This is a genomic window from Helicobacter sp. MIT 01-3238, assembly GCF_003364135.1.
Lineage (GTDB): Bacteria > Campylobacterota > Campylobacteria > Campylobacterales > Helicobacteraceae > Helicobacter_B.
Genome location: NZ_NXLN01000007.1, coordinates 1 through 57,291, shown reverse-complemented (window position 1 = coordinate 57,291; position 57,291 = coordinate 1). Strand labels below are relative to the sequence as shown.

At 40.1% G+C, this 57,291-nt stretch carries 57 protein-coding genes, 5 tRNA genes and 1 CRISPR repeat array (1 of these 63 only partly in view); of the genes, 46 read left to right on the top strand and 16 right to left on the bottom strand.

Features of this window, described 5'->3' with window-relative positions; all coding sequences use genetic code 11:
- A protein-coding gene (locus CQA40_RS03680) for a biotin--[acetyl-CoA-carboxylase] ligase (RefSeq protein ID WP_115519599.1) crosses the window boundary here: on the bottom strand, positions 1-736 show its 5' portion. The gene continues 47 nt to the left of window position 1, outside the view; only the first 736 of its 783 coding nucleotides appear in the window; it begins with the start codon at positions 734-736; its stop codon lies beyond the left edge, outside the window.
- Between the two features lie 399 nt (positions 737-1,135).
- Complete coding sequence (locus CQA40_RS03675; protein WP_023927346.1) at positions 1,136-1,597, bottom strand: DNA starvation/stationary phase protection protein; 462 nt, start codon at positions 1,595-1,597, stop codon at positions 1,136-1,138.
- A gap of 142 nt (positions 1,598-1,739) precedes the next feature.
- Here CQA40_RS03675 and CQA40_RS03670 point away from each other — a divergent pair, with 142 nt between their 5' ends.
- From CQA40_RS03670 to CQA40_RS03655, 4 genes are all read left to right on the top strand, one after another.
- Positions 1,740-2,189, top strand: coding sequence for a branched-chain amino acid transporter permease (locus CQA40_RS03670; RefSeq protein ID WP_023927345.1), 450 nt, complete (start codon positions 1,740-1,742; stop codon positions 2,187-2,189).
- Between the two features lie 105 nt (positions 2,190-2,294).
- On the top strand, positions 2,295-2,711 hold the full coding sequence (locus CQA40_RS03665; protein ID WP_023927344.1) for a universal stress protein: 417 nt from the start codon (positions 2,295-2,297) through the stop codon (positions 2,709-2,711).
- A gap of 118 nt (positions 2,712-2,829) precedes the next feature.
- Entirely contained in the window at positions 2,830-4,167 is a 1,338-nt protein-coding gene (gene traF / locus CQA40_RS03660; RefSeq protein ID WP_115519598.1) for a conjugal transfer protein TraF, read from the top strand.
- 86 nt (positions 4,168-4,253) lie between these two features.
- On the top strand, positions 4,254-4,655 hold the full coding sequence (locus CQA40_RS03655) for a hypothetical protein (protein WP_115519597.1): 402 nt from the start codon (positions 4,254-4,256) through the stop codon (positions 4,653-4,655).
- 222 nt (positions 4,656-4,877) lie between these two features.
- Here CQA40_RS03655 and ispG read toward each other — a convergent pair whose 3' ends face one another.
- Entirely contained in the window at positions 4,878-6,056 is a 1,179-nt protein-coding gene (gene ispG / locus CQA40_RS03650) for a flavodoxin-dependent (E)-4-hydroxy-3-methylbut-2-enyl-diphosphate synthase (protein ID WP_115519596.1), read from the bottom strand.
- Between the two features lie 181 nt (positions 6,057-6,237).
- On the opposite strand from ispG, the gene hypA reads away from it, so the two are divergent.
- The 16 genes from hypA (at position 6,238) to cas6 (ending at position 20,023) form a co-directional block, all read left to right on the top strand.
- On the top strand, positions 6,238-6,591 hold the full coding sequence (gene hypA / locus CQA40_RS03645; protein ID WP_115519627.1) for a hydrogenase/urease nickel incorporation protein HypA: 354 nt from the start codon (positions 6,238-6,240) through the stop codon (positions 6,589-6,591).
- A 17-nt stretch (positions 6,592-6,608) separates the two neighbouring features.
- Positions 6,609-7,379, top strand: a complete 771-nt coding sequence (gene mua / locus CQA40_RS03640) for a nickel-binding protein Mua (protein ID WP_115519595.1) — start codon at positions 6,609-6,611, stop codon at positions 7,377-7,379.
- Positions 7,380-7,508: 129 nt separating this feature from the next.
- On the top strand, positions 7,509-8,987 hold the full coding sequence (locus CQA40_RS03635) for a Cas10/Cmr2 second palm domain-containing protein (RefSeq protein WP_115519594.1): 1,479 nt from the start codon (positions 7,509-7,511) through the stop codon (positions 8,985-8,987).
- Complete coding sequence (locus CQA40_RS03630) at positions 8,980-9,534, top strand: RAMP superfamily CRISPR-associated protein (protein WP_115519593.1); 555 nt, start codon at positions 8,980-8,982, stop codon at positions 9,532-9,534. Before CQA40_RS03635 ends, CQA40_RS03630 begins: the two co-directional genes overlap by 8 nt.
- Positions 9,535-9,552: 18 nt before the next feature.
- A complete protein-coding gene (locus CQA40_RS03625) occupies positions 9,553-11,007 on the top strand; it encodes a hypothetical protein (protein ID WP_115519592.1) in 1,455 nt (484 codons plus the stop codon).
- Positions 11,004-12,368, top strand: a complete 1,365-nt coding sequence (locus CQA40_RS03620; RefSeq protein ID WP_115519591.1) for an RAMP superfamily CRISPR-associated protein — start codon at positions 11,004-11,006, stop codon at positions 12,366-12,368. Before CQA40_RS03625 ends, CQA40_RS03620 begins: the two co-directional genes overlap by 4 nt.
- Entirely contained in the window at positions 12,365-12,847 is a 483-nt protein-coding gene (locus CQA40_RS03615; protein ID WP_115519590.1) for a TIGR04423 family type III CRISPR-associated protein, read from the top strand. The genes CQA40_RS03620 and CQA40_RS03615 overlap by 4 nt, the downstream gene beginning before the upstream one ends.
- The gene (locus tag CQA40_RS03610; RefSeq protein ID WP_115519589.1) at positions 12,840-14,006 is read left to right on the top strand and encodes an RAMP superfamily CRISPR-associated protein; all 1,167 of its coding nucleotides are present in this window, start codon (positions 12,840-12,842) and stop codon (positions 14,004-14,006) included. The genes CQA40_RS03615 and CQA40_RS03610 overlap by 8 nt, the downstream gene beginning before the upstream one ends.
- Positions 14,007-14,024: 18 nt before the next feature.
- Positions 14,025-14,177 carry a hypothetical protein gene (locus CQA40_RS11045; protein ID WP_181882816.1) on the top strand — a complete coding sequence of 51 codons (153 nt, stop codon included), beginning with the start codon at positions 14,025-14,027 and terminating at the stop codon, positions 14,175-14,177.
- A gap of 117 nt (positions 14,178-14,294) precedes the next feature.
- Positions 14,295-14,720: a hypothetical protein gene (locus CQA40_RS03605; protein ID WP_115519588.1), complete on the top strand. Its 426-nt coding sequence runs from the start codon at positions 14,295-14,297 to the stop codon at positions 14,718-14,720.
- 211 nt (positions 14,721-14,931) lie between these two features.
- A complete protein-coding gene (locus tag CQA40_RS11040) occupies positions 14,932-15,072 on the top strand; it encodes a hypothetical protein (RefSeq protein WP_181882815.1) in 141 nt (46 codons plus the stop codon).
- Between the two features lie 552 nt (positions 15,073-15,624).
- Positions 15,625-16,056: a CRISPR direct-repeat array (repeat unit 36 nt; unit sequence CTTTGAGTATGACCTGATTTTACAAGGGACTAAAAC).
- A gap of 120 nt (positions 16,057-16,176) precedes the next feature.
- Positions 16,177-16,467 (top strand): hypothetical protein, encoded by a 291-nt coding sequence (locus tag CQA40_RS03600; protein WP_115519587.1) that lies wholly within the window; start codon positions 16,177-16,179, stop codon positions 16,465-16,467.
- Positions 16,464-16,625: a hypothetical protein gene (locus tag CQA40_RS11035; RefSeq protein WP_181882814.1), complete on the top strand. Its 162-nt coding sequence runs from the start codon at positions 16,464-16,466 to the stop codon at positions 16,623-16,625. The genes CQA40_RS03600 and CQA40_RS11035 overlap by 4 nt, the downstream gene beginning before the upstream one ends.
- 793 nt (positions 16,626-17,418) lie before the next feature.
- The gene (locus CQA40_RS03595; protein WP_115519586.1) at positions 17,419-18,711 is read left to right on the top strand and encodes a TM1812 family CRISPR-associated protein; all 1,293 of its coding nucleotides are present in this window, start codon (positions 17,419-17,421) and stop codon (positions 18,709-18,711) included.
- Positions 18,711-19,097: a CRISPR-associated protein Csx20 gene (gene csx20, locus CQA40_RS03590; protein WP_115519585.1), complete on the top strand. Its 387-nt coding sequence runs from the start codon at positions 18,711-18,713 to the stop codon at positions 19,095-19,097. Before CQA40_RS03595 ends, csx20 begins: the two co-directional genes overlap by 1 nt.
- A 77-nt stretch (positions 19,098-19,174) precedes the next feature.
- On the top strand, positions 19,175-20,023 hold the full coding sequence (gene cas6 / locus CQA40_RS03585; RefSeq protein ID WP_115519584.1) for a CRISPR system precrRNA processing endoribonuclease RAMP protein Cas6: 849 nt from the start codon (positions 19,175-19,177) through the stop codon (positions 20,021-20,023).
- A gap of 100 nt (positions 20,024-20,123) precedes the next feature.
- On the opposite strand, the gene CQA40_RS03580 is transcribed toward cas6, so the two are convergent.
- The 4 genes from CQA40_RS03580 to CQA40_RS11025 all read right to left on the bottom strand — a co-directional run bounded on the left by CQA40_RS03580 (position 20,124) and on the right by CQA40_RS11025 (position 22,695).
- Positions 20,124-20,846 (bottom strand): outer membrane protein, encoded by a 723-nt coding sequence (locus tag CQA40_RS03580; protein WP_115519583.1) that lies wholly within the window; start codon positions 20,844-20,846, stop codon positions 20,124-20,126.
- A gap of 322 nt (positions 20,847-21,168) precedes the next feature.
- The gene (locus tag CQA40_RS03575; protein WP_115519582.1) at positions 21,169-22,284 is read right to left on the bottom strand and encodes a Cj0069 family protein; all 1,116 of its coding nucleotides are present in this window, start codon (positions 22,282-22,284) and stop codon (positions 21,169-21,171) included.
- A 112-nt stretch (positions 22,285-22,396) separates the two neighbouring features.
- Positions 22,397-22,534, bottom strand: coding sequence for a hypothetical protein (locus CQA40_RS11030; protein ID WP_181882813.1), 138 nt, complete (start codon positions 22,532-22,534; stop codon positions 22,397-22,399).
- Positions 22,531-22,695, bottom strand: a complete 165-nt coding sequence (locus CQA40_RS11025; RefSeq protein ID WP_181882812.1) for a hypothetical protein — start codon at positions 22,693-22,695, stop codon at positions 22,531-22,533. Before CQA40_RS11025 ends, CQA40_RS11030 begins: the two co-directional genes overlap by 4 nt.
- Positions 22,696-22,920: 225 nt before the next feature.
- On the opposite strand from CQA40_RS11025, the gene CQA40_RS11550 reads away from it, so the two are divergent.
- From CQA40_RS11550 to CQA40_RS03555, 4 genes are all read left to right on the top strand, one after another.
- Entirely contained in the window at positions 22,921-24,585 is a 1,665-nt protein-coding gene (locus tag CQA40_RS11550; protein WP_258864445.1) for a hypothetical protein, read from the top strand.
- A gap of 11 nt (positions 24,586-24,596) precedes the next feature.
- Entirely contained in the window at positions 24,597-25,136 is a 540-nt protein-coding gene (locus CQA40_RS03565; protein ID WP_115519581.1) for a hypothetical protein, read from the top strand.
- 33 nt (positions 25,137-25,169) lie between these two features.
- On the top strand, positions 25,170-25,349 hold the full coding sequence (locus CQA40_RS03560; protein ID WP_115519580.1) for a hypothetical protein: 180 nt from the start codon (positions 25,170-25,172) through the stop codon (positions 25,347-25,349).
- 258 nt (positions 25,350-25,607) lie between these two features.
- Complete coding sequence (locus CQA40_RS03555) at positions 25,608-28,085, top strand: hypothetical protein (protein WP_115519579.1); 2,478 nt, start codon at positions 25,608-25,610, stop codon at positions 28,083-28,085.
- 105 nt (positions 28,086-28,190) lie between these two features.
- Here CQA40_RS03555 and CQA40_RS03550 read toward each other — a convergent pair whose 3' ends face one another.
- Both CQA40_RS03550 and CQA40_RS03545 read right to left on the bottom strand, forming a co-directional pair.
- The gene (locus CQA40_RS03550; RefSeq protein WP_115519578.1) at positions 28,191-29,129 is read right to left on the bottom strand and encodes a ribonuclease HII; all 939 of its coding nucleotides are present in this window, start codon (positions 29,127-29,129) and stop codon (positions 28,191-28,193) included.
- Positions 29,123-30,733: a CCA tRNA nucleotidyltransferase gene (locus CQA40_RS03545; RefSeq protein WP_115519577.1), complete on the bottom strand. Its 1,611-nt coding sequence runs from the start codon at positions 30,731-30,733 to the stop codon at positions 29,123-29,125. The genes CQA40_RS03550 and CQA40_RS03545 overlap by 7 nt, the downstream gene beginning before the upstream one ends.
- 186 nt (positions 30,734-30,919) lie before the next feature.
- Here CQA40_RS03545 and CQA40_RS03540 point away from each other — a divergent pair, with 186 nt between their 5' ends.
- The 13 genes from CQA40_RS03540 to CQA40_RS03475 all read left to right on the top strand — a co-directional run bounded on the left by CQA40_RS03540 (position 30,920) and on the right by CQA40_RS03475 (position 47,380).
- Complete coding sequence (locus CQA40_RS03540) at positions 30,920-31,162, top strand: DNA-directed RNA polymerase subunit omega (RefSeq protein ID WP_023927321.1); 243 nt, start codon at positions 30,920-30,922, stop codon at positions 31,160-31,162.
- Positions 31,163-31,381: 219 nt separating this feature from the next.
- Positions 31,382-33,529 (top strand): bifunctional (p)ppGpp synthetase/guanosine-3',5'-bis(diphosphate) 3'-pyrophosphohydrolase, encoded by a 2,148-nt coding sequence (locus CQA40_RS03535; RefSeq protein ID WP_115519576.1) that lies wholly within the window; start codon positions 31,382-31,384, stop codon positions 33,527-33,529.
- Between the two features lie 157 nt (positions 33,530-33,686).
- On the top strand, positions 33,687-34,931 hold the full coding sequence (tyrS, locus tag CQA40_RS03530; protein ID WP_258864448.1) for a tyrosine--tRNA ligase: 1,245 nt from the start codon (positions 33,687-33,689) through the stop codon (positions 34,929-34,931).
- A 28-nt stretch (positions 34,932-34,959) separates the two neighbouring features.
- Complete coding sequence (locus tag CQA40_RS03525) at positions 34,960-36,051, top strand: nitronate monooxygenase (protein WP_115519574.1); 1,092 nt, start codon at positions 34,960-34,962, stop codon at positions 36,049-36,051.
- Between the two features lie 4 nt (positions 36,052-36,055).
- Positions 36,056-37,429, top strand: coding sequence for an N-acetylmuramoyl-L-alanine amidase (locus tag CQA40_RS03520; protein ID WP_115519573.1), 1,374 nt, complete (start codon positions 36,056-36,058; stop codon positions 37,427-37,429).
- Between the two features lie 154 nt (positions 37,430-37,583).
- The gene (locus CQA40_RS03515) at positions 37,584-38,519 is read left to right on the top strand and encodes a hypothetical protein (protein WP_115519572.1); all 936 of its coding nucleotides are present in this window, start codon (positions 37,584-37,586) and stop codon (positions 38,517-38,519) included.
- Positions 38,520-38,556: 37 nt separating this feature from the next.
- Complete coding sequence (locus CQA40_RS03510; RefSeq protein ID WP_115519571.1) at positions 38,557-39,072, top strand: low molecular weight protein-tyrosine-phosphatase; 516 nt, start codon at positions 38,557-38,559, stop codon at positions 39,070-39,072.
- A 42-nt stretch (positions 39,073-39,114) separates the two neighbouring features.
- Positions 39,115-39,495, top strand: coding sequence for an arsenate reductase family protein (locus CQA40_RS03505; RefSeq protein ID WP_115519570.1), 381 nt, complete (start codon positions 39,115-39,117; stop codon positions 39,493-39,495).
- A gap of 45 nt (positions 39,496-39,540) precedes the next feature.
- Positions 39,541-41,058: an SH3 domain-containing C40 family peptidase gene (locus tag CQA40_RS03500; protein ID WP_115519569.1), complete on the top strand. Its 1,518-nt coding sequence runs from the start codon at positions 39,541-39,543 to the stop codon at positions 41,056-41,058.
- A 204-nt stretch (positions 41,059-41,262) separates the two neighbouring features.
- On the top strand, positions 41,263-42,621 hold the full coding sequence (locus CQA40_RS03495; protein ID WP_115519568.1) for an FAD-dependent oxidoreductase: 1,359 nt from the start codon (positions 41,263-41,265) through the stop codon (positions 42,619-42,621).
- Between the two features lie 499 nt (positions 42,622-43,120).
- Complete coding sequence (locus tag CQA40_RS03485) at positions 43,121-44,878, top strand: L-lactate permease (protein ID WP_023927311.1); 1,758 nt, start codon at positions 43,121-43,123, stop codon at positions 44,876-44,878.
- A 353-nt stretch (positions 44,879-45,231) separates the two neighbouring features.
- The gene (locus tag CQA40_RS03480; protein WP_115519566.1) at positions 45,232-46,191 is read left to right on the top strand and encodes a CNNM domain-containing protein; all 960 of its coding nucleotides are present in this window, start codon (positions 45,232-45,234) and stop codon (positions 46,189-46,191) included.
- Between the two features lie 10 nt (positions 46,192-46,201).
- The gene (locus CQA40_RS03475) at positions 46,202-47,380 is read left to right on the top strand and encodes a CNNM domain-containing protein (protein WP_115519565.1); all 1,179 of its coding nucleotides are present in this window, start codon (positions 46,202-46,204) and stop codon (positions 47,378-47,380) included.
- Between the two features lie 115 nt (positions 47,381-47,495).
- On the opposite strand, the gene CQA40_RS11845 is transcribed toward CQA40_RS03475, so the two are convergent.
- The gene (locus tag CQA40_RS11845) at positions 47,496-48,317 is read right to left on the bottom strand and encodes a c-type cytochrome (RefSeq protein WP_408941409.1); all 822 of its coding nucleotides are present in this window, start codon (positions 48,315-48,317) and stop codon (positions 47,496-47,498) included.
- A gap of 144 nt (positions 48,318-48,461) precedes the next feature.
- Here CQA40_RS11845 and CQA40_RS03465 point away from each other — a divergent pair, with 144 nt between their 5' ends.
- The 7 genes from CQA40_RS03465 (at position 48,462) to CQA40_RS03435 (ending at position 51,393) form a co-directional block, all read left to right on the top strand.
- Positions 48,462-49,361, top strand: coding sequence for a bifunctional 5,10-methylenetetrahydrofolate dehydrogenase/5,10-methenyltetrahydrofolate cyclohydrolase (locus CQA40_RS03465; protein ID WP_115519564.1), 900 nt, complete (start codon positions 48,462-48,464; stop codon positions 49,359-49,361).
- 27 nt (positions 49,362-49,388) lie between these two features.
- Positions 49,389-50,387, top strand: a complete 999-nt coding sequence (gene lepB, locus CQA40_RS03460; protein ID WP_115519563.1) for a signal peptidase I — start codon at positions 49,389-49,391, stop codon at positions 50,385-50,387.
- 281 nt (positions 50,388-50,668) lie between these two features.
- Positions 50,669-50,759, top strand: a tRNA-Ser gene (locus tag CQA40_RS03455).
- Positions 50,760-50,797: 38 nt separating this feature from the next.
- Positions 50,798-50,875, top strand: a tRNA-Pro gene (locus tag CQA40_RS03450).
- Positions 50,876-51,043: 168 nt separating this feature from the next.
- Positions 51,044-51,120, top strand: a tRNA-His gene (locus CQA40_RS03445).
- Positions 51,121-51,226: 106 nt separating this feature from the next.
- Positions 51,227-51,303 (top strand) — tRNA-Arg (locus tag CQA40_RS03440).
- 13 nt (positions 51,304-51,316) lie between these two features.
- Positions 51,317-51,393 (top strand) — tRNA-Arg (locus CQA40_RS03435).
- A gap of 151 nt (positions 51,394-51,544) precedes the next feature.
- On the opposite strand, the gene nusB is transcribed toward CQA40_RS03435, so the two are convergent.
- Positions 51,545-51,943: a transcription antitermination factor NusB gene (gene nusB / locus CQA40_RS03430; RefSeq protein ID WP_115519562.1), complete on the bottom strand. Its 399-nt coding sequence runs from the start codon at positions 51,941-51,943 to the stop codon at positions 51,545-51,547.
- 90 nt (positions 51,944-52,033) lie between these two features.
- Positions 52,034-52,504: a 6,7-dimethyl-8-ribityllumazine synthase gene (gene ribH, locus CQA40_RS03425; protein ID WP_115519561.1), complete on the bottom strand. Its 471-nt coding sequence runs from the start codon at positions 52,502-52,504 to the stop codon at positions 52,034-52,036.
- A gap of 295 nt (positions 52,505-52,799) precedes the next feature.
- Here ribH and CQA40_RS03420 point away from each other — a divergent pair, with 295 nt between their 5' ends.
- Together CQA40_RS03420 and recJ are read left to right on the top strand one after the other, a co-directional pair.
- Positions 52,800-53,702: an outer membrane beta-barrel protein gene (locus CQA40_RS03420; RefSeq protein WP_115519560.1), complete on the top strand. Its 903-nt coding sequence runs from the start codon at positions 52,800-52,802 to the stop codon at positions 53,700-53,702.
- 182 nt (positions 53,703-53,884) lie between these two features.
- Positions 53,885-55,687, top strand: coding sequence for a single-stranded-DNA-specific exonuclease RecJ (gene recJ, locus CQA40_RS03415; RefSeq protein WP_115519559.1), 1,803 nt, complete (start codon positions 53,885-53,887; stop codon positions 55,685-55,687).
- A gap of 200 nt (positions 55,688-55,887) precedes the next feature.
- On the opposite strand, the gene CQA40_RS10835 is transcribed toward recJ, so the two are convergent.
- The 4 genes from CQA40_RS10835 to CQA40_RS03395 all read right to left on the bottom strand — a co-directional run bounded on the left by CQA40_RS10835 (position 55,888) and on the right by CQA40_RS03395 (position 57,151).
- Positions 55,888-56,100: a hypothetical protein gene (locus tag CQA40_RS10835; RefSeq protein ID WP_147290151.1), complete on the bottom strand. Its 213-nt coding sequence runs from the start codon at positions 56,098-56,100 to the stop codon at positions 55,888-55,890.
- A gap of 14 nt (positions 56,101-56,114) precedes the next feature.
- Complete coding sequence (locus CQA40_RS03405; protein WP_115519557.1) at positions 56,115-56,321, bottom strand: hypothetical protein; 207 nt, start codon at positions 56,319-56,321, stop codon at positions 56,115-56,117.
- 188 nt (positions 56,322-56,509) lie between these two features.
- On the bottom strand, positions 56,510-56,725 hold the full coding sequence (locus CQA40_RS03400; RefSeq protein ID WP_115519556.1) for a hypothetical protein: 216 nt from the start codon (positions 56,723-56,725) through the stop codon (positions 56,510-56,512).
- Positions 56,726-56,752: 27 nt separating this feature from the next.
- Complete coding sequence (locus CQA40_RS03395; RefSeq protein WP_115519555.1) at positions 56,753-57,151, bottom strand: hypothetical protein; 399 nt, start codon at positions 57,149-57,151, stop codon at positions 56,753-56,755.
- Positions 57,152-57,291: the final 140 nt, after the last annotated feature.

Sequence of the window (57,291 nt, the reverse complement as noted above, 5' to 3'; positions counted from 1 at the left end):
CCAAAGCCCCGTCCTCACGCAAGATTGCTTCTTTTAAGCTGACTTGCTCGCCTTGAAAATGAAAGCAGAAAGAAAAATTTCTGTAAAATTCTAGCCTATATTTTCTAAAAATTTGCTTCCAAGTTGGAGGTTTTTGCAAAATTTTAAAATATTTTTCCAAAACCTCGTGTTTATCGGGACTAATATCTAAGCTACCAAACTTCACACTTTGGAAATTTAGCCCGATTCCACAAATAATATGACTATCATATATCTCTACCAAAACCCCACCAACTTTGCTATTTTCTACATACAAATCATTGGGGTATTTTAGCCACACACGCGAGCCTAGAGAGCTAAGCACTTCTTTAAAAACAAATCCCAAATAAATCGCCAAACTCTGCTTTGGCAAATCTTTTGGTGGATAAGAAAAAGTAAATGAAAACATAAGAGAATCTTTTGCGTTTTCCCACAAACTACCCCTAGAGCCTACACCAGCCATTTGAGTTTGGGCGATGACACATATATCTTTAGATTTTGCTTGAGATATTTTTTGGGAGGGGGTTGTGCCACTCTCTTTATGCTGTGCTTTGCATTGCGCTTGAGAATCCATTTGGGATTTTGTTTTTGTTTCTTTTTGGGATTCTGCTCCTTGAGATTCTGCTCTAGTTTTTGTAGCGGATTCTTTAGATTCTTTCAATATGCGTTTAATCTCTTTTTGTGTGGAATCCACCTCTTTTAGCCAAATATACTCCATTGCCTTATGCCTTTGCCTTATACACTTTATGAAATATGTTTTATCGCAATCGTTGTCTAAAAAAAGCAATTTTTAAAAAAGTAAAAATTTAAGAGGAAAACCAACCAAGATACTAGAATCTAACTTAAGAAGCTAAAAACAATAAAAATCAGAGCAAAACAAAAAAAGGTGCAACAAAAAATCAGCACAAAACCCTAAGCATTTATAATTTTAATACCATTACGACTTCTGCGATTTTTGCGATTCCCCATCACGACTTCGCATATCAAATAAACCTTTTTCAAAGCAAGCCTTTGGGCTTTTTAACCAAAGGCTTGCCAAAATCTAGGGTTAAACACAAAGCTAGCAAAGCGATTCAAAAGCCAATTTTAAATCAACTTAAAATCAGCCAATCAACCCTTACGCAAGCTGTGCTTCTACCATCCAGATAGCCTTTTGTAGTCCGCCTAGCTTATCATCGCAATACGCAGTAGTTACCCTATCATCTTCTTTTTCCGCAAGAGAAGCGAGAGTTTCAAAGTCCGCTTCAAGCTGTTGATAGATTTTTAGCACTTCTTTTAGTGTTTCTTTGGAAGTAAAAGAAGTCTTTGTCTCCTCTTTGACTTTTGATAGTTTGAGTGCTTCGCTAAGTGTAACCACAGGTGTGCCACCAAGCTGTGCCACTCTCTCTGCCAAGTCATCAAACATATCAGCAAATTCATCATAAATCTCTTCTAGTGCTTTGTGTGCTTGAGGAAAATCACTTCCACGCACATTCCAATGATAATTATGCACTTTCATATAAAGCACAATGCTGTCTGCTTGCATTTTGCGAAGTTGCTCAATAACTTTAGTTTTTTTGCTTTTTGTATTCTCTTTCATTGTTTTCTCCTTTGTTTTTGATTTGGTTTGTAAAAAGAACCTAAAGCATTTTTATTGTAGCCCTAAAAGGTAATCTTATGTTAAAATACCGCCTGCATTTTGCGATATTTTGCTTTTTTGTAAATTTTCATAGAGGTGGTAGATGGAAAATTCTCTAAATAGCACAGCGGGTTGTTTTTTGGGGCTAGATTCTTTTTTGGGATTTTTTGGCTTTAGCGATTGTGCCAAATCTATCCTCACACAAGATAATTTACTAATACTAAAAAGCCTAGCGATTTTGTTTGTGGTGTTTGTCGCTACGATTGCTAGCAGATTTGCACCATTTGTTGTCTTTGCCAAAGGCAATGTCCCAAAACGACTGCTAAGTCTAGGAGAGGCTTTGCCCCCTGCGATGATAGGAATGCTACTTGTGTATTGCTTTAAAGATACAGATTTTACTTCATCGCCTTTTGGGCTAAATGAGCTAGCAGGAATCGCACTTGTGGTGCTACTATATGTCGTAAGCAGACTAGGTGTTTTGTGCGTGATAGGTGGGACTGCAGGCTATATGGTGTTGGTGCAAAGCGAGGCCTTAAGCAGAGTTTTTGGGTAGTTTGGCTAAATTTTTCACAGCTATAAGCGATTTTTGAAATAAGCAAACAAAAATAAATAAGATTTGCTACAATTAAGTAGATTCTAAATCTTTTAAGGAGACAAAATGTCAAAGCTACTATTTGGAGTAAGCGACACAGAGGAATGCAGACGAGCGATAAAGACGATTATTCGACTATTTGGACACAGGCAAGAAGTAGAGCTAACGCTATTGCATGTTACGCCTGAAGTGCTTGTGTATGCAGAAAGTGGGATTGTGGATTATGGCACGATAGAAAATATCGAGAAAGAAAAATCAAACGAGATTTTAGAAGAGTTTGAGCTGACATTCAAAAGCGAGGGGATCTCGTGCAACAAAATCTTGCGCACGGGCAATCCTGTCGATGTCGTGCTAGAAATCGCAGACAAATACGACTTGCTAGTCATCGGTGCGAGCGAATCCTCTCTATTGCACAGAATCTTTAATTCCCATCAAAACAGCATTGTGAATTCTTCGCCCATCCCTGTGCTAGTAGCGAAATAATCCAAAAAAGCATTTTAAACTAGGTTTTGTTTGTAAATCAAAAGAGTGATTCCCAAACATAAAAAGTGTAGCGTAGCAAAGTGTAGTCATAATAGAGTAAAATAACGGTGGCAAGGCAATGATAAAATCTTTTATACATTTTGTCAAAACATTTTTTGCAAGCGTTTGTGTTGTCGCACTTGTGGCTACCTACGGCTTTGGGTTAGAGTTTGGCACGATGGGCAATGTCTCCGCAGGTATGGGAGGTGCAGGCGTAGCGGTAAAAAACTCTCCTTTCGCGCTTTATTACAATCCCGCCTTGCTTAGCGCGGAGACAAAACGCGTGCGATTTGGCTACTCACTAGGGATTGAAGTGCGTGAGAAAAATCTCGATAAAATCGTGGATATAAACTTGGGCGGGCTAGGTGCTTCTAGCACAGAAACTTCTACGACTTCAGCTAGCTTCAAAACCATTCAAGGCAATCTAGAAAAGCTAAAAAGCGCACTTAGTCAAAACGCATTTAACCTCATAAGCCAAAATGGCATAACTTTCCAATTCGCACCCGCACTTTTGCGCGGTAGCATAGGCACATTTGGCGTGGGATATTTTGCTTCATTTTATGGTGGCTCTTCGATAAAGGCAGACCCAAACAGAATGGAGCTGATTTTGAAGTATTCTAATGGAGGGCAAACAGCGTATTGCAAGGTGGATTCTAGCGGTGGCTGCACTACAAGTGATGAAACAGCTTACAAAAATTCATCTCTGCAGTATTCACTAGAGGAGGGGAAAGCTCACAGCATAGTAGCTCAAGGATTTTTGCTAAATGAGATTCCCATAGGCTATGCCTACACTTTCTACACCAAGTATGTCAATATCAATCTAGGCATAAGTGGCAGGCTACTAAGTGGCTCTCTAAACAAAAGCACAGTGCTTCTATCAAGCAAAACAAATCTAGGAAATGAAGCGAAAAACTTCGCAAACAAAGGCAACTTTGACACAAAGGCAAACTTCGCTATTGACGCGGGTGCTATGCTAGAGATTGACTTGCCAGATTTTCGCTACCTTACCTTTGGATTTGTCGCAAAAAACATAAACTCTCCTAGATTTCGCTACTCAAATGGCGAAGTGGATATAAAGCCACAATTTCGATTAGGACTTGCTTATAATCAACAAAACCTAGTCCTAGCACTAGATGCGGATTTGAACCAAAATGAAATGATGAGCCAAAGCAATCAAAAGCCATATAGTCAAATGATAGGCGGGGGGATAAAGATTGACTTGCGTGCGTTTGACATAAGGGCGGGGCTTATGAAAGACATTCGTCAAGACGATGGACTTATCATTACCGCAGGGGTAAATATTTTGGGATTTTTAGATGTTGCTTTGCAGTGTGGCACAGAGCTAGCACAAACGCAAAAATGGGGTTCTTTCCCGCGCTATCTTAGTCTAAAAGTGGGTGGTAATTTTTCGTTTTAGATTTTTGCATAGATTGCTTGTGGTAGAAATTTTTAAGCAAAATAGCAAAATGTAGAAATCTAAAAATTTAATTCAAGGAATGGAGTATGAAAAATCTAGTCATAGCTTTTTTGATTTTTACGCTTTTGCCAAGTGGGATTTTTGCCAAAGCGACAGATTCCACACAAATCAAAGGAATCCCCCCAGAAGTCTTTGCTAGCGCACAACTAGAGAGGCAGATAAATGCCCTAAGGCTAAACAAACTTATGAAAAAAGAGTTAGCAGCCAAAGTCCAGCAAATCCGCGACTTTCGCTCCGAGCTAGAAATAGAGCGCAAAATCCTACTCCTAAAACTCCGTGATAATGAAATAGCAATCAGCGCAAGCAAACGCGCAGAAAAAGAGATAATCCAAAAAGAAGAAGCTGCTAGGATAGATAGAATCTACAAAGAGCTAGGAGTCCCAAACCCAGCAAATGCCGAGCAACAAAATCAAGCAACCCCACAATAGCCAAGCAAATCCACAATAGCTAAAAGCCTACAAATACTTGCTAGAGAACAAAACCAAACACTTCCTAAATAATCTATCAAGCAACCAAAAAAGCAAAATCTTTATTTTAAGTTTTTTGCCAATCTGCAGATTTTCTAGCTTAGACATAGATAAATCCACCACTACGCAAATGTCTAAAATCTATCCAAAATCAATATTTATGCGTTATCCGCTTATTGCACTTTATTGTGCTTCTTGCATTTCTTGGGCTAGATTTTCCACTTCAGCGACAAACTCTTCAAGCAACTGCGCTTCAGGGAGCTTTTTTAGAATCTGCCCTTTTTTGATTATCATTCCAATTTTGTTGCCAAATGCTATTGCTATATCTGCGTGCTTTGCCTCGCCTAGCGCATTTACAGCACAGCCCATCACACTTACCTGCATAGGAGTAGTGATATGGCTTATGCGTGATTCCACTGCACGCACCACCTCGACTAGATTTGCCTCTATGCGCCCACAAGTAGGGCAAGAGATGATAGTGATTCCTTGCTTTTGTCGTCCGCTATATCTCAGTATCGCTCGTGCTAATGCGATTTCGTTTTCTAGCTCTCCTGTGATAGAGCAGCGCATCGTATCGCCTATGCCCTCCATAAGCAGCCCACCTAGTGCCATAGAGGATTTTATCGTGGAGTGAAACATCGTCCCAGCTTCTGTAACGCCTAGATGAAATGGATAGCTTACAAGCGGCCGTAGCTGCCTATACGCACTCATCGTGCGCTCTGTATCGCTAGCTTTTAGCGATACTTTTATATTGTCAAATCCAAAATCCTCTAGTAGCTTAATATTATACAGTGCAGACTGCACCATTCCTGTGGGTGTCGCGCCGTATTTTATGTCAAACTCCTTTTCCAAACTCCCGCCATTCACACCTATGCGGATAGGGATTCCTCTCTCATTGCAGGCTTTTGCTACGGCTTGGATTTTTTCTTTGCTACCGATATTCCCGGGGTTTATGCGGATACAATCCACACTTTCTGCTGCGATAAGCGCGTATTCATAGCGGAAGTGAATATCTGCGACAAGTGGAAGTGGGGATATGGATTTTAGCTCTTTTAGTGCGTTTGCGTCTTTTAGGTCGTGCACTGCTACGCGGACAATGTCAGCACCAGCTAGCGCAAGCCTATCGATTTGCTCTTTGGTGGCTTGTATGTCTTTTGTTTTAGAAAAAGTCATACTTTGCACAGATATTGGCGCATCTCCACCGATAGCGACTTTGCCTACAAATATCTGCTTGGTAGGATAGCGAGGAGGCAGAGTGGCAGAAGTGGCACTTTTTGCAGTATTTTTTGTAGTCTTTTTCGTTGTTGTGGAAGTTTTTGGATTTTTATCGCTAGTTTTGGAAGTGTTGTTAGATTTTGGCATTGTTACGATTCCTTATGTGGTGTTTTGGATTTTATGCAAATAAACAAACCCCGATATTGTAGCCAAAATCTCTAAATACGAAATTATGCGAAAATGTGCTACAATTTTTTGCGATAAAAGTGCAAAAAGCAAAACAAGATTTCACAAAAGCCAAGTAAGCACAACCCCAAAAGGTAGCAAAATGCACGAATACTCCATAGTCGCCGCACTCATAGAGCAGTGCGAGTCCATAGCCGAGCAAAACAACGCCACCAAAATCGATGAAATCACGCTAAGTGTGGGCGAGCGAAGTGGCGTAGAAATAGAGCTACTAAAACGCGCATTTGAAGCGTTTGCAGAAGAAAGCACGATATGTAGCGGGGCAAAACTCATCATAGAAAGGCAAGAAGTCCTCCTAGAGTGCAAAAAATGTGGCAAACAAACAAACGCGCAAAATCTCAAATACAGCCAATGCACCCACTGCCAAAGCGATGAAGTAGAAATCATCAAAGGACGCGATATAGTGCTTATGCGACTAAATATGCTAGAGTGCTAATCCTTAAAGGAGCAAAAATGGAACTAGAAAAAGAAATCATCAAAGAAGTGCTAAGACGCGCAGAAAACGAAAACATACAAGATATAAAAGATAGTTGGGATATGCGTGGCTTCATCGGACGCAAAAAAAAGGAAATCGCCGAAGAAATAAAAAGCTACAAACAAGAGATTCTAACCTACCAAGATGAGCTAAAGGGCTTACGAAAAGAACTAACAGAGGGCAAAAACACCATAGAGGATTTAGAGTCCCAAAAGCAAAAGCTACAAGAAGAAATCACACAACTAACACAAGACTTAATCGTAGAAAAAGCAAAAAGTGGCGTCAAAGCAGAGCAAAAAAAAGTCCTAGAATCTAGGCAAAAGCTCCTCCCTGCCGCCCTAAAAAGCGTGCAAATCTACCTAAAAGACGGCTCTGTGGCAAAAGCAAAGCCAGCCCAAAAACTCTTTAGCGAAGACATTTACAAAAAATACCGCGTAGAGCTAAAAGAAAACCACATACTAAAAACACAGCTATCCGAGCTAGAGCTAGAAAACAAACGGCTTAGCATTGAGCTGCGAGATTTTTACGCAGAGCTAATGCTAGAGGGAATGGATACGACACAAAACCCCAAACAAGAATCCAAAGAATCCCTCCTAGAAAAGAGCGAAAATGCCGCAAAAAAAGAAAAACTCACAACAAAGTCTAGCCAAGTCATCGACTCGCAAGGCGAGTTTATCGCCACCCAAGAAGACATAAGTGAGTTTAAGCAAATGCTAAAAGCACAAAAAGAGAAAAAATCTAAAAAATAATCCACCACAAAACTTTTAGTCATTGACAACAAAATAAATTTTTTACAAAGCAAACCACATTTAAGTGTTTTTTTTTTTTTTGATAAAATAACGCCATTAAAGCAAGAGGTTACTTTTAAGGAGGAGAATATGGCGTTTTTATATGGATTTAGTGCTGTCGGGTTGCAAGATTTTATTTTTAGGACAAATGTCTTGCAAGAAATCATCGGTGCGAGTGAGATTATCAAAAGCATTGATGATTTAGGCAAAGATTTGCAAGATTTTTTCGGCAAAAATGACATTAGCTTAAACAAAAACCCAGAGATAATTTTGGCAAGTGCGGGGAATCTACGCGCGATTTTTGATGATGAAGCGGATTTACAAAAAGTCGTTTTGCACTTGCATAAGCTCATTGCAATGAAATCTTATGGACTAGGAATCTCCCAAGCGGTAGTAAAATATGATGGCGATTATGCAAGTGCGACTAGCTTACTAGAATCAAAGCTAAAAATCGCACGAAATAAATTAGATTTCCCCCTTGATTTTTCTCACTGCATCTTAAAGCACAATCCAAAAACCGCTTTTCCCCAATCCCCAAACACACAAAGCGATGATAAATATCGCAAAATCGATAAATCTACATTCCAAAAACTCCAAGCCTTTGATAACTTTGATGAATCTAATCCAAATTCCATAAACGAACTCTCAAAGCTAAAAAATGCCAAAAACAAAATCGCCCTTATCTACGCCGATGGCAACGCACTAGGCAATATCGTTCGCGCTTTAAGCAAAGATGAGATGAAATCCTTTTCCACCACGCTAGATAACGCCACAAAAGAATCTTTTGCCAAATCCTCCACACAGATAAAAGATAAATATGGCGAAATCAAAATCCGTGAAGTGATATGCGGTGGCGATGATTTGGTCGTGGTTTGCAATGCGGATATTGCGCTAGATTTTGCCAAAGCATTTTTAGAGCATTTTGAAAACCTAACGCAAAATATACATAAAAATCAAAATCTAACCGCTTGTGCAGCAATCGCATTTTTTAATCACAAATACCCCATTCACTACGCTTTGAAACTAGCCAAAGATTTATGCAAAGAAGCAAAGATTCGCTCCAAAGCACTAGATTCGACAAATCCTCCCTCATCGCTTATGTTTCACAATATCCAAAGTTCAGCAGTGCAAAGTTTTAGCGCGTTTATTGATGATGAATTATCACTAGGCAAAAATCAAGGCAAAGAACATATTGTGCGATTAGATTTTGGAGCGTATTTTTTGCACAATCAATCTAGGGCGACAATCCCCACAATAGAGCATTTACTCTCTTTGGTGCAGATTTTTAGAGAAACTGACGCACCTACTTCGCGTCTAAGGCAATGGCTAAGTATGCTTGATTCTAGTAAAAACCTAGCATATAATGAGCTAAAACAAATCGCTAAAATCTATGATGCGTTTGCTACAAAGCACGATAGCGCGTTTAAAAATCTCCACAAAGATTTATCTTTATCAAATCTCATTATCCAAAAAGACGGATTTAGCAAAACGCCCATTTATGACATTATTAGCCTTATCTCAAACACTGCGCAAACAAGCAAAATCAAAAAGGGGGATTTAGATGAGTAATACTATTTATTACAAAATCACATTTTTAGATTTTTGGCATTTAAGCAGTGGGCTAAGCGGTGGCGCAAGGCTTGATAGTAGCGTGATAAAAGATAGTGAGGGATTCCCCTTTGTCCCTGCCAAAACACTAAAAGGCGTTTTAAGAGAAGTAGCTGAATCTTTTGGCAATGATTTTGTAAATGAATGCTTTGGCGAAGTAGTCCAAAAAGACAGAGTGCCAAAAGAGGGCAAATGTCATTTTAACAACGCCACTATAAACCAAGCCACCAAAGACGCACTAAAAAATCTCACGCACTTTCTCTATGCCAAACTAGCCTCCACTGCCATAGATGAAAACTTTGGCTCTGCCAAAGATGGCTCTTTGCGAGAAATCGAAGTAGCAAAGCCACTTAGCCTCTATGGCACGATACACAATGTCCCTGCAAACTACGCAGACACGATGATAAACACGCTAAAAAGTCTAAAGTCAATGGGGCTAAATCGCAACAGAGGCTTAGGGCGACTAAAAATAGAGATTTTAGAAAATACCCAAAATCTAAGCAGATAAATAAATAAAGGGACACAAATGAAGCAACAATTTTTTAGCCTCACACTTCTAAGCGACATAGTCTTGCAAAAAAGCTCAAACACGCAAGGCAAAAATGAAAGCAGAGATTTTATCAATGGCAGCGTGATTTTAGGCATTGTGGCAAAACATTATAATGAGTTTAGCAACCCTTTTGCTATCTTTCATAGTGGAGCGGTGCGATTTGGCGAGGCAAAGCCACTTATTAGTGGCAAGATAAGCCACAAGATTCCGCTTTGCTTTTTTGCCCCAAAAGAAGCCAAAGATTTAAGAGAAGTTTATAACGCGCTATTTTGTGATTTTGCTACTAAATCTTTGCAAAACTTGCAGTTAAGACAAATCCGCAGTGGCTATATCAATGAGGATTTGCAAAAGGCTGAATTAAAATATCGCTACACACAAAAAGTAAATCTCAAAAACAGGAAAGATAAATCTACCAAAGACAACCAAATGTTTGGCTATGAGGCGATTTGCAAAGGTGCAGTATTTGGCTTTGTGGTAGAGTTTGATGAGAGTGTGCCAAATGATGATATAGAAAAAATCACACAGATTTTGTGTGGAACTCATTTCATAGGCAAATCCAAAAATGCCGAGTATGGCGAAGTGCTAATACAATCCATCAATGATTTTCGCCACGCAAAGCACGATTTAAATTTAAACGCGCAAGATTTTAGCCAAGATTTTAGCGAGGTAGCACTTTATGTCGCCTCATCACTCGCACTTTTTGATAACACTATGCCGACTTTTATCCCAAGTGCGAAAAATTTGGGATTAGATTCAGCACAAATATTGTGGGAGAAAACACATATCAAAACCAAAATCCACACACCCTACAACCAAAAGCGCAAAGCAAAAGATAGCGCAAGGCTTATCATAGAGCAAGGCAGTGTGATTGCGCTACACAATCTAAGCCAAAGCGATAAAGACAAGCTAAAAAATGGCAGGTTTTTGTGCGGTGGATTTTTGAGTGAGGGCTATGGAGAGATTTTGGTAAATCCTAGCTTTTTAATACAAGGCAAAGATAATAAGTCCTTTGCGCTAAATCAAAGCCACATAGATAGCCCCAAAGGCGAGATTTCCACACCGCAAAATAACCTAGATAATGACTTAATCACTTATGTGAAAGATTTGCGCGATTTACAAATGCGCGAAGTAGAGAGCGCAAATTCAATAGATGACTTCATCACTATGCACAAAGGCAAATTTAGCAAAGTTACAAACGCACAATGGGGAGCGATTCGCGCATTTGCACAAATGGCAGATGACAAAGCATTAAAAAATCGAATCATTTGCTACATAAACGAAGAGCGACTAAAAGACAAATGGGAAGAGGGCAAAGAGATTTTAGAGCAGTTTATAAACGCCCACGACAGAGTTTCTATCGCACTTTTGGCTACTCGTATGCCAAAGGCGGATTTAGATTTTAGCAAATCCACAAGTGGAGGTGGCAAATGAGGATTTTAGCACATATCATTTTTGAGGCAGATTCCGCGCTTCGCTTTGGGTGTGGGGATTTTGATATGCTTTATGATAGCCCAATACAAAGGGATTTTAATGGTTTGCCACTTATTTTAGGCACTAGCATTTGTGGTGTGATTCGCGCAAATGCAAAAGATATTTTTAGCCAAAGTGAAATAGAAAATCTCTTTGGATTTTCTAAGGGGAGAGAGGATTCTAGCTCGAAAATCATCTTTTCAAACGCGCTTTTGCTTGATGAAAAAATGCAAGTGAATGAATCCCTTATCCCCTTTAGCGCATTAAAAAAATCCAAATTTTTAAGCCATTTTTTGCACCTCCCACAAAGACAGCACAACGCAATCGGTGCGCAAGGCATATCCAAAGACGGTGCGAAGTTTGATGAGGAAGTCATCTTTCAGGGCACTCGCTTCAAATGTGCTATGGAAATGAAGTGCGAAAATGAGCGCGATAAAGAGGATTTTTTCAAAGTCCTAAGCCTTTTTTACTCACCCTACATTCGCTTTGGTGCAGGTAGCACAAAAGGCTTTGGCGTTATCAAAGCATTAGAAATCCGCTATGAGATTTTGCAAAATCCGCACGACAAATCAAGTTCGCTAAATGAATCTCTATCAACTATTTTCACACCACAAGATTTTGTGCCAAAATCCCACTTCACACACTACGCACTTACACTTACGCCAGAAAATGTCTTTTTGTTTGGCAGTGGCTTTGGCGATGAAGACGCCGATAGCATAGCAGTAAGCGAAAAGGTGGTGGATTATGCAAAGGGCACTTTAAGCGAAGCAAAGCTACTAATCCCAGCTAGCTCCATAAAAGGCGCGATAAGCCAAAGGACAAAATTCTACATAAATCAGCATTTGGGCAATGTTATCGACAGCGCAGAATCTACAAGCGATTCTAATAATACGAAGTCCGCTCAAATCCACGCCACACTTTTTGGTAGCGCAAATAATGGGACAAATCAGCCCACAAAAGGGCGAATCTTAGTGCGTGATATGTATTTGGACTATGATGAAAAGCGCGATAGCCAAATTTTCGTGCATAATAGCATTGATAGATTTAGCGCGAGTGTGATTGATGGCGCATTATTCCAAGAAAAAGCGACTTTTGCCCCCACACCAAATCTTTGCATAGATATTTTTGTAGCAACCACGAATAGCCAAAATCCACGAGATTTCGCCACTGCCACAAACGCCTTTGAAAAAGCCCTAATTGATATTTGCAATGGTGCGTTGCCACTTGGGGCGATGAGTAGCAAAGGACACGGATTTTTTAGCGGAGATTTACATAAAAACGGCGAGAAAAATCCACACAAACAAAAACGGAGCAAACTATGAAAAATTTTGAGGACTTAAAAACAGAATTTATCGCACTACGCGAGAGCAAAGACAACTTTGAGGGCTACATACTTTTAAGCGACAAAGAGCCACTTATTTTAGAGTCTGCGCCATTACCCGACTTTGATTCATTGCACAATGGAAGCAATTTCATCGTAGAATCCGCGCTTTTTTGCAAAGAGCGCAAGACTTGCATTTGCATTCGACAAATTAACGATAGCTTTTTGGTGCAACGATTTTGCCTTGAATCTTATCCGCATAAAAATTTTGAGAGATTTATCACTATCGACAATAGAGTCGCCAAAATCGCGCAGATTTGGGAGGAAGTGATAGATGAAAATTGTGAGAATCTACCCGTGCTAAAACATAAATTTAGTGTATTTGCAGGATTTGAATCGCAAGAATTTAGCCAAGATTTTGACAAAGATTTAGAAGTGCGAGATTTTGAAAATTCTAACAAAGGGGGCGAAAATGGCTAGATTTTATGGCAACTATAATAATCACAGAGGCAATCAAGGCAAAAATAATCAAAAAGGACCCAAAGCCCCACCACCATACAATTTCATAGTCCCAGATAAGCGCGTGTTTTATCCGCAAGATTGTGGTGAAGTAAGCGATAGTGCTATTAGCTTTGAAAAGCCTTTTAGCGATTTCCAAAGCGGGATTTTGGAGATAAAAATCACTGCAAAAAGCGACATTTTCACAGGTGCATTCACAGGCAAAAACGCCGATACACAAACACCAAAAGATTTTTTCAAAATCGGGGAAAATTACGCGCTTAGTGGCTCAAGTGTGCGAGGTGTGATTCGCACGATTGCAGAGGTGCTTAGCTATGCCAAATTTCACACAAACGCCCCTGACTACAAAGACAAAAAGGGTAATGTTACAGAGCGATTTAAAAGCAATTTTGACAAAAACGAATCTAGACTAGATATGGTAGAGCGAATCTTTGGCGTGGTTGCTCAAAGCAAAAACGCCAAAGTCCAAGCCCTGAAATCACGCATTAGCTTTTCGCATTTTATCGCTAGTGAAGTTCGCCACGCCACACAAAAACATATCAAATACATTCTAATGTCGCCTGACGCTACTACAACAAAGGGGCTAAAAGACAAAAACGGATTTAGATTTTACGCCCCACTAGGCAAAATCACTCCCACAAACGCCGCCAAAGCCAAAAACGACAAAGTCATCTCCACCATTTCTCCACTTGGCAAAGGCAGTGTTTTTGTCGGCAAACTCCGCTATTTCAATCTCACTAAATCCGAGCTAGGCTTATTGCTACAATGCCTAACTGCCCTGCGCGATGACAAGGGCGAGTGCTATAAATTTGGCGGGGCGAAGTTCTATGGCTATGGCGATGTGCGTATAGAGATAAAAGGCATAGATGAGGGGCTAAAAAATGAGTGCATAAACGCCTATAAAAATCTTTTGGTTAAAAATGGCTTTGAAGTCGAATCGCGCATAGAATCCTTACGCAAAGTCTCCAAGCTCCAACCCACCACCGCCCAAAGCACAATACCACAAAACAAACCTGCCACAGCCACACCCCAACCACGCACAAAAATAGATGATAAATACTCACAAAATATACGCGATAGATTACACCAAGATGACGATGATGATTGGAATGGATTATAATCATTTGTAATTCCGCCATTGCGAGATTACGCGCAAAAGCCCATAATCGTAGCAAACCGAATTTCCGTCATTGCGAGCGAGCGAAGCGAGCGTGGCAATCTATTTTTTGATTCTCACAATAACGAAAAAAGCCCATCCCAAAACCCCATCACGCTAAAGCAAAGAGCTTAAAAAAGCGTAAAACTTCTTTGCAATATTGAGCGAAAGCAAAATATCCAAAAACTGTGTTTTAAATGACACGGTTTTTTAGGCTATAATGCCAAGCAAAAACGCAAGAGTAAATATAAAATGACAAAATCCATAATCACGCAAGGCACACATAGTATACGCCAGCTACGCCAAAACCTAAACACAGCCCTAGCCACGATAAAAGACATTGAAATTACCAACAAATCCACACGACTAAAAGCTAGTATCTCACAGCACGAAATAAACAAGATTTCAAACCCAAAAGCGATAGAAAAAAGTATAGCCAATGGCTTTAGCAAAGAGGAACATTTCAAGGTTGCCGAGCTTATATGCACACTCTACGAAGAAGCGACACTAAGTCAAAAACATCCCGACAACAAAAACAGAGGCTGGCAAGTATATAGGCTAATATCAAAAATAAAGATAAATCACAAACTAGCACAAGTAAAAATCACAGCTTTTGAAAAAGAGGTAGGCAAAAACAGAATTTACACGATAGAATTAGAAAAAAAGCTAGAGAAGTAAGCTCCACTCCCAAAAACTCACCGCGTGCAATGAGCAGGAGTGGCAAAGCTCGCTCAATATGGGGTGGGCGCACGCGAATCCTCCCCTACTGTTGCAAGCGTGCGGAATTATAAGCCTTTTTATACAATAAGTCAAGTGTTGTTTATCGGCAAAATATATGCTTGAAAATCTATAAAATACAAGCAAACATAAAAATTCACAATGCAAGCATTTGGAATCTCAACACTTCCAAATGCGTAGCAAAACAAGGCGAAGCCGAAGTTTCTTTAGAAAACAAGGCGAAGCCGAAGTTTCTTTAGAAAACAAGCGAAGCGAAGTATCTCAAGCAAACTTCGCAAATTGTCATACTTAAGGGCAAAGCCCGAAATATCCAAAAAATGAATGCTTATGGATATTTCGGTTTCTACGAAACCTCAATATGACAGAGCAGGTGAGCTAAACACAAGCAGTTCCCCCCTCCCTTGCGAGTGAGGGCAAGCAAATTATTTCCCCCTCCTTTGCAGGTAGGCATAATGTAGTTTCCCCTCCCTCTGCGGAGTTGTCACTCTCTTTTCCCCCTCCCTTGCGGAGGGGGATTAAGGGGGTGGGTATTATATTCGCCATTTAAGCATTAGCAAAATATCTAAAAATCTTTCTCAAACCAAAATACCTCATTAAGCAAAACTTCAGCTTCATTTTTTAGTCCAATTTTTATCCAAAATTCCTTGCCAAAATCTTACCAAACCCACAAAATCCCCCCACCAAAAATCACAAAAACAGCAGTTTTTGCAAAAATACGATTGCCAAAACCCACGCAAAGCACGCGCTCTCACAGCGAATATATGCTTAAAATCGTTATTTTATGGGGATTTAAGGTTTTGATAGGTATAATACTGCCCTGCATTACGAAACTTCAAGGGAGAATCTTTGAGTATGACCTGATTTTACAAGGGACTAAAACGGTGATACATCATCTTTGAGAGCTGTTAAACTTTGAGTATGACCTGATTTTACAAGGGACTAAAACGTAATGATATCAAATTTTCTTAGCCCTAATCTTTGAGTATGACCTGATTTTACAAGGGACTAAAACAGCCTTTTGATTTACCATTAGAAAATACCATCTTTGAGTATGACCTGATTTTACAAGGGACTAAAACCGTGCGCGAGCACCCATAAATGTCCATCTTCTTTGAGTATGACCTGATTTTACAAGGGACTAAAACTTCCACAGCTTGATATCAGCCTTGGAGTACTTTGAGTATGACCTGATTTTACAAGGGACTAAAACATATCTTTATCATTGGTGCAATAAGCTTCACTTTGAGTATGACCTGATTTTACAAGGGACTAAAACACGCGAATAAGCCCCCTCCCTTTGCGGAGGGGGTTTGGGGGTGGGTTCTTTATCCCTTGAATCTCAAGCAAGGCTAATAACTGCTAGCAATGTAGATTTTCGTCATTGCGAGCGAGCTAAGTGAGCGTGGCAAAACAAGCGAAGCGCAGTTTCTTTAGAAAGCCTTTGGCTTCTTTAGTAAAACAAGCGAAGCGAAGTTTCTTTAGCAATCCACAAAAAGACATAGATTGCCACGATTTGACTTCGTCAAATCTCGCAATGACAAATAAAAGCGTGGATTGCTTCTTTGTGGCTTCACTACTGCTTAGCAATGACGGTGTAATAGATTGCCACGAGAATTCTTGCGGATTCTCTCGCAATGACGGATTTGCGGATTGTTTCGTTGTGTCTAAAGCCACTACCTCGCAATGACAATTAGCGCGTGGATTGCCACGAAAAACGAGCGTAGCGAAGTTTCTTTGAGCAATGACGAGTTTGACAAACTTTTGGATTGCCACGCAAATGCTAAGGCATTTGCTCGCAATGACGGCGCAGCGGATTTGCGCGATTTGTTAGGCGAAATCCAATAAGAGATACCCACCACCTTAGTCCCCCGTGCTAATTGAGGGGTAATATTTGGAGTGTGGATTACTAAAGAAACTGCACTTTTGCAATTCTCACAATGACGAGAATCAGTCCACCCCCTTAATCCCCCTCCGCAAGGGAGGGGGATTAAAAAGGTAAACCACCTCGTGCTAAGAAAAGAGGCTTCACAAAAATAAAACCCAAGCCACCACAATTTTATCATTTGTGTAGGGGCTTAACAAAGAAAAATCCCTCCCCTTACGGGAGGGATTTAGGGAGGGGTATTTGCAATGGTATGAAAAATAATTTTTCTGTCATATAAAAACTATCTTTTGTCATATTGAGCGAAGTGAAATATCCAAAGAAGTAATGTAAAAAAAATCTTTTTTGGATACTTCGGCTAAAGCCTCAGTATGACAAGTGATAAAATACTTTGAGATACCTCACTATACTATGACAAATAATCTCATTAAGACACTAAGTATCCCAAGAATACAAGAGTGGCAAAAACCTCAATACATATAAAAACACAATAAAATCAAAGCAAATCGCCCAAATCTAAATCACGCGCCACGCTATTTCTGCTATAATCACAGCTTGATTTTTGCACATACCTGAAGCGCATTTGTGTGTATTTGTGTGTATTTGTGTGTATTTGTGTGTATTTGTGTGTATTTGTGTGTATTTGTGTGATTTGGCTTGCACCACACTTTGCAAGCTGTGCTTTGCAAATATTTTTGCAGGTTTGGAAGTGGATTTAAGGTTTGTAGATTTTAGCTAGATTTTGGAGGTGTAGAGATGAGCTATCACATTATTGCGATTTTGGGACTAGCGGGGAAAAATAGGGACGGCAGTCTTACAAAAAGCACTTATAGCAAAGATAGCGACATAAGCGAACTTAAAAATGGTGAGTTTATTAACTCCACGCATTGTTTAATGGAGAGCTTTGGGGAGAGTGCTACCTACACATTTTTAGGCACAAGCGATTCCATAGCATTTCAGCAAAACATTTTTGCAAATCTTTCGCAATGCAAAGCGATTTTTGATAAAAATTCACCAAAAGTTTTGAGCGATAATGAAATACAGAGAGTTTTCAGCGAAATCTTAAGTTCCATAAAAGAAGCCAAAGAAGATAATATCATTTTAGATATTACGCACGGATTTCGCCACCAGCCCATTATCGCTAGTTTTGCAAGCACTTTGGGACAAATCAATACCAAAAAATCCATAACCTTGCTTTTTGCCAAAGAGATAGAGCAAGGCAAAAAATATCAATATATCAGCTTAGAAAAATACTCCCAAATCAGCCTTATAGCACTTAGTTTGCAAACATTTGTGCAGACTTTAAGTGTGCCAAATATGGGGCTAAAAGAGCCATTTATAATCGCACTTAGTGAGTTTTCAAAGTCTTTGCACGCAAATGATTTCAATCATATATTTGCAAACCTTGACAAAACAAGCAATGAACTACAAAAAGCAAAAAATAATGCGGAATTTGGGGGATTGGAAAATATTTTATATGAAGTAGAAAAAATTTTAAGTGATTTTGTGGATATAAAAAATACAAAAAAAGACTATCAAAAACACTATAAAATAGCAAAAATTATGCACGAAAAAGGCTACTATCTCATAGTGGCTACTTATATTTATGAAGCTATTGCACTTTATATTATTGATGATTTGAGTGGGCAAAATCTTATTTGTAAGCGCGGATTTAGTGAATATGAGCTAACAAATGCTGTTAGGTTTTATGTTTTGGCAGATATAAAACCAAATGACACCAAAAATGGCAAAAATGTTTTTGCAGATTTCACAGAGATTCAAACTTATAGAAAAAACAATCAAACAAAGTTTGAATCGTGGAAAAACCTAATAGGACAAATAAAAACTTTTAGAAATGATTTGGCACATATTAGCAAAGACAAAAAATATGATACCAAGATGATTGGTGGTGAGCTAAAAGGAGTGCTATCAAACTTAGGGCAAATCATAAGCCAAAATCCACATAAGCAAACCGTAGCCACAAAACCAATCGCCGAAGGCAAGCTGCAAGATGGCTTAAAAAACCTAAATAAAATAAAGAATCTCTAATGCCAAAAACACTTTTTATCTTGCTAAATCACGCGCTGACAGACGCACAAAAGAGCGAAGCAAAAAAGCGATTCGGTATAGAAAATTTTGTAAATATCACAAATGAAAAATGGAGCAATATCCCGCCAGAGCTAGATAATCTAAGCGAGTTTTTAAGCGAGTTTGCACTATCGCTAAAATCAAATGCCAAAAAAGGCGACTATCTACTTATCCAAGGCGATTTTGGAGCGACTTACGCGCTTGTGCGATTCGCGCTAAATTTGGGCATAACGCCCATTTATGCCACCACGAAGCGAATCTCGCTAGAAGAAAACGAAAATGGCGTCAAAATCATCAAAAAATCATTTATCCACGAGCGATTTAGGGAATTTAGAGAGTTTGACTAAATGCGACTAGGCAAGCCCAAAATCACACAAAATGTTTGAGTAAAAACTACAAATGATAAAAGCCATTGGAATCGCAAATGACTGACGCACTTGAATTTTGCAAAATCTCTGTGCTAGCGCGTGATAGCTTCAAGCCACCATTTTTCATCGGTTCATCAGTTCGCGGGGCTTTGGGACACGCGCTAAAAAGCATAGTCTGCATAAAAGACACTGCGCAATGCAATGGCTGTGAGTTCGCCAAATCCTGCGTGTTTTTTGACTTTTATGAATGCAAAAATGTATATCATAATTTCCGCTTTGACTTTGAGCTAGGAATGCCTCGCTATGATTTTGGGATTTTCCTTTTTGGCAAGGAAGTAGAAAACGCCCCTGTGATTTTGGCTGCCCTGCACAAAATGCTATGTGAAATCGGGCTAAAATCTAGCGACAAAACTCTGCGCTTCAAAGAGATTTTTATATTTGTCAATGATGAGTTTTGCTTCGGTGGCAAAGATAGTAGCAATATCAAAATGCCACTTGAGTTTGGAGAGAGATTTGGCACAAACGATTTTGCTCCACGCGTGAAAATCACGCTAATCACGCCACTTCGCATAAAGAAAAACAATGTCTTTGTGCTTGATTCTAGCTTGGAAGTTGGCGATATATTTCGCTCTATCTATCAGCGCAAACTCGCTATTTTGGGCAAAGAACGGGATAAAATGCCCTTCTTTAGTGGCACAATCACTGCCAAAAATCTGCGCTATGTCGAGCTATATCGCAAAAGCTACACCCAAAAAACAGCGATGAATCTAGGCGGACTTATAGGCGAGATTGTCATAGATGATTTGGACAAAGACAGCTATGAGCTACTAAAGATAGGCGAGCTAATCGGTATAGGCAAGCAATGCTCATTTGGACTAGGCAAAATCACAATTTGTAAGGCTTGATTTGAGACTTAGTCGCAAAGTTTGCAAATTTTACAAGCCCCTCTAGCAGTGGCTTGAGTGGATTAGATTTTGGCTTGCAAAACAAACCTAGCCACGAAGTCTAAAAACTAAAAGTGTATCTCGCAGTAAGATTCCAAGTATGCTTTAGTGTTGCTTGCAACCCAAGACTTTCTTGCTCCACAGAAGCTTGTAGGTTTACTATTTCAGTTGATAGAAATGGGACTTTCGCGGCTAGCTCTATACCGTGATATTTTGCGATATTTGTGCGTAGTCCTAGATTGATAGCGACATCAAAAGCACTTTTGCCAAAATGTGTTTTTATGCTAGCATTTGGCAGTCCCCTGACTATATCTGCAAGTTGCTTACCTGAATCTATTTGGGCATCTATATCTTTGCCTTGCCAAGTGTTGCCCCCAAGCCACAGCCCGACAAATCCACCAAAATCAACCACCGAAGTGCTAAGAAAATTCCCTAGAAAATCCACATTCACACCATAAGTGAAAAGATTTGCCCTCATAGAGCTTCCCTGCTCGCTAAACTTTGTGTGCAAAACATCAAAATTCACATAAGAGCGCAAGCCAAGATATGGAGTAAAAAAGTGCTTATACCCCGCTACAAGTCCATAATAAACACCACCACTTTTTATCTTGCCATTTCTTTCAACTTCGGCGATATTTTTCACTTGATATTGTGCTTCTCCGTATCCTACCTCTACGCCTACAAACGCGCCACTTTGCTCGGCTAATGCCAAACTTGCACTTATAGACAACCCTGCTAATGCGAAAACTATTTTTGCTGTGTGTGTGTGTGTTGCATTTCTCATTTTTATTTTTCCTTTTTGTTTTTTTATTTCTTTTTGATTTTTAGTTGATTTTTGCTTGTTAAGTTATTTGGCTTGTTTAGTCGCTTATCAAGCGTATAAATCACTTATCAAACACAAGTGCTTATCAAACGCGCCACCGCTACAAACGCAAAAAGCTAAAAAACCAAAAAGAAACAAAATCTAGCGTGGTGGAAACCCCCTCCTATCAATCCCACACTTTTATTGCGGCTATACACTAGCCTGCATTCTAGGCTTATTTTGGGTTTATGCTTTTGCTACCCTGCCCGCTCCTGCCCGCTTTCTCTTGTCTATTTCCACGCGCTTATTTTTTCGCACCCTCTACGATTTCTACGATATTATCGCCCACCATAAGTGCGATTTTTTCCATAAATTCCGCTGGGCTTGTGAATCCCACACAAGAGCAGTTTATCTCGCCTAGCACATATTTATCCGCGCCGTTTTTATCCGTATCTAGGATAAAGTCCGCTGTCCAAATCAGTGGCAAATCATAGTTGCCGAGTTTGGAGCGGATTTCAGGGAGCTGCGCCAAAAACCAATCAATAAGGCTCTGCCAATCTTTTGGCTCATCGTAGCGATATTTCGCCCCGCTAAAGAGTGTCGCAGAAAACGCATCGCCACCTTCAGCTGGCTTTTTATGCACGACATACACAGGCGTTTTATACAGCATCAAGATTCTGATTTCGCCCTCTTTTATGCGTGGCAAAAATGTCATATCCACGAGCATTCCATTATCGCCTTTCAAATACACTTCGCAAAAGTCCATAAACTCGCCTAGTTGTCGGTTTTCGCTGTGGTTGTCTTTTGCCTCTGTGCAGATGATTTTGGTATCAAGTGGGAGTGAATCCACCTTGTTGTATGCACTTGCGTCCTCTAGCCTCACGCGCCAGATTCCCTCGCCTGTGGAGCCACGATTTTGCTTAAGCACACGCTCACCTTTTGCCAAAGTTTTTGGGAAATTTTTCTTAAAGTCGTGTTCGCCACCTGCTTCCCATTTCACGCCGATTCGCGCCGCTTCGTTTGGCTCGTAGTATGCAAGCGTGTCAGTAGGCACAAGCTCGGTGTTTCGCAATTTTGTAAGTGCGTCTTTTGCGCCATAGCCTATCATCGCATCAGGGTGAGGCATACCTACTAGCCCAGCATCACAGAGCTTTCTTAGCACATCAAAATAGAGTTTTTCCTCTTTTAAGTTGCCCGGATTTACGCGAGAGACATAGCCATCAAACTTCGCTTTTGCTTCCTCATAAATCTTATTACGCTCGGATTCGTTGCGCAAAATATCATCGGTAAAAAAGATTACCTCCGCATTCCAGCCCTTTGCCTTAAGCGCATTTACCATAGGCATAGTGTCCTTGCGATACCCATCAGGTCCTTTATCGCTACCGCCCTTTGCTTCAAAAAATACAATGCTTTTTTTCATTGCCAACTCCTTACAACAGTTTTAGATTTTGCGTTTGGTGTCGCCACACTCGCGTTTTTAAGTGCCGCCCACACTTTAGACTTGATTTGCAAAATTTCACACTTGATAGAATTTATTTTGAATGTTTTCTGTGCTTTTTGCGGGATTTGCGAATCTCTAGCTCTTGCTTGATAAGCATAAATGCTACAAATGTGAGGCATACAAGCGTTATTGCTAAGATGATATTTTGCCCTACTTCACTCTGCGTCATTCTCGCTCCTCATTTCTTTTTGCATAGAGTATGCAGCCCGCCATAAGTAGCACACTGCCAATCGCTATGATGATATTTTGGATACTAAAAAGCCCATTCATCATAGCATAGCTACCATTGACAAACAATCCTAAGCCGATGTTTTTTACAAGTTCAAGCATTTTGGGATTTTAGCGAAAAAATATGAATATTGCGATAAAAGGTGTTTTGTGGCTTGCGTTAGTTTGTGTAGTGTGGATTTGTAGCTAGATTTTTGCAAGTGGTTTTTGCAAATTGCTAGATATTTGCCAAGTTATAGTGCCTGTATTTACTATTCATTGAGGGGGGGGGGGGTAGCATTTTGTTTATTTAGTATCGTGATTATTCAAACACAAAAGGAGTAGAAAATGGCAATGCAAATGACACGCAGTGATTTTATGCGCGATGATTATGAGAGTATGGCTAGTGAGCTAGAAGTAGAAGTCCAAACGCTTACAAAAGAGCAATCCTTGCGTATTGAGATTGATAGCGAGCTAGAATCTGCGCTAAAAGAGCTTGAATCTTTACAATCACAGCTCCCAAAAGAGCAAATGAACGCGCTTTTTGAGCAATGCCAAAAAAATGCGATTGATGCGGTGGTGGGGCATTTTGGACTTGCAGCGGTGGTGCTAAATAGTAAAGACGGCGGAAATGTCAATACTACGCATAATGTGAGGAAAGGAATCTATGCAAGTGAGGCTGAAAAACAGCGATATGAAAATCGTGGTGAGTATGATTCAGGGCATTATCACACAGACAAAGACTACATAGCCATAAAGAAAGAGCAAGGCGAGATAAAAAAGCAAGGGAAAAGCATAGATTATATGACAGGCAAAAAGATTAAGCTAAATGATAGCGCGGATTTAGACCATATGGTTTCGGCAAAAACGATACACGATGATAGGGCGCGAGTTTTGGCACAAATCGATGGCGCGAAGCTAGCAAATACACAGGATAATCTAACTCTTACCGATTCAACGCTAAATCGCTCTAAAAAGACAAAAACAGCAGAACAATTTTTGGCAAGGCGAGATGAACGAATCACAGAACTAAAACAAGCAGAGCAAAAACGCGGATATTTAACACAAAGCGAATTGAACGAGCAAAGAAAACTAAAAAAGCAAAAAGAAATTAACGATGAGGAATTTAAAAAGGCTTACAACGAAAGCAAAGAAAATATCGATAAAGAAGTCGATAGAGCCTACTACGAAAGTGCAAAGCCCTACAAAGAAGCACTTATGACAGGAGCGCAAGACGCAGGTAAAATGGCGATTTACACCGCTATCGGCGAAATTTTAAAAGAATTTATCATAGGTATGAGTGATGAGCTAAAAACGCTTTTTAAAGAATTTGGCAATGAGAGTTTGGGGGATATTTTCAAGCGATTTGCTAAGCGTCTAAAGCAAATTTGGGCAAATCTACGCGCAAGGTGGAAAGACATAATCGCAGGTTCATTTGAAGCGGGAATCGTGGCGTTTTTTGGTAATCTCGTGGTATTTGTGATAAATATATTCTTTACAACTTTAAAGCGAATCGTGCGAATTATTCGCGCTGGATTCACCTCGCTATATCAGGCGGTTAAAAAGCTATTTGACAAAAATACACCCGAAAATGAGCGACTATTTGAAGCCTCCAAAATCTTTGTGGCAGGGCTGATTAGCGCAGTAACTATGCTATCAGGAGAATATATCACAAAGTGGCTTTATGCGATTCCCGGGCTAAATGTGCTTCTTGGGATTCCACTGCCGTTTTTAGATGAAACTATTGGCGATGCGCTCGGGCTTTGCATAAGTGCGGCTTTGGGCGCGGTGCTAAGCACGATTGCCATTTATTATATGGATAAGTGGGCGAATGATAAAAAGATAGCAGGGTTTCAAATCCAAATGATGACAAAATCTGGCGAGATTGTGCAGTATAAACTTATGCAAACTTGGTTTGTTTTGCAAGATGGGTATGATGCAGTTTTGGCTGGTGCAGAGCGCACTATGGGTAGCATAGACCAGCTCCGCAATACGATAAATAAATACAAATAAAGGAGAGTGCAATGAATAACGAATTGATAGAAGTGTTTGACACAGATGTTTTGCCTACAAATCCAAACCAGCTAAAAGAATTTGCTAGAAAAAAGGCAGTTTTTATTGCTCAACGCGTGCATAACTTAACACAAAACTTGGAAAAAGCTAAGAAGTTGAGTGCTGAAGCTAAAAATGCTAAAAATGATTGGTGGCGTAGTGCTTCTGATATTATGCTCTTAGGTGGTGGATTTATTGGACTTGCAGCAAAAGGATTTGGCTTAAAATTTGGCAAAACCGCTACTGAAAAAAGAAGTGAAATTAACACAGAGATAATTATTTTACAAAATGAAGCTATTGCCGAGCTTGCAAACCTTGTGCAAGAAAGCATTCAGTTTGCCGCAACAAGTGCAGTGCTAAATCAAGCAATGCTAGAAGAACTTGCTAAAATCTGCGAGGAGGGGTTTATCGATGTGTATGGCAAGGTGCAAGAAATACGAGATGAGAAAGAAAGGGGATACTTAAAGCAAATTGAAAATGGACTGAAAGCCAATCAAAAAATCCTCCAATAAAGAGAATCGACTGCAAAAAATCAAGCCTCTATTTTGCAAAATGCAGAATCTATCTCTGCAAACAAAGATTTAATCTCTCAAAATGCCGAGTTCATCACGCAAAATAAGCAAGCCATAAAAAATATAAAGATTTTGGTTTGGATTGCTATTGCTCTATCTGTGGCAAGTTTGAGCATAAGTCTTTTTTTGTCTTTTGAAATAGTTTGCAAGTAGATTTTGCACTAAAGCAAACCACTAAAACAAACTAGGCTGATTTTTTGTCGCTTTTGTAGTTCTTTTTGTAGTTTTTGCCCTATTAGATTTTGTGTTGTTTAGAGAGCTTTATAGGCTTGGTTGTTGCAGTTTTTTGCGAATGCTTTTTCAAATGATGAGATATTTGCCAAATTATAATGCCCTTATTTACTATTCATTGAGGGGGGGGGGGATAGCATTTTGTGATTTTAGACTTGACAAAAATAACGGAGTTAAAAAATGGAATCCATAGCAACGCACTTATATTTTTGGGTATTTTTGAGGTTTTTTGCCTTTGGTGTTGGGGTATTTGCCCTATCTTGTTGGCTACACACTAAGTCCATATTGCTTACAAAAACACTGCTCTTTATATCGCTTATCTTGGTTTTTAATGAGTATGATAGTGTGGGCTATGATAACGCTTATAAAGGGATTGTCTCAATTCATTTGATTCTTTTGGGCTTATCATTTCTATACATTGGGCTGATAAAAAACATCAGAATATACTCATCTAAAGACACTCCTTTTCTTAAGCAAACACTTCTAAAGCACAAGTTGTTTGATTCTCTTGGGTTTGTAGCTATTTGTATTCACGCGTTAATTTTTTTGCTATTTCCCGCTGGCGATGACTATGCTTATTCTATATTATTTTGTATGGGAGTTGCCTCTGTCGTGCTGATTTGGGGGACTAACAAGCTAAACCAAATCTACAAAGAAATCCGCCAAAAAGTAGATTCTTTGGGCAATAAAAATTACTTCACTCTACCACAAATCTACCAAGAGTTAGACATTCAAGGCGATAGATACAAGTTCAAAGCATTTATCGATGAAATCACGCAAGGCATACTATCAAATGGTGAAATCGCTAGCATAAATCTGTATAGCACGGATTTTTATTTCAAGCCACAAGATTTACAAGACATCATCGATGCCCTAGAATCAATCCCAAAAGAAACTCCCAAATTATCTTTCAAAGAAGCTACCAAGCAAGCACAAAAAATCATTGATTTAGATACCAAATATTTGGAGGATTTCCTAAAAGCAGGGGGCAATGTCAATAAGTATATTTTTGATGATGGGGCGTACTTTATCCACAATATAAATTTGGATAATTTCGCTATTTGCTCATCTTGTGGCAAAGCAGAGGATAAAAATAGTGCAAATGATATTGAGGGCGAGTGGTTTTGCTCTGCCTTGTGCGAAGATACAGAAAATCGTTGCATTGAGATTAGCGAGGATTTGAATCCTGCGATTTTAGAGGGCGAAAGCTATGAATCTTTTAAAGAGCGATTTAGCAAAAATCTATCCAATACCACCTCCACCGCAGCGACTACTTTGGGTGTAAGCGAAGTATGGGCGAAAAATTTTCAAACTTTACAAAATGCAGACACAGGACACGGCTTTGCTGCAGAGATTATGAATAATGAAAATGATATATGGGCTGGTAGAGATGCCCAAATAATAGGTGGTGATAATGCCCTAAATGGTGCGGATAGACTTGTAGATGGTATTAAAATACAAACTAAATACTTAAAAACAGCTCCTAGAAGTGTCGGTGCTGGATTTGACAATAAAGGCGATGGCAATTATAAATACATTGACAAAGATACGGGCAAACCTATGGTATTGGAAGTCCCAAAAGACCAATATGACAAAGCAGTGAAAGTTATGGAGGAAAAGATTAGACAAGGCAAAGTGCAGGGCGTTACAGACCCAAATGAAGCAAAAAGTCTTGTCAAAAAAGGTAGCATAACATACCAAGAGGCAAAAGACTACTCTAAATTCTGCTCCAAAGAAAGTCTAAAATTTGACGCTAGAAATGGCGCAGTTGTAGCTGTGGCGGCATTTGGCGTGTCATTTGTGATAAATACAAGTCTATGTTATTACAGAGGACGCGACATAAAACAAGCACTAAAGGAATCAATCATCATAGGGATAAGGACGGGTGGTAAGGCATTTGCTATCTATATGGTAGGAGCGCAAATGCAACGAATCCCTGCGCTAAATCAGTTTTTGCAACAAGTGATAAATTTTAACTTTAATGGCAATGCAGTAGGTAGGGCATTAGCCGAAGTAGGTAAGAAAGGCGCGTCAAGCGCAGGTAAAGGAGCAGTGAATAGTGCAGCAAATAGCGCATTGCGTGGCACTATCGTAGTGGCAGCTGCTACTATGGCGGTTACTTCTAGTGTGGAAGTTGTCCAAATGATGAGAGGGCAAATCTCTGGTATGCAATGCGTAAAAAATATCGCCGTAAATGCTGGTGGTATCGCAGGTGGAGCAGCTGGAGCATTAGCTGGGGCTGCTGCGCTTTCATTTATCCCCGGTGTAGGCACTATCGCAGGTGGGCTAATCGGTGGCATAGTAGGTGGTATGGGCGGTGGCGCAGCTGCCAAAAAGATTATGGATAAATTTATTGAAGATGATTTAGCCAAAAAACAACGCATATTTTTTGAGCATATCATTACGCTTAGCGTTTTATTTAAGCTATCAAAAGATGAGGGAAGTGAGTTTTTGGCTATTGTAAATAAAATTTTGCAAGATGATGCGGATTTCTTTGGTAAAAAATTTAGCGTGAAAGCAATGCTACCTTATGCAAATAGCATACTTAAACCCATAGTGGTGGCTATCGTATCGCAACGCCCCAAGCTACCAAATTATGCTTTCAATAGGGATATAGTCATAGATGTGATAGCCGAAGAGATAGAGGAGGCAAGTTAGGCATCTCTATTGTTTTGATGGGATTTGCGCGTGAGATTCAAGGCTATGTAAAGTAGTTTAGGTGCTGATACCAAAATTGCATAAGCAAAACCTAAAATATAACCACTAAAACAAACTAGGCTGATTTTTTGTCGCTTTTGGCGTTCTTTTTGTAGATTTTGCCCTATTAGATTTTGTGTTTTTAGAATCTGTGATATTAGATTTTAGCTTGCTAGATTTTGTCTCGCTAGTTTTTGTCCTGCTAGATTTTTGCACGCTAGATTTTACAAAATCACTAGAATCCCCACATTCCCCAAAAAGCGCAGAATCCAAAGAATGCGCATAGTCCAAAAACTTCCCACAAAAACTAGCACGATGAATAGGCGAAAGCCCGTATCTAGCGATAGATTCTATGTGTGCTTTTGTGCCATATCCTGCGTTTGTGGCTAAGTCATATTGCGGATAGATTTTGTCTAGCTGTGCGCTTTGAGTGTCTTTGGCACATTTGGCATATATCGATGCACACGAGATGAGAGGCACTAGTGCATCGCCTTTGACTATGCACTCTAGGGATATTTTTGTGGTAAAATCTCTGCTCACTTTTAGTGTGCTTGCACCAAATGTGCTATTGCCATCAAAATAAAATCTTATCAAATCCTCCTGTGGCAAATCCAGCAAATCGCCCCCGCTAGATTTGCCTAGCTCCTCATCTGCCCTATCACCTCTATCATTTGGCTTTTTTATCACTTCATTTTTTGCCACACTTACCACCGCTTGCATTATCGCTTCTAATGCTTCTTTTAGGCACGCGCTTAGTCCCTTTGTGTCGATTTCCTCTGCGGTTTTTTCTACTACGAAATGAGATAAATGCGAAATCTCATCTAGCCTAGATTTTAGCTCATATCGCTTGTGTTTGCTTAGCTTTTTGCTATCTTTTATGCCCATTTTTTGCAAGGTTTTAGATAGATTTTGGCTTAGCACTTCCTCATCGCACACCACGCCCGCGACAAATAGAGAGCCTGCCAAGCACCCCCTACCCGCTTCATCGATTCCGCATATTAGCATTTCTCCTCCTTGCAAGCCTTACTTACAGATTGTGCCAAGTCGTGCAGATATTTTTCGCTAGCAGATTTTAGCGCGGATTTGGTATTTGGGATTTGCTCCTCTATCACAGCGCGTAGCAAAAAGTCCAAAACCTCGCCCACAAACCTGCTTGATAAACTATCTAGGCTATTCTTTTGCTTGATTTTTTGGAGTGTGGATTTTACCTCATCGCCCTTTATGGCGAGATGAGAGAGACAAAAACACTCTTTGTGGCAAAGCACTTGACAAAAGCTAGATTTTGCTTGTGCGATTTTGGGCTTAGAAGCACAAATGATGTCTAAAAACTCAAATAACGCTAGCATTTTTTGCTCTGCGATGAGTGCATTTGGGCTGCACTCTTTGGCTAGGAGTTTTAGTGCGATTTTTAGCGACTTTTGACATTGCCCTGCTTCATAGATTTTGGCTAGAGCCCTATTTGCAAAGCCCACCAAAAAGCACACTTGGCTAGCGATTTCATTGCTATATCGCAGATTTTTTAGCGCGGTTTTTAGGGCGAGTTTTGCCTCGCTAGATTTTGTGTCAAAATCTAAATCAAAATCTTTGCCAAAATCCTTTGCAAAAAGCGCGTAGCACAGCACGCTTAAGCGCGTAACTAAATCTTTTGGTGCGTTTTTTAGTGAGGCTAATTTGTGGAATGCGCCAAATGTCGCAAACCCCTCCAAGTCAAAATCCACACCAAGCCCCAAAGATTCCCCAAATATCACGCTTAGCACCTCGCTATACTCGCTCAATACCTCACAAGCAAAGTCCCCCAAAAGTAGCTTGCTAAATTCCGCATTTACCCGCTCTTTTGGCAAAGAATCTAGCTTTTGGATTTGAGATTTTATCGCTCTTTTTGTCTTAGGCTCTATGTCAAATCCAAGCACAGAGCTAAAGCGCAAAGCCCGCAAAATCCGCAAATAATCCTCGCTAAAACGCTCGCTTGGCTTTCCCACACAAGCTATGGATTTACGCTTCAAATCCTCTAACCCACCATAAATATCAATGATTTGGCTTTGCCCTCTATTTTTGCCCCTCTTATCGTTTGCTTTTTGTGGTGTGTGCGGTGCGAACGCAAGGGCATTGATAGTAAAATCCCTGCGTGATAAATCCTCATAAATACTCTTGCCAAACTCCACGCTTTGAGGGTGTCGCCCATCTATGTATGCGCTGTCTTTGCGAAATGTCGTAATCTCTACAAAATCATTTATGGCTTCATTGTTTGTGGCTTTTATGGATTCGTTGTTTTTTTGGTATTTTTTTGTGCTTTGCATATTTTTTGGGCTTTTTTGGGTTTTTGGGCTGTCGTTTTTCGCGCTATCATTGGTTTTTATGGGTGTTTTTGACACAGAGATTGTGCCGTATTTTTTGCCTATTTCTAGGCATTTATACCCAGCTTTATCAAATATATCCACCACCTCGCTAGGCAAAGCATCTGTGGATATGTCAAAATCTTTTGGTGGGATTCCTAGCAGCATATCACGCACGCACCCCCCCACGATAAAGGCACTAAAGCCGTTTGATTCTAATCTCTCTAGTATGGCTAAAATCTCGCTACTGACATATTTGCTAGCTATTTGCTCCACTTCCAAAATCCTTAAAAGATAAAATCTACAATTACGGATTAAACCAAACAAATTTTGCAATTATAAAGCGATTCTCTTTAAGGAATTATCAAATTATCAAGGAAACTATAAAGAAACTATTGTATAATAAGCGATTTTAAAAGCAAGCTAACAACGCTACAAAATCCACTCTATCAAAGGACGCAAATGAGACACAATGCCAAAAGAAGCGAGGAAATCACAGCAGCCGCACTAGAGCGCGTAAATAACGACCGCTACATTCTATCCAATATGATTTTTAAGCGCGTAAAGCAACTAAATAATGGTGCTGAAATCCTAGTAGAAGCAAACCCTAGAATCGAAAAGCTAACCGACATTGCCCTGCGCGAAATCGCAGAGGGCAAGCTATCACTAGAGCGCATAGACAACCCAAGCGAAAATCTATTTTAATGAGGTTTTTAGATTTTAGTAGTGGCTTTTGCGCTTGTGCCAAGCTAGCCAAAATCCACTAAGCCTAAAAAACATTCACAAAGCAAAATCTACGCAAGAAGCCTTGCAGAGATTTTTGAAACAAAATCCCCAAAAAATGTAGATTCTAAAATTTTAGCCTAGATTTTATAAGCCTTGAATACCGCCTTTTGTAGTAGTTTTTCTTTGAAGGAATCCATTTTGGAAATCTTTACCCAAGTCCAACAACTAAGAACCTTTGCAGATGCAAAGGCGTTTTTATCTAGCCTTTGTGAGATTACCCCAAGTATTTCGCGTGCCATAGTATGCGCACAAGAAAACCACGAGGGGCAGTTTCGCAAAAGTGGCGAGCCCTATATAGTGCATCCGCTTTGTGTGGCGTGCTTGACGGCGTTTTATGGTGGCGATGAAGCAATGGTTTGTGCTGCACTGCTTCACGATGTAGTAGAAGACACAGAGATAAATTTGGACAATGTAAAAAAAGACTTTGGCGAAGCTGTGGCACTGCTTGTCGATGGGCTTACCAAAATCGATGAAATCCGCGAAGAAGAGCTAGGGGCAAAAAGTGCGAATCAAAGGCTTGCCATAAGTGCGCTAACCTTTCGCAAAATGCTAATCGCTGCGGTAAATGACCCGCGCGTGCTTGTGATAAAAATCAGCGATAGACTTCACAATATGCTGACTTTGGATAGCCTAAGCGAGGAAAAACGCCTACGAATCGCAAAAGAAACGCTTGTCGTATATGCACCAATCGCGCATAGACTTGGAATCTCAAGCATAAAAAATGAGCTAGAGGATAAGAGCTTTTTTTACATTTTTCCCCAAGAATACGCCAAAATCCAAGATTTCCTAAAAGACAATAACCAGCCCTTGACTTTGCAACTAAATGACTTCTCACAAACTATCCAAGCCCTGCTTTTGCAAAACGGCTTCACAGAATCTAGCTTCAAGCTAGAATACCGCATAAAGCGTCCATACTCAATGTATCTAAAAATGCAGCGAAAGGGCATAGGGATTGATGAGATTTTGGACTTGCTAGCTATGCGCGTGCTTGTAGGAAATGTGCTTGATTGCTACAAAGTGCTAGGTATTGTCCATAGCGAGTTTAAGCCCATAATCTCACGCTTTAAAGACTACATAGCCTTGCCAAAAGAAAACGCTTACCAAACCATTCACACCACCGTCTTTGACAAATCGCGAGTATTTGAAGTGCAAATCCGCACCTTTGATATGCACAAAAATGCCGAGTTTGGCGTAGCAGCTCATTGGAAATACAAAAGCGATGGCTCTATCTCTCCAAGCCTAGAGTGGCTACAAAATCTCCAATACCAAAACAACGATATTGAGGAGTTTTATGAGCTAGCAAAAAATGACTTGTATAGAGAGGATATTGTCGTATTTTCGCCCGATGGCGATACATTTAGCTTACCTTTGGGCGCAGTGGCACTAGATTATGCCTACCTTATCCACACAAAGCTAGGAGACCACGCAAAAACTGCCTACATAAACAACCAAGAATCCTCTCTTTTGCAGAGGCTAAAAAGTGGCGACATAGTGCGTATCCTAAGCGACCCACAAGAAAATCCAAAATGCACTTGGATAGATGCTGTCAAAACCTCTCGCGCCAAAAATCAGCTCAAAATCCAAGCCCAAAATCGCATAAAAGAAGTCGAAAAAAAAGCAGCGATAAATATTTTAGCCACCATTTTTAGCAAAGACCCTACGATATTTGGACGATACCTTAGCATAAGGGGGCTTGATAGGGATTTGGTGCGGTGTGTGAATGATGAAGCATACCTACTAAAAATGTGTGAGAAAATCAAAAATAGCTTTGCTATCGGCTCAAATCCATTTGTCAAAATCCGCTTTAATATGCTAAAGCCAAAGCACATTGAACTAGATAATTTCATCTTTTGTAGCAACCACACCATAAATGGCGTGGGGTTTGACTACTGCTGTCGTCCAAAATACGGCGACTCCATAATGGGCGTGCTAACAAGCCAAAAAGTCATAGTCCATCACAAACTATGCGACAAGCTAAAAGACATCATCAAAGAGGGACAGACAATGGTGCAAACCAAATGGGCACAGATAAACAAACACGCCTATAAAGTCATCGTATCCCTAGAGGATAAGCAAGGTATGCTCTCTGCCTTTATAAACACCCTCGCAAAGCAAGGCTGCAATGTGCTAAGCATAAATTATAGCGGGTATAATTCCCAAACAGCATCATACTGCGAAGTGATTTTTGACACCGAAGATAAAAATTACAAAAAAATTAAAGACATACTTAGCACAAAATTTAGTATTATTGAATTTAGCAATTTCAAAGACGCCTACAAAAGCTAAGCCAAGCCAAATAAGTCAAGCCAAGAAAATCAAAGCCAAATAAGTCAATCTAAGAGAAAGGAAAAAAATGCCAAAATCTAAAAACCTAGATTCTAAGCAGATAGATTGCACACTAAAGCATACAAAGCAAGCACTATCTAAAGAGACGCTAGAAGCTATGGCAGAAATAAAGCGTGGGATTAGCGAATTTATCGGAGAAGAATATATCGCCTTTCTTATAGAAAAATATTTCCAAAGCAAAAAAAACGCGCAATCTAGCAAGCAAGCAAAAGAAGCGAGGTTTGTCGTAAAGGCTGGCTTTGACCCCACTGCACCAGATTTGCACTTAGGACACACAGTGCTACTAAACAAACTCGCCACTTTCCAAAAATACGGCGGAAATGTGAAATTTCTAATCGGGGATTTTACTGCGACTATCGGCGACCCAAGTGGCAAAACACAGACAAGAAAGCAGCTAAGCAAAGAAGAAGTCTTGCAAAATGCCAAAACTTATGAGAATCAAGTTTTTAAGATTTTAGACCCCGCATACACCCAAGTATGCTTTAACTCCGAGTGGATAAACGCGCTAGGCATAGGCGGGCTTGTAAACCTCACGGCAAACTTTTCAGTAGCTAGAATGCTAGAGCGAGATGATTTCACTAAGCGATATAAGCAAAACTTGCCAATTAGCATTATTGAGTTTATTTATCCATTGCTTCAGGGGTATGATTCTGTGGCTTTGAGCGCGGATATAGAGCTAGGGGGGAATGACCAAAAGTTTAATTTGCTTGTAGGACGGGCTTTGCAGCGAGCTTATGGACTACCAAAAGAACAATCCGTGCTTACTCTCCCACTACTTGAGGGACTAGATGGCGTGCAAAAAATGAGCAAATCTCTAGGCAATTATATTGGAGTTACAGAAAATCCTAACACAATGTATGCTAAAATTATGAGTATCTCTGATGAGTTGTCTTGGAAGTATTATGAGTTGCTAAGCCTAAAGAGCAATCAGCAAATAGAGGAGATAAAGCAGCAAGTAGCAAAAGGCACACTTCACCCAAAGGCAGCAAAAGAAATGCTTGCTTTAGAGATTACAAGCAGATTTCATAGCCTAGATTTGGCAAATGATGCAAAGCAGGCGTTTGATAGTGTCTTTAGCCAAAAAGAAATCCCTAGCGACATTGCAGAATCTACTTTCAAAATAGATGATTTTGCTAATTCTAGCGAAAGTGGGATTTGGGTGTGTGAGATTCTCTCAAAAAGTGGGCTATGTCCCTCTAGTAGCCAAGCAAGGCGTGAGATAAAAGCTGGAGCCCTAAAAATCAACAAAGAAAAAATCCAAGATGAAAACCTAAAACTAGGCAAAGGCGAGCATATTATCCAAGTAGGCAAACGCCGATTCTTAAAAGCAATAATCCAATAATCACAACAAATAAAGGACTGCTAAGATTATGAAATCCCAACTAAAGCCTTTACAAATCGGCAAACACACCATAACATTCCCTATATTTCAGGGTGGAATGGGTGTTGGCATTAGCTGGGACAATCTAGCAGGCAATGTCTCAAAAGAGGGTGCGCTTGGCATTATTTCCGCCGTTGGCACGGGGTATTATCATCAAATGAAGTTTGTTGAAAAACTAGTGCTAAATAAGCCATTTGAAACGCTAAATTTTTACTCAAAAGTTGCACTAAATGAAATATTTAAAAACGCTCGCAAAATCTGTGGAAATAAACCACTAGGCGCAAATATCCTGCACGCAATCAACGACTATGGTAGAGTGGTGCGAGATGCGTGCGAAGCAGGGGCAAATATCATCGTTACAGGTGCAGGATTGCCGACAAATATGCCCGAATTTACCAAAAACTTCCCCGAAGTAGCCCTTGTGCCTATCGTATCCTCTGTCAAAGCGATAAAAATCATCTGCAAGCGGTGGGAAGAGCGATACAAAAAAATCCCCGATGCCTTTATCGTAGAGGGACCGCTAAGCGGAGGACATCAAGGGTTTAAATACGAGGATTGCTTCAAGCCTGAATGTCAGCTAGAGGCGATTCTCCCTCCCATAGTCGAAGAGACAAAAAAATGGGGAAATATCCCAATCATCGCAGCGGGCGGGATTTGGAATAGAAAAGATATTGACAAGTTTTTGGCACTTGGTGCAAGTGGCGTGCAAATGGCGACACGATTTTTGGGCACATTTGAGTGCGATGCCAAAGCCTACCAAGAGATAATGCCCTTTGTCAAAAAAGAGGACATAGAGCTTGTCAAATCCCCTGTGGGCTACCCCGCAAGGGCGATAAAAATCGGCGTCATAGAGCGACTAAAAGAGGGCAATGCCCCAAAAGTCAAGTGCGTAAGCAACTGCGTAGCCCCCTGCCACAGAGGTGTAGAAGCAAAAAAGGTGGGGTATTGCATAGCAGACTCTCTAGGTAAAGCCCATCTAGGCAACACAAAAGAGGGGCTTTACTTCACAGGTGCAAACGGCTACAAAATCGACAAAATCATCTCAGTCAAAGAACTAATAGAAGAACTCACAAAAGGCTAGAGCTATGAGGCGGATTTTGCTAGCCCTAGCCATATTTCTTGCCTATCCGCTTGCAGCGCAAAATCTACGAATCACAAATGCTGTCCCTTTTGGTGCTAGTAGCTTGAAAGTCGTTTTTTCAAACGACATAGATTCTCTTAGCCTAACCCCTATCAAACTCAATCAAAACTCTTTCTACATAGACATAAAAGCCGTTCTTGACATTGGTAGAAAAGTGTATTTTTTTCCGCGCAATGCCCAAGTAACAATCGCCCAAAACACCCCCGAAATCACGCGCATAGTCATCACAAATGGCAATGGTATGGAATACCAACTAAAACCAATGCAAAAAAATCTCTATCTATCCTTTGTGGATAAAATCCCATCTAGCACTACTCAATCCACCACACAACAAAAAACAGAGCCAAAAGCAGAACCTAAAGCCCAAAGCAAACCTCCCCAAGCCCAGCCTACTCAAACTAGCCAAGCCAAACAGCCTCCAAAACAACCCGCCAAACAAACTCAAAGCAAACCTACTCAAAATCCAAAAACTCAAAAAAAAGAAGTGCAAAAAAATGATTCTGCAAAAAAAGATTCCAAAAAATCAGCACAAAAGCAAAAAAACACAAAAACCACACCAAAATCCACGCCCAAAACCCCACCACCTCGCACGATTGTCTCAACCACTCTTGCCACACCAAGTAGTAGAAAAGGGCTAAAAGTCGTTATTGATGCAGGACACGGGGGCAAAGACTGCGGGGCTTTTGGTGTTACAAAAGTGTGCGAGAAGCATATCGTTTTAAAAGTCGCCCTAAAAGTGCACAATGAGCTAAAAAAAAGAGGCTATGAGAGCTACCTCACGCGCGATAGGGACATTTTCATAGAGTTGCCCGAGCGCACCAAATTTGCCAATGCCAAAAAAGCGGATTTGTTTATCTCTATCCACGCAAATTCTGTCCCTGTGGGCAAAAAATCTCCACGAGGCATAGAGACATACTTCCTCTCTGCTGCTCGCACCGAAGATGCTAGAAGTGTCGCAGCAAAGGAAAACCAAGCCGATATTGAGATAATGAATTTTTATAGCAAACAAAACTTCTTAGATAGGCTAGAATCTCATCGCATAGTTTCTTCCAATCGATTTGCTATCGACATACAAACAGGGCTTATACAAAATCTGCAAGCAAACTATCCGCCAAGCACGATTGTGGATAACGGAGTGCGTGAGGGACCATTTTGGGTATTAGTAGGTGCTTTAATGCCATCTGTGTTGGTAGAAATAGGGTATAATTCTCACCCGCTAGAAGCCCAAAGACTAAATGAGGACACATATCAAAGGGTGCTAAGTTTGGGCATCGCAGATGGCATAGATAGCTTTGTAGCAAAAAATTTCAAAGAATGATTTTCTAGGTAGTTTTTGCTTGTTTGTATCATTTTGCAGGCGGATTTTATCAAGTATATTTTCAAGTAGATTTTGTGGTGTAGATTTTATAGCGCGGATTTTAGAGGGTAGATTTTTGCAAGGCAATACCTCTAAAGACTTTTAAGGAGCAGTGATGACTTTTTCTAGTAGCCGTATTTTTTCCTCTCTTTTCTTTTTCTTTGCGGTGTTTGTGTTTTTGTCCCTGCTTGTCTCGCAAATCTCCCAAAACTTCAACCAACTTTTTCTCATTTTTTCTTACCCTCATCGCGCTTTTGATTTTATCAGCAATGTCTTGCTGTTTTTGTGGGTGCTTATGTGTGTGGGGTTTTGTATCTATATGCGCAAAAAGCGACACCACAAATCCCTAGAATCCATTCTTAGCATTTTTATCGCGTTTTTTGTAAGTATCGTGCTTATATTACGAATCATCAAAAGTCAGCTTGAATACCAAGCCGATAGCATAAACTACGCAGTAAATGACACCATAAGCGGCTTTATCTTGTGGAAGTTTTTTGATATTTTTGTGTATTGCGTAAGCTATGGGCTTTTGGTATTTTTGCCACTACTATTGCTTGCTTTCAAACTTCGGCTAAATCCATTTAGCAAATGGGGGAATCTACTTGAGAAATACAAGCCATCAATTTGTGTAAGCCTTTTTGTGCTTTTTGCCCTTGCGTTGCAGCCCTACTATGCCAAAAAAAATCTACTATTTTACTTTGATGTGGCATTGTTTTATGTGGCGTTAGCACTGCTTATCGTCTCGCTTTGGCGCAACAAAGAGTTGTTTTCTTTTTATGAATACGCCAATATTTTGTGGCTTGTTGTAGGTGTGCTTGCCTTTAGTGCTAGCTCCAAACTCATTGCTCAAGCTGATTATAGCAGTGCTAGAATTTTGTTTCTCATCATCGCGCTAATGGCGTGGTGTGGGGATTTTATGAGTGCGATTATAAATGGCAAATTTCCTCCAAGTAGCCTGCGTGAGTTTTTGCCAAAGTCGCTAAAATCTCGCAAAAAGAAAAATCCTCCACTACCCTCACCCACTTCATTTCCAAAATCCACAAAAAATTGATTTTAATCCACTTAGTGCAATAAAACGGAGAATCTAAATGCCACCAAATTCTGCTAAAAATCTGCAAAGCACGATTCCAAAAAAAATCTGCTTTGTGTGTCTAGGCAATATCTGTCGCTCTCCACTCGCAGAGGGAATCGCAAAGCATCTTTATGCCAAAATGCCTAAGCAAAGCAAAGCCAAAATAGAATTTTGCTCGGCTGGGACTTCTGGCTTTCATAATGATGAGGGGATAGATTCTCGCTCTATTGGGATTGCTAGAGAAAATGGTATAGACATTTCAAGCTACACTAGCAAGCAAGTAAGCCTATATGGACACAGCGATGTTGATTTGTTTGTCGCAATGGATAGGCAAAACTACGCCACTTTGTTGCGACTTGGGTTTAAGCCTAGCAAGGTGGTGCTTTTGGGGGATTTTGGGCTAGGAGGTAAGGAAGTGCCTGACCCATATTATGGAGGTAGTGATGGCTTTGCCAAAGTCTATGAAATGCTTGAAGCTGGGATTGCAAACCTGCTAGAGAACTTAGCTAAAGCAGATTTGCCAAACAAATAAACTTGCTAGCAATCGCTAAAAATCAAAACAAAGGATAGACAAATGAAAAAGTGTGCAAAAATCTATGGGATTAGAAACTGCGGGAGCGTGCAAAAGGCTCTAAAATTTTTGGAGCTAGCAAATGTGAGATATGACTTCATAGACTTCAAACTAAACCCACCAAGCCAAGCAGATATTACTCGCTGGTGTGAAATATTTGGCATAGAATCTTTGCTAAACTCCAAAGGAATGACTTACAAAAAACTAGGTTTAGGCAAGCAAAATCTAAGCCTAGAGGACAAACTAAAGCAAATAGAGCAGCACCCCACACTTATCAAACGCCCTATAATAGAGATATATGAAACCCTAGATACAAAACAACCCAAAGAATTTCTAATAGGCTTTGATGAAGTAAAATACAAAGCCACATTTAGTGATTCCTAAAATTTAAGCCTTTTTTGCGCAAATCAGCAAATATGGAATCTAAATATGCTACATAAACTCGCTATACCACGCCAAATATCACAGATTTTTGCAAAAAATCCCCTCAAAAATATTCTCTCAAAATCTTGCTCAAATATTTGCTTAAAGCCTTGCTTAAATCTTGGCGCAAATTCACGCACAAAGCCTTGCTCAAACTCTCGCTTGGATTTTGTGCCAAACCTAATCTCGCGCTTATCTTTGTGCGCTTTGTGTGCGTGGGTGTGTTTATTTTTTAGTTCTTGTGGGATAAAAGAGATAAACCTCCCTGCAAAAGACCCAAGTATCTACTCCCAAGACGCACTAAGCTATGTAGCAAAATCTAGCAAGCAAAAACCCCAAGACAAAGACACCAAGCAAAAGCTAGAATCCCTAGCCAAGCTATACCTAAAAGAGCATTTTTCTGCGTGGGAGATTACAAAAGCAAATCCAGATAAAAAAAGTGTCTTTTGGGCGCAAGACTCATTGCTAAAAAACACAGGCTTTGGGGAAAATCTATTTCCAAACTCACTAGAAACTACCAAAGAAATCTATGAACGAATGAATATCAAAGCCTATCCTAGCACGCTTACAAAGGCTATCATCATAGAAACTACTGATGTCCGCGCTGTGCCAAGTGATAAGCCACGATTTAAAAGAGCTGATGATTATCCATTTGACCAGTGGCAAAATTCACTTATCTTTGCCAATACCCCTGTGATGATTACGCACTATGACACTTCTAAGGAGTGGGCGCATATCCAAAGTGGCTTTGTATATGGCTGGGTAAAAGTGCGGGATTTAGCTATCATAAACACCCACGAGCGCGAAATCCTAACCAAAATCAAAACCTATATCCTACCCGTGCGAGATAAAATCCCTATCTATGATAGAAAAGGTGAGTTTTTGACACACGCTAGAGTGGGACAGATTTTGGGAGTGGCTAGCGTGGTGCGCGGGGACTATCTAGTCTATATCGCAAAACGCGAGATTTCAGGCAAAGCCACTCTCATAGAAGCAAGACTAAAGCCAAAAGATTTTATGCTTTTTCCACAGAGTTTTAGCCCCACACTTACCGCACAGATAATCAACACAATGATAGGACACAAATACGGCTGGGGTGGCTATCTAGCGAACAGAGACTGCTCGGCATTTATCCGTGATATTTTTGCAAACTTTGGGCTATATATGCCTAGAAACTCGTATTCACAAGGCAGATGGGCAAGAAATATGATAGAGCTAGACAAACTTGACAGAAAGCAAAAAGAGCGATATATCCTAGAAAATGGTGTGCCTTTTGCAAGTATTTTGTGGCTAAAGGGGCATATTATGCTCTACATTGGCGAGTATAAAGGCAAAGCTATGGTAGCACACAGCTCGTGGAGCGTCCGCACAAAGAAAAAACGCGTAGCGACAAAAAGCCTACTAGGCGGCGTAGTCATCACTAGCCTATACGCAGGGGAAGAAAACAACGCAAAGGATAACTACACGCTACTTATAGATAGAATCTTAGGCATTTCAAATTTGCAAGATAAACTCCAAGAATAACGCCCTAAAAAAGCAATATTTAGAGTGGATTTTGCAAACCTCTTGCAAGGCAAAAATAAAAAAACAAAAAAGTTAAAAAAAAGTTAAAAAAAGTTAGAATTTAGTGTATTTCATACTATAATAAACGCCAATCTAAAAACCTAAACAATCACACATAAACACAAATAAAACGGCTACAAAGCCAAAAATTATAGGAGAATCCAAATGGAAAAGCATTTTGATGTAGCAATCATCGGTGGTGGCGTATCTGGAAACGCTCTATTTTGGACGCTAAGTGAATATGCCAAAATAGGCTCGATTGCCATAGTGGAGAAATGTGGCAGGCTAGCTCAAGTAAGCTCCAATGTCAAAGCAAACTCTCAAACCATACACGATGGCTCAATAGAAACCAACTATACCGCAGAAAAAGCCAAAAAAGTCCGTCTCTCTGCCAAAAAAGTCGAAACCTACGCACTAAAGCACAACCTCCAAAACAAAATCATTTTCCAAATGCAAAAAATGGCAATCGGTGTGGGGGATAGAGAATGTGAGTTTATGAGAAAACGACATAGCGAATTTTTGGAAGTATTTCCAGATATGGAGTGGTTTGAAAAAGACAAAATCAAAGAGCTAGAGCCACATATCATACTTGGACAAGACGGCAGAAGCGATAGACCTGAAAATATCGTAGGAAGTGGTTATAAGCAAGCGTGGTGCGGAATGAATTTTGAGCTACTAAGCGAGGATTTTGCAGCTCGTGCGCTAGAAAATAACCCAAAAAACGAAGTCTTGCTAAACTTTTGGGTAAAGGAAATCCGCGCAAAAGATGAAGGCTACTACCTCATCTCTAGAGGTGGAGATGCTATAAGCGCGAAGTTTGTGCTTGTAAATGCTGGTTCGTACTCACTTATCCTAGCGCAATCTATGGGCTATGGTATGAATCTAGGTTGCTTGCCTATGGCAGGTAGCTTTTACTTCGCACCTACTTTGCTAAAGGGCAAAGTCTATATGGTGCAAAATCCAAAACTTCCCTTTGCTGCACTACACGGTGACCCAGATATAAACGCAAACGGACGCACGCGCATAGGACCTACTGCTATTGCTATGCCAAAGCTAGAGCGCAAGAAGCATTGGTATAATGGCATAAGCCTAAGCGAACTTCGGCAAGTAGACTTCCACAGAGAAGTATTTGGTGTGCTTTTTGACTTGATAATGGATAGCGAAATCCGCGCTTATGCGATAAGAAATATGATATTTGAGTTCCCATACTTTGGAAAAAGACTTTTCTTAAAAGACGCTAGGAAACTTATCCCCTCACTAAAGCTAGAAGACATACAATACGCGGATGGCTATGGGGAAGTGCGCCCGCAAGTAATTGACAGAACTGCAAAAAAACTAGAGCTAGGCGAGAAAAAAATCATTACCAACAAAGGCATAACTTTCAATATGACACCATCGCCCGGTGCGACAAGCTGCCTACAAAACGCCCTTGTAGATGCGCAAGAAATCACCGCTTACTTGGGTGTTAGCTTTGATAAAGAGAGATTTTTAGCAGATTTATCTCCAGAGGAGCTAAAGTCATAGATTTTAGCGATATTGTTTATAGTAGCTTTGCTATCAAAATCGCTAGATAACACTTTTTGTATTTTCACTTGTTTTATCTTTGCACTTTGTGTATTCGCACTTCGCAAGCACATTATATCTTCGCACCTTAGGCACGATTATGACATAGTCTTATGCCTAAGGCTTTTTAGACACTCATTTTTTAGACACACTTAAAACAAATCCAAAAACATAAACCAAAATATTATACCAAGCGTTTTTGGATTTTATAAAATCCACACATTTTATTAGCCCACCACATTCACACTCCACTACATTCCAAGATTTTTTCTATGATTCTATGGGAGATTCTATGTAGGATTCTACGAGGGCGATTTTTGCACTTTTTTTGTTCATTTTTGAAATATTTGATACTATTTTACACATTGCTATATTTTTTATGCAAGAAGTTAATGCGATATTGACACAAAACGCTATAAAATAAAGAGGCTTTTTATTTCATACTTCAAAAGGAGATTCTATGGAGTGGATTCAACACTACGACCCTCTAAACAACCTTTGGCTTAGCGCGCTTTTCGCGTTTGTGCCTATCGCGTGCTTTTTGCTATGTTTGCTTGCCTTTAAGCTAAAGGGCTATCAAGCAGGCTTTATCACCGTGATTGTGGCAACTTTGGTGGCATTTTTTGCTTATGATATGCCTTTTTCGCTCATAGGTGCGAGCTTCGTTCAGGGCTTTGCGCAAGGTATGTGGCCTATTGCGTGGATTATCATCGCAGCGATTTTCCTCTACAAGCTCTCTGTGAAATCAGGGAGCTTTGAAGTCATCAAGCAAAGTGTGATGAGTATCACGCCCGACCACAGAATCCAAGTGATTCTCATCGGCTTTTGTTTTGGCTCGTTTTTGGAGGGCGCGATAGGCTTTGGAGGACCTGTGGCGATTACTGCGGCATTGCTTGTGGGATTAGGGCTAAAGCCACTTTATGCTGCGGGGCTTTGCCTCATCGCAAACACCGCTCCTGTAGCATTTGGTGCGGTTGGGATTCCTATCATTGCGATGACAAACCTTGTAGGTGTCGAGCAGCACGCCGTAGCAGCTATGGTAGGGCGAATGCTCGTGCCTCTAAGCCTTACAGTGCCATTTTTCATCGTCTTTTTGATGGACGGCTTTAAGGGCGTGAGAGAGACATTCCCTGCGATTTTTGTCGCAGCAGTGAGCTTTACAGCGACTCAGTTCTTAAGCTCAAACTATCTTGGCGCAGAGCTCCCTGACATTGCTTCTGCGATTGTCTCGCTTGCTTGCACCACGCTCTTTCTCAAGGTATGGAAGCCTAGCAATATTTTCCGCCTAGATGATGAGAAAAACTTTTCTGTCGCAAGTCTAGAATTTGGCAAAGTCTTTAGGGCGTGGTTACCTTTTATTTTGCTTATTATTTGTATCGTGCTTTGGACACAGCCGTGGTTTCAAGGGCTATTCAAAGTCGGCAATCCTGTGCTTTTCCAAGAAGCAGGTGAATCATTGCCAAAGCCTGATTTTTGGCATAATGTCTTGCCTATCTTTAATGAAGCAAAAGAAATCATCGGCTACAAGCTCGTAGGCGTGCTAAGCTATACCCAAATCACTATAAACTTCAATTCTCTTGGCTGGACACTGCTTGGCACAAATGGCAAGCCTGTGGGCTTAAGCCTGCCTATCAACCTTATTGCGCTTCAAGCAGGCACAGCGATTTTGCTCGCGGCATTCCTTACCATTTGGTTTCTCAAAATCAAAGCCCAAGACGCAGCAGAGTGCTTTTGGGATACACTAAAAGAAATGGCAATTCCTTGTATTACCATTGGGCTTGTTGTCTCATTTGCGTTCATCTCCAAAAACTCCGCGATGAGCGAGACACTCGGGCGAGCGTTTGCCCAAACAGGCGATGCGTTTAATTTCTTTAGCCCTGTGATTGGGTGGATTGGCGTGTTTATCACAGGAAGTGATACAAGCTCAAACCTACTCTTTGGGACATTGCAGCAAGCAAGTGCGAGTGTGCTAGGTGTGGGCGAAGCACTCTTTTTAGCAGCAAACTCTGTGGGTGGCGTTGTCGGCAAAATGATAAGCCCGCAAAGTATCGCTATTGCGTGCGCGGCAGTGGGACTTGTAGGCAAAGAAGCCGAACTATTTAAATTCACATTTAAATACTCTCTAGGATTTATTATCCTCATTGGCATTTGGACTTTGGTAATCTCACTATTTTTAAATGGAATTATCCCTGAAGTAGTGCCATTGCCTAAGGTATAGGAGGAGGTTGAAGCACGATTAAAGGGGGCAAATCGTGCCTAAATCGTGCAAAAATCTAAAATCGTGGAGGGGGCAAAACTTAGCAATTTTAGCTAAGTCTAATAGCTTTAGCAGAATTTAGCTTTTTCTTAAATCCCTAAAATTTGCCTAAGACCTAGTAGTAATTTTGGGGGCTAGACATTTTGGTGTGATTTTTATCCAAATTGCACTTAATTTGCCGATAATTACTCCTAAGAAATTTCTTAAAATTTTAGCGTTTTTGCAAACTACCTTTACCTATCGTTTTTATATACTTTTTATCAAACTTCAAAACAACTAAATCCAAATAAGGCAAAATCCAACAAGGTGCATTTATGACTTTACTTATCACATATTTTCTTGGCACAGTGTTTATTTCTGCGGCTTGCTCGGTGTTTGAAGCGGCATTATTTAGCGCGACTACACCTTTTGTCGAGGCAAGTGCCAAGCTAACCAAAACAGGCAAAATCCTAAAACACCTAAAAGCAAATATTGATAATTCCGTAGGTGCGGTGCTTGTGGTAAATATGTTTGCCAATACTTTGGGTGCAGCAGCTGTGGGTGCGCAGTCTGTGGAAGTGTTTGGCGATGAGTGGGCTGGAGTGGTAGCTATCGTGCTAACGCTTAGTATTTTGTATGTAGCAGAGATTATCCCCAAAACCCTTAGCGCAATGTATTGGAAAAAGCTCATTTTGCCCTGCTGCTATCCACTCATAGTGATGTATTATGTAGCATTTCCATTTGTGTATATCTCTCGTGGAATCACATTTTTTTTCCGCAAAGGCAATGTAGAGAGAATCAGCAGAGATGAGATTTTAGCCCTTATGGAGCTAGGCGAAAAAAGTGGCTCGCTAGATGAGCTAGAAATGGATATTTTAGAGCATATCATCGGGCAAAAATCTATCCGCGTCAAAGACATAATGACACCCAAAAAACTTATCTTTACCCTAGATGAAAATCTAACCATAAAACAAGCCCTAAAGCAATCCCAAAAGCGCAAATATTCGCGCATACCTCTAAGCGCAGATTCTGCTACAATCACATCGCTTGCCTATCGCAAAGAAATCCTCCAAGCCAATCTCAAGCACAAAGGGCAAGAGCCACTAAAAAGCATTGCCAAACCATTTACCTCTGTCAAAGAAAATATGCAAGTCCTTATGCTTTTGCGACTTTTTATCCTGCGCCACGCACATTTGTTTGCCGTGCTGGACAAAAAAGGCAATCTAGTTGGAATAGTTACCCTAGAAGACGCGCTAAATGCCGTGCTAGGTGTGGGCAATATCTCAAGGCACTAAAGGAGCATAGATGACATTATTGATTGTGTATTGTTGTGTGGCGATTATCTTTAGCTTCATCTGCTCAATTTTAGAATCTGTATTTCTTAGCACTAGCCAATCTTTCGTAGAAAGCTATGAAAAAAATCACCCAAAAGTAGGTGGCTACCTGCGCTACCTAAAATCCAATGTCGAAGAAGCTGAAGGCGCGATTTTGGTGCTAAACACCTTTGCGGTAACTGCTTGCTCTACGGGATTTGGTATAGAGATTACGCGACTTTATGGCGAAGAGTGGCAGTTCATCGCTTCTACGATATTTGCCATAGCGATGATTTATATCACAGAGATTTTCCCCAAAACTTTAGGCACGACTTATTGGAGGGCTTTTGCCCCTAGTGTAGCGGTATGTGTGCGATATTTACTAAAAATCACTTTCCCTTTTGTCGTATTGGCAAAGGGAATCACACATTTCCTCACACGCGGAGCAAAAGTCGCCATTAGTCGTGGCGAGATTTTGGCAGCTAGCGAAATAGGCAACAAAGGTGGCTCACTAGGTGCAAAAGAGACAAATATTGTCAAAAATCTACTAACCCTAAAAAACTATCAAGCTGTGGATATTCTAACCCCCCGCAGTGTGGTTTTTAGCCTAAAAAGCGATGAAAAAATCAAAGATGCTATCAAGCATAAGCGAATCACGCACCATTCTTTCGTCCCCGTGCTAGGAGAGAGCGTGGATTCTATTGTGGGTGTGGTGGATTCTAAAGAGATTTTAGCCCTTAGCCTGCAAGGCGAAGACGACAAAGAAGTAGGAGAATTTGCAAAGCCAGCAAACATTGTCCCGCATAATATTTCTGTGCTAAAACTTCTGCATTTATTTACCAATAACGATAGCGCAAAACAAAACACAAAAGATTCTTACAAAAGCGATGATGAAGCAAATACAAAACTTTTTGTGGTGCTTGATAGATATGAGCAATTTATGGGAATTGTAACATTTGAAGATGTGCTTGAGACACTGCTAGGCGATGAGATTGTCGATGAGTTTGATGAAGCGCGAGATATGCAAGAGCTTGCCAAAAGACAAAACCTAATCAAAGAAAAGCACAAAAAACAACGCGCACAAGAAAAAGATGAAAAATCAAAAAAAGAAGCAAAAAAGATAAAAGAAATAAAAATTTCGCAGAAAAAATGGTGGAATATATGGGGCTAAACTTTGTAAAATCTAGCCTTTTATCACACATAAATCTATACTTGCCAATGCTATGTAATATGCTCTACCTATGCCTATCAGTGTTTGTAAGTGTTTGCTATTTGTTACGCAAACCTTACTTGATTCTTGTGGGGTTTTTGGAGCTGATATAGAGATAAATCGCTTGGATTTCCTCATCGGTTAGATTGTATTTTGGCATTATGCCTTTGTCTTGGTTTAGAGCAGTTTTGAAGTTGAAAAGCTCTAGGTTATTTATGCGCGGGACAAGGAGGGTTTTTTGCTTACCCTTATGGGTGTATGTGGCTAGCAAAGTTTCCTCGCCTATTGCGCCGTGGCATTTGATACAGCCGATTCCGCGAGGATATTCATACAGACTTGCGCCATACTCTTGGGGAGTGATAAAGCTTTCATTTGATTGTGCGCTTGCTTGGTTGCTTATTTGTGAGTTTTGCAAGTTTTGCAAATCGGTTTGCAAGTCAGCTTTTGGGGTGGAGTCTAGTTTTTGGGATTTAAAAATATTGCCAAACTTTTTTGTATCTTTTTCATCTTTTTTTTCGCTTTTTTCATTTTTTGAGGTTATGGGACTTGATTGTGTGTTTTCTTGCGTGATTGATTTTGTAGCAGAATTTAAGCTAGATTCTTTTTCTCTCTGTGTCATCTCTTTTGTGCTTTCTTTAGTTGCATCTTTGTCTGTATCTTTTTGGGCTTTAGAATCTTGCGAACTAGAGTCCAAAGCGGATTCTAAAGTAGCCTCTAAGGTAGATTCTAAAGCTGATTGTGGGATATATTCAGGCACGCTAGATTGTGATTCTAGCTTTGTATTCTCTTTTTGTGTGGTTAGTGTGGGATTTTGTGCGTTTAGGATTTGGGCTAGCCCCACACTCCACGCCACACACGAGATTTTTGCAAAAGTTTTGCCAAAAGATATGCACTTCATATCAAACCCTTAATATTTTTTCATTATAATAGCACTTTTTATTCAATCCTAACCACGATATAAAACATAGTCAAAACACCCAAATATAACTAAAGCACACCAAATACACCAAATTTGCACCAAGCAATAACACAAAGGCACTTGATGACTATCCTAGATGGCAAATCCCTCTCTCTCTCAATCCAAGATTCTCTCAAATCCCAAGTAGCAACCCTAAATCCAAAACCAAAGCTAGTGGTTATCCTAGTAGGCGAAGACGCCCCAAGCCTAGCCTATGTCAATATGAAAGCAAAAGCCTGTCAAAATGTCGGTATCATAGGCGAAGTCCTACGCTTTAGCCAAGAATCCTACCAAGAGCAAATCCTAAAGGAAATCGCTAGGCTAAATGCCGATAAGAGTGTGAATGGAATCCTTGTCCAACTACCATTGCCAAAGCACTTTGACACGAATGAGATTTTACAATCTATTGCACCACACAAAGATGTCGATGGATTTCACCCTATCAATGTCGGTAGGATGCAATGTGGACTTGAAAAACAAAATACAAAACAAGATAAAAATAGCTTACCTTATGATAGCGCAGACATTGGATTTTCCCCCGCTACTCCGCTAGGAGTTATGGAGCTACTAAAGGCGTATAATATCGAGCTACAAGGCAAAAATGTCGCTATCATCGGTGCTAGCAATATCGTAGGAAAGCCACTTGCCCAGCTTATGCTAAATGCAGGTGCAACCATTAGCATTTGCCATATTTTCACGCGTGATATTTCGGTATTTACGCGCAGTGCGGACATTGTCTGTGTAGGTGTTGGCAAAGTAAATCTAATCACAAAAGAGCATATAAAAGATGGTGTAATCATCATAGACATAGGCATAAATCGCTTAAAAGACGGCAAGCTATGTGGTGATGTAGACTTTGAAAATGTAAGCAAAAAGGCTAGCTTCATCACACCTGTGCCCGGTGGAGTAGGACCTATGACGATAGCTGCACTCCTGCAAAACACCCTAAAAGCCTACCATATCCAAAACTCCCAAAACCTCTAAAATCCCCCACAAAAAAGGAATACAAAAATGAATAGCACACAAGAATCTAGCCAAACAAAAAGTAGCCCAAAAACTTTGGCTACCAAGATTTTGAGTGGAATATATGTCTTTTTTTCTAGCTGGACAGGGACGATTGTGCTTGTGCTATTTGTGATATTTTTTGTCGCACAAGGCTTTGTGATTCCCTCACGGTCTATGGTTGGCACTCTTTATGAAGGCGATATTTTGTTTGCCAAAAAATACTCCTATGGGATTCCACTGCCTCGACTTCCGTGGATAAATACGCCTATCTTGCCCGACTTTTTTGGCAATGGACATCTAATCAAAGCAGAGGGACCAAGTCGTGGCGATATAGTCATATTTATCCCCCCACACCTAGAAAAGCTAGGACTAAAAACCGACCACTATATCAAGCGAACTTTTGCCAAAGGTGGCGATGAAGTGCTTTTCACTCCGCGTGGAATGTATCTACACCCAAGCGAGGGCAACGAGTATGTAAAAGAGCATTATAGTGATTATGAAATGGTGCAAAGAGGGGATAAACTCTTTGTGCTAGAGCCATACTCAAAAAAACATTTAGGCGTGAATTATGATGAGGGAATCTCATCTTTTTACCAAATGGCAAGTATCTATAATGAAGCTAGACAAGATGGACGCTCGCCCTATGACTTTAGCGCACAATATCGCGGAATCTCTATGGAAGCACTCATTGATAACGGACGCGTGGAATATTTCTACAAAAAAATCGCTGATGATGAATACTTTATGGTAGGGGACAATCGCAACAACAGCGAAGACTCACGATTCTGGGGAAGTGTGCCATACTCAAATATCGTAGGCACGCCGTGGTTTATCTACCTAAGCATAAACCTCACTCAAAGCATAGAATCAAACGCTTATTTTGAGCCAAAGCAGCGATATTCTCTGCGATGGGAGAGAATGTTTAAGACAATGCAAGGCATAGAGGAGCTAACCACACAAAAAGCCACGACAAAATCTATCCCAAGCGAAGTAGCAAGCAAGTAGCACAAATAGTGAGGGCAGAAAGCAGGCGTGGCTTAATTGTGTCTAGTTATTGCAAGTTTAGCTATTGCAGATTCTTATCATTGCTGGGGTTACTCATTGCAAGAGGGCATAAGTAGCCTTTCACTTCAATCAAAATCTACACAACCAAAAACGCATAGATTAGAAATAGATTGAAGTGGATTGTGAGGTGGATTCCAAAATTCTGCTAAATTTTAAGGTATATTTTATGCAGTATAGATTAAAATTACAGCTTTATTTTTTGCAATTTTTGCAGGATTTGTGGACAGATGGGTGAGTGGCTGAAACCACACCCCTGCTAAGGGTGCAGACCTTAATCGGGTCTCGAGGGTTCAAATCCCTCTCTGTCCGCCATTTTTGGCTTTTGCTAGCGTTTGGCTAGATTCAAATATCGGGGCGTAGCTCAGTCTGGTTAGAGTACTTGGTTTGGGACCAAGGGGTCGAAGGTTCGAATCCTTTCGCCCCGACCATTTGAAGTTTTTTGATTTTGTTGTGTTTGATAGCTGGCTTATAAGATTTGCAAACGCAAGTTTATAGGAGCTTATTAGATATTAGGTGTGGATATGCGGATTTGCATAGTTTTTGCAGATTTGATAAGCGCAAAGTCAAGGGCTATTACACGCTCTTGTATGTAAATGGTGGGTGTAGCTCAGTTGGTTAGAGCATCAGTTTGTGGCACTGAGGGTCGTGGGTTCGAGCCCCATCACCCACCCCATTTTCGCTTCTTTTGTAGCTTTTTACTTCTTAAACGATTTTTTTAATTTTATTTTTCTTAAGATTTTTACTCTTTTAGATGATTTTTGTTCTTTTGTGAGGTTTTTGCGTTCGTAGCTCAATTGGATAGAGCACCAGACTTCGGATCTGGGGGTTAGGGGTTCGACTCCCTTCGGGCGCACCACTTATGAGTTTTTGCGCCTATAGCTCAGCTGGATAGAGCAACGGCCTTCTAAGCCGTAGGTCAGAGGTTCGAGTCCTCTTGGGCGCACCACTTGCTTTTAGCTTCACTTAACTTCTTTGGGAAGCACATTTTTTAAGACTTTGGGTAAGACTTTTGCCACGCTTTTTTACACAAATGTCATAAACTCTCTGTGAAACCCACAAAACACAATCAATTATCACAAACCCCCCACAAAAAATCTCTACCCTACTTTTTTGATTTTATCAAGCACGCCATTTACCAGCCTTGAAGCATTGTCATCACAAAAATTCTTTGCTAGCTCAATAGCCTCATTTATCACCACAGGTGTATCCGTGCTAGTATGCGCTATCTCATAAGCCCCAAGTCGCAGTATGCTTTTTTCCATTTGTCCCAATCGCTCAAAATCCCACTCCTTTAGATTCTGCGCTAGCTCCAAATCAATACTTTCCAAATGCTCCATAACACCAGCAAAAAGCCCAAGCGCAAAATCTTTTTGCTTGTTCTTGATTTTGCGAGATTCTAAAAAACTTGACGCAAAGGCTTCCACTTCTGCATTGCCACTTTGATACGCGTATAATAGCGAGATTACCGCTTCTCTAGCGTGTGTCCTAGTTGCCATTTTGTGCCTTTGTTTTTAGATTTTGTCTTAAATTTGCGGTTAGATTTTTATGCGGTTATTTTTATGTTTATAGCTAAATCCGCACAAAATTCACACTTTTAGCTCTGCATAAAGGCTAAGCAATTCTATAAGAGAGCTCATCGCTTCAAAGCCTTTATTGCCCGCTTTTGAGCCTGCACGCTCGATTGCTTGCTCAATATTATCAGTCGTTAGCACCCCAAAGCTCACAGGAGTGCCGTATTTTAGCGTGGTGTTTGCAATTCCCTTAGTCGCCTCCGCACTCACATAGTCAAAGTGTGGTGTCCCACCGCGTATAATCGCTCCAATCGCACAAACCCCATCATATCGCTTCGCAGCCAAAATCCTATCAAGCACAAAAGGTAGCTCAAACGCTCCCGGTGCCAAAATCAAGTCCAAATTCTTAGTATTGCCTCCGTGTCGTGCAAAGCTATCTTGCGCCCCCTCGATAAGCCTATCAGTGATTATGTGATTAAAACGCGAGCATATAATTGCGATTTTTTCGCTACCTTTTAGGAGGATTTTGCCCTCAATTTTATTCATTTGATTCTCCTTATATCAAGTTTTGGTATCGGGCTTTTTTAAACCCAAAAATAAATAAGAAATTCTACACTATTTTTTACTTATTTTTGCATTCTTTGTTGTCTTGGTATTATATTGTTTTTGCACACTCCCAAAGATTTTGATTATTTATTTTGCAAAAAATTATCAAAATTTATGCAGAATTTAAGAAAAAATGTGTAACATTAAAAATTCAAATTAGTAGTGAATTTTATTTTTTGCTATTTAATTTGTTGCTTCAAAAACACAATCTTAAAAATTCATAACGGAATTAAAAATGCGACAAATCCAAAAAGCACTATTTTTGTTATCTTTTGCTTGCGCTAGCTTTGGCTTCACAGAAACTATTGCAGAAAACGGGACAGATGAGATAAACGAAAAAATAAAAGAGGTGGATAGAAACACACAAGAAACAAACCAGCAAACCTCTAATCAACTCCCCACACAATCTCCCAAAGAAAGCAAAGAGCAAGAGCCTACACAAGACACACCGCAAAATCATACTTTAGCCCAAGAATCACAAGAAAAAATGCAATCACAAAGCAAAGACACAAACGCACAATCCCAAAAAACACTACAATCACAGCCCACACAACCCAAAAATCCAGCAAAGACAAAGCACGGCTTCATCGGGCTAGAAGCTAGCTACACAGGAATCAAATATGACGAAAAAGGCACGCTTGCTACAAGCGCACGAGAGCCATATAGTGGAGGTGGGCTAAGGTTTGGATTACTTGGTGGATATAGACACTTTTTCTTATCAGGCATTGGTATTCGTGGATATGCAAACATTGACTACTTTGAAGCCCCATCCTCTATTGGCACAATCCAATCTCTGCACTACGGAATAAACGCAGACTTGCTAATGGATTTTAGAGAAATCGGCGTATTTGTAGGAATAGGCGTAGGTGGGGTGCATTATTTTGGTAGCGGTGTAGATAGACTAAAAGCCCAAGCTAGCTCAAGCACTCAAGGATTTGGCGTGCAACAAAATGGCGTAGAAACAGGACTTCAGCTAGGCTTGCAATCCGCACTTTGCAAATCTGTGGGCTTAGAAATCATTGCGCGTATCCCATTTATCTCACACTACTTCATAAACAAGGGCGATGAATCAAACATCATCTCTAGACAAATCACGCAAAGCTACTCAATCGGAGCGAGAATTTTATATCATTTTTAGTGATTTTATTTTGCTTAAATCATCATAGATTTTTGATTTTTTATCGTGCAAAGATTGCGTAAAAACCGCAAAAAAATAAGAGCATAATTTTTTGCACTTTTTACGCGTAATAAAATTTAGCTATAATGCGATTTTAGACAATATTTTTAGTCAAATCCACACAAGAATTATAAAGAGAATCTATGACAAAAAATCATCAAAAATCCAATCAACCCCACGAGCAACCTCCCAAACAAAGCCCAAACCAAAACTCAAGTCAAAGCTACACACCACCCCTTAGCAAAGCTCAAATCCACCAACTACTAAAATCAAAAAATAGCAAGTGGGATTTTTCATCTCTATCCTCCTTGCCCCACCCATTTTCTCTCAAAGACTGCGAGCAAGCCTCACACTTCCTTGCCCAAGCGATAGCAAATCAAAAGCAGATTTTAGTCGTGGGTGATTATGATGTCGATGGGATTGTATCTAGTGCGATTATGATGAGATTTTTGCACTCTGTGGGACACAAAAATGCCACCTATATTATCCCAAACCGCTTTAGAGACGGCTATGGTATAAGCCAAAAAATCTTGCAAGAAAATCCTAGCGATATTGTCATCACCGTAGATAATGGAATAAGTGCGTTTGAAGCGGCGCAGTTTTGCACCACTTCGGGTAGAAGCCTCATCATCACTGACCATCATTTGCCAAAGGAGCAGTTGCCAAATGCAGATTTTATCATAAACCCACAGCGACACGATTGTGAGTTTCCACAAAAAGAGATTTGCGGTGCGCTTGTAACGTGGTATCTATGCGCAGGGACAAAAATCGCCCTGCAAAAGATAGATTCAAGCCTTGCAAAAAGCATAGATTTAGCTCCATTGCTAGAGTTTGTCGCACTCGCCACTATCGCAGATATGATGCCCCTAAAGCATATCAACAAAACAATCGTGCTATATGGAATCAAAAAGCTAAAGAACCCACACTTCCCCTGCATAAGCAAACTAAAAACACTCCTAAAGACACCATTCCCCACAGCAAGCGACATTGCCTTTAGCATAACACCCGTGCTAAATTCAGCAGGCAGGATGGGCGAGGGGACAATAGCAAGCGAATTTTTGCTAGACTCTACAAAGGTAAGCCTAGAAAATCTAAAATCCATAAACGAGGAGCGCAAAAAATGCGCCAATGACACCCTAGAGTCCGCGCTAAAAAACGCACGCCAATACCAAAATGCAATAATCACAAAAGGACAATGGAATGAGGGTGTGCTAGGCATAGTAGCTGCCAAACTTGCAAAAAGATTCCAAAAATGCGCCTTTGTGCTGACAAACCAAGCTAGCAACACTACAAACCAAAAAAACATTCTAAAAGGCTCGGTGCGGGGGATTGGTGGTGTGAATATTATAGATTTGCTAAATGGAGGAAAAGAGATTTTAGGGGAGTTTGGCGGACACAAAAGCGCGGTAGGAGTGCAACTAGATGAGGAGAAATATGAGGAGTTTTGCGAGTATTTAGCAAGCGTGAATATAGACTATGCAAAAAATGATGAAAGTTCGTGCGATGAGTTTTTGCTAAAAATAGATTCTAGGGATATTGATGAGGAGTTGCTGCATATATTAGAAGAGTTTGAGCCCTATGGGCAGGGCAATCCAAAGCCCATTTTTGAAGCTACTTTGCGCGTAGAAAGCGTAGAGATTATCAAAGAAGTGCATAGAAAAATCATTTTTAGCCCACTAGATTATGCTAATCCGCTAGATTGCACACAAGATTTTAATACCAAGCAGGATTTTATAAAAGATGCTAAGCAAGATTTGGCGCAAATCTCTAGGCAAGATTCCAAGCAAGACACCAATCAAAATCTAGCGCAAAATATTCATATAAAAGCAATGTATTTTTTCTGTGAAAAAGAACTACAAAAAGACGATGAAATCACGGCCAGATTCACATTACAAAGGGATTCTTTTAGTGGCAAAGCTGTGATGATTATAAGCGAGATATTATAGATTTTGCACCATTTTTAAGGAATCTATACTCACGAGTAAAACACCTATCTAGCGTGCAAAATCTGGCACACTAGAAAAACTAAAATGGCACAAAATCTAAATGTGCTAAATACTAAGCGTATAAAAACTAACGCTATTAAAGTTTTTGCTTCAAAAAGTCATCTGCTTTTTGATAAATACATTTGCTATTTTTGCTTAGCTTATGTGTTAGCCTTATCATTTTTTGATTTACCAAAAAACGCAAAGCCCAACCCCATAATAAAAGCCCCAATAACTGTCAAAACAAAATCTATCCCAAATGAGCTAAATTTCACAGAAAAAAATCTATCAAAAAATGGGACAAAGGCAAGCAGATTTGGCACAAGCAGAAAAAACAAAAACATATAAACAAAGCGGACAACATAACCTTTCATTGCAAAACTATCCTTTAATCTCTTTTTAAGTAATGCCAAGCACCTGCCCCGAGCGCACTCATAATCCCCACACTAAAAGCCCTTGCAAATGCCGATTGTTGCCACTCTAAGCCCCACTCTGCAAAAAACTCAATGGGAACATAAGGAAAAATATATGGCGGAATCAAAAATCCAACAAACATTAGCAAAAACCAATATATGCAGATTTTACATAATTTCATTTTATAAGCCTTACTCATTTATAAACTATCGTGCTACCAAGTGTGAGAAAAACATTTCTCTTAGCACTTTTTTAAGAGATTCTACCACCTATTTTATGATTTAAAATATTTTTTACTAAGCAAGGATTTTATCCCTTCCTTAGCTTACATAAATACATAAAAAACTTTTTTGATATGTGGATATTTTGCTAATGTCTTTTGCGTCTAAAGAGCAAAAAAGCACACATACTAATCGCCCAAAAAAATGCCACAACAAAAGCTGAAGTTAGCCATTCTATGATTTTCCCCTCTTGTAAGGTAGCATATCCCCAAGCGGATATATGAGAAATCACATAAGTGATTATCAAATAGCTAAAAAACATACCAAAAAAGTAAAAAAGAAAGACTTTTGATAATTGCTTCATAATATTGCCTGCTTGACAAAAATTACACTAACGAATACCAAGCTTGCTACCAAGCCCACCAAATACAATGCCCCCAGCTGCGCCAGAAAGACCATTGTTTAGAGCATTGCCCCAATTTATTGGACGATTATTCCAATAATCCAAAACAACAGATTGCCCAGCACCCCAAGCAAAACCTGTCCCAGCACCCCAAAAAATTGCAGGCCACAACTCACCTTTTGTTTCCTCTAGCTCTTTTTGAGAGAGGAATTGCACATTTAGATTTTCTGCATTTTTTCCAAATAGGAAATTTGCATCATCTTTTGTGAGTGCAGATTCTTGCACGCTAGGTGCAGGGGCAGTAAATGGAATTTGTAAAGTTTGAACGCTCAGCACGGATATGCTGACAAAAGAACAAGGCTCTAAGATTGAAATGATTTGCCTCATTTCGTGCTTCCTTTAAATAAATTAAATTTGCAACCCCTTAAAAAATTTCTAAAGAAAAATTCTATGTCAATTCTCTTTGAGGTGGCAGGTAAATATAAGTGAATAAAAAATAATTTGTCAAGTAAAATATATTTTTAATC

Excerpts from the sequence above, each read along its gene's own strand:
- CQA40_RS03395 (WP_115519555.1), bottom strand. The coding sequence starts at position 57,151 with ATGAGGCAAATCATTTCAATCTTAGAGCCTTGTTCTTTTGTCAGCATA.
- mua (WP_115519595.1), top strand. The coding sequence starts at position 6,609 with ATGGAACTAGAAAAAGAAATCATCAAAGAAGTGCTAAGACGCGCAGAA.
- CQA40_RS03580 (WP_115519583.1), bottom strand. The coding sequence starts at position 20,846 with ATGAGAAATGCAACACACACACACACAGCAAAAATAGTTTTCGCATTA.
- CQA40_RS03420 (WP_115519560.1), top strand. The coding sequence starts at position 52,800 with ATGCGACAAATCCAAAAAGCACTATTTTTGTTATCTTTTGCTTGCGCT.
- CQA40_RS03620 (WP_115519591.1), top strand. The coding sequence starts at position 11,004 with ATGAGGATTTTAGCACATATCATTTTTGAGGCAGATTCCGCGCTTCGC.
- CQA40_RS03630 (WP_115519593.1), top strand. The coding sequence starts at position 8,980 with ATGAGTAATACTATTTATTACAAAATCACATTTTTAGATTTTTGGCAT.
- CQA40_RS03665 (WP_023927344.1), top strand. The coding sequence starts at position 2,295 with ATGTCAAAGCTACTATTTGGAGTAAGCGACACAGAGGAATGCAGACGA.
- CQA40_RS03555 (WP_115519579.1), top strand. The coding sequence starts at position 25,608 with ATGGAATCCATAGCAACGCACTTATATTTTTGGGTATTTTTGAGGTTT.
- CQA40_RS03475 (WP_115519565.1), top strand. The coding sequence starts at position 46,202 with ATGACATTATTGATTGTGTATTGTTGTGTGGCGATTATCTTTAGCTTC.
- CQA40_RS03400 (WP_115519556.1), bottom strand. The coding sequence starts at position 56,725 with ATGAAGCAATTATCAAAAGTCTTTCTTTTTTACTTTTTTGGTATGTTT.
- CQA40_RS03615 (WP_115519590.1), top strand. The coding sequence starts at position 12,365 with ATGAAAAATTTTGAGGACTTAAAAACAGAATTTATCGCACTACGCGAG.
- lepB (WP_115519563.1), top strand. The coding sequence starts at position 49,389 with ATGAATAGCACACAAGAATCTAGCCAAACAAAAAGTAGCCCAAAAACT.
- CQA40_RS03405 (WP_115519557.1), bottom strand. The coding sequence starts at position 56,321 with ATGAAATTATGTAAAATCTGCATATATTGGTTTTTGCTAATGTTTGTT.
- CQA40_RS03510 (WP_115519571.1), top strand. The coding sequence starts at position 38,557 with ATGCCACCAAATTCTGCTAAAAATCTGCAAAGCACGATTCCAAAAAAA.
- CQA40_RS03610 (WP_115519589.1), top strand. The coding sequence starts at position 12,840 with ATGGCTAGATTTTATGGCAACTATAATAATCACAGAGGCAATCAAGGC.
- ribH (WP_115519561.1), bottom strand. The coding sequence starts at position 52,504 with ATGAATAAAATTGAGGGCAAAATCCTCCTAAAAGGTAGCGAAAAAATC.
- CQA40_RS03500 (WP_115519569.1), top strand. The coding sequence starts at position 39,541 with ATGCTACATAAACTCGCTATACCACGCCAAATATCACAGATTTTTGCA.
- csx20 (WP_115519585.1), top strand. The coding sequence starts at position 18,711 with ATGCCAAAAACACTTTTTATCTTGCTAAATCACGCGCTGACAGACGCA.
- CQA40_RS03515 (WP_115519572.1), top strand. The coding sequence starts at position 37,584 with ATGACTTTTTCTAGTAGCCGTATTTTTTCCTCTCTTTTCTTTTTCTTT.
- ispG (WP_115519596.1), bottom strand. The coding sequence starts at position 6,056 with ATGCCAAAATCTAACAACACTTCCAAAACTAGCGATAAAAATCCAAAA.
- CQA40_RS03525 (WP_115519574.1), top strand. The coding sequence starts at position 34,960 with ATGAAATCCCAACTAAAGCCTTTACAAATCGGCAAACACACCATAACA.
- hypA (WP_115519627.1), top strand. The coding sequence starts at position 6,238 with ATGCACGAATACTCCATAGTCGCCGCACTCATAGAGCAGTGCGAGTCC.
- cas6 (WP_115519584.1), top strand. The coding sequence starts at position 19,175 with ATGACTGACGCACTTGAATTTTGCAAAATCTCTGTGCTAGCGCGTGAT.
- traF (WP_115519598.1), top strand. The coding sequence starts at position 2,830 with ATGATAAAATCTTTTATACATTTTGTCAAAACATTTTTTGCAAGCGTT.
- CQA40_RS03565 (WP_115519581.1), top strand. The coding sequence starts at position 24,597 with ATGAATAACGAATTGATAGAAGTGTTTGACACAGATGTTTTGCCTACA.
- CQA40_RS03495 (WP_115519568.1), top strand. The coding sequence starts at position 41,263 with ATGGAAAAGCATTTTGATGTAGCAATCATCGGTGGTGGCGTATCTGGA.
- tyrS (WP_258864448.1), top strand. The coding sequence starts at position 33,687 with ATGGCAGAAATAAAGCGTGGGATTAGCGAATTTATCGGAGAAGAATAT.
- CQA40_RS03520 (WP_115519573.1), top strand. The coding sequence starts at position 36,056 with ATGAGGCGGATTTTGCTAGCCCTAGCCATATTTCTTGCCTATCCGCTT.
- CQA40_RS03550 (WP_115519578.1), bottom strand. The coding sequence starts at position 29,129 with ATGCTAATATGCGGAATCGATGAAGCGGGTAGGGGGTGCTTGGCAGGC.
- CQA40_RS03675 (WP_023927346.1), bottom strand. The coding sequence starts at position 1,597 with ATGAAAGAGAATACAAAAAGCAAAAAAACTAAAGTTATTGAGCAACTT.
- CQA40_RS11030 (WP_181882813.1), bottom strand. The coding sequence starts at position 22,534 with ATGACGCAGAGTGAAGTAGGGCAAAATATCATCTTAGCAATAACGCTT.
- CQA40_RS03480 (WP_115519566.1), top strand. The coding sequence starts at position 45,232 with ATGACTTTACTTATCACATATTTTCTTGGCACAGTGTTTATTTCTGCG.
- CQA40_RS11025 (WP_181882812.1), bottom strand. The coding sequence starts at position 22,695 with ATGCTTGAACTTGTAAAAAACATCGGCTTAGGATTGTTTGTCAATGGT.
- nusB (WP_115519562.1), bottom strand. The coding sequence starts at position 51,943 with ATGGCAACTAGGACACACGCTAGAGAAGCGGTAATCTCGCTATTATAC.
- CQA40_RS03605 (WP_115519588.1), top strand. The coding sequence starts at position 14,295 with ATGACAAAATCCATAATCACGCAAGGCACACATAGTATACGCCAGCTA.
- CQA40_RS11845 (WP_408941409.1), bottom strand. The coding sequence starts at position 48,317 with ATGAAGTGCATATCTTTTGGCAAAACTTTTGCAAAAATCTCGTGTGTG.
- recJ (WP_115519559.1), top strand. The coding sequence starts at position 53,885 with ATGACAAAAAATCATCAAAAATCCAATCAACCCCACGAGCAACCTCCC.
- CQA40_RS03485 (WP_023927311.1), top strand. The coding sequence starts at position 43,121 with ATGGAGTGGATTCAACACTACGACCCTCTAAACAACCTTTGGCTTAGC.
- CQA40_RS10835 (WP_147290151.1), bottom strand. The coding sequence starts at position 56,100 with ATGAAAGGTTATGTTGTCCGCTTTGTTTATATGTTTTTGTTTTTTCTG.
- CQA40_RS03465 (WP_115519564.1), top strand. The coding sequence starts at position 48,462 with ATGACTATCCTAGATGGCAAATCCCTCTCTCTCTCAATCCAAGATTCT.
- CQA40_RS11035 (WP_181882814.1), top strand. The coding sequence starts at position 16,464 with ATGACAATTAGCGCGTGGATTGCCACGAAAAACGAGCGTAGCGAAGTT.
- CQA40_RS03595 (WP_115519586.1), top strand. The coding sequence starts at position 17,419 with ATGAGCTATCACATTATTGCGATTTTGGGACTAGCGGGGAAAAATAGG.
- CQA40_RS03540 (WP_023927321.1), top strand. The coding sequence starts at position 30,920 with ATGAGACACAATGCCAAAAGAAGCGAGGAAATCACAGCAGCCGCACTA.
- CQA40_RS03625 (WP_115519592.1), top strand. The coding sequence starts at position 9,553 with ATGAAGCAACAATTTTTTAGCCTCACACTTCTAAGCGACATAGTCTTG.
- CQA40_RS03635 (WP_115519594.1), top strand. The coding sequence starts at position 7,509 with ATGGCGTTTTTATATGGATTTAGTGCTGTCGGGTTGCAAGATTTTATT.
- CQA40_RS11550 (WP_258864445.1), top strand. The coding sequence starts at position 22,921 with ATGGCAATGCAAATGACACGCAGTGATTTTATGCGCGATGATTATGAG.
- CQA40_RS03575 (WP_115519582.1), bottom strand. The coding sequence starts at position 22,284 with ATGAAAAAAAGCATTGTATTTTTTGAAGCAAAGGGCGGTAGCGATAAA.
- CQA40_RS03670 (WP_023927345.1), top strand. The coding sequence starts at position 1,740 with ATGGAAAATTCTCTAAATAGCACAGCGGGTTGTTTTTTGGGGCTAGAT.
- CQA40_RS03505 (WP_115519570.1), top strand. The coding sequence starts at position 39,115 with ATGAAAAAGTGTGCAAAAATCTATGGGATTAGAAACTGCGGGAGCGTG.
- CQA40_RS03655 (WP_115519597.1), top strand. The coding sequence starts at position 4,254 with ATGAAAAATCTAGTCATAGCTTTTTTGATTTTTACGCTTTTGCCAAGT.